Raw genomic sequence first — 57,671 nt, 5'->3', positions numbered from 1 at the left:
GCCAGCGCCCGTCGTCCAGCACCAACATTTGTCTTAGTTGTTGTTTTGCATACTGGTTAGCCTCTTCACCTGGTAGCTTAATTTCAGTTGGTACAATTAAACGCTGGTCGGCCAGTATAAGCTCGCCATACCGTCCAAGCTGATAGCTGTCATTAACAATTAAATCCTGTGAGAAGCTAAGCCACATTCCCTCAAGTGCTTCAAAGCTCAGCTGAGAGCTAAGTGGCAGTGAAACAGCTGTGGGTTTAGGGTCAATATCAGTGTCGCAGCGCACGATCTGACTAATATCAACCAGCGACGTCAGGTCATTAATTTCGGCTACAGTGCCTTGTAACAGCAGTACATCACCCTGTTGATACTGGTTGCCATCATTTAGCTGAATAAATAAGCCTTCTGAGGTCAGCGGGGTATCATCCGCCGTCAGACTTTGCAGCATCAGCCCTGGCAAGGGCGAGTCAGCATAGATTTCGCTTATCACCACTCCCCGGGTTATCACTTGCTGGCCTAACAACGGGCTTTGTTCTGTCTTGCCCTGAATAACAGAAATTGCCTGAAAGGCGCTGTCACAATGAAGCGATTGTGGTTGGCTGCAAGCCGTCAGGCTTAACAGTGCCGCTAAAAGCGGCATTAACGTTATGAAGCGCATGAATTTAGCCTTGTTGTTTATGCTCTCGGGCAACGGCACGATAACCGATGTCGCTGCGATAGAACATACCGTCCCAGCTAATGTGGCTGGCCAGCTGATAGGCGGCTTGCTGCGCGGCACTAACGTTGGCACCGAGCGCTGTGGCGCAAAGTACCCGCCCGCCATTGGTCACGACTTTCCCGTCTTTAAACTCAGTGCCGGCATGAAATACTTTGGCACTGGCGTTATCGATACCATCTAAACCTTTAATTTCGGCGCCCTTAGCATAGCTGTCCGGGTAACCGCCGGCTGCCAGCACTACTCCAACGGCAGCCTGTTCGCTGAAATCAATACTCACCTGGTCCAGCTTGCCGTTTACCGCCGCCTGACAAAGTGCTACCAAGTCTGATTTTAATCGCAGCATAATCGGCTGGGTTTCCGGATCGCCGAAGCGGCAGTTAAACTCCAGGACCTTGGCTGAACCATCCGGCGAAATCATCAGGCCGGCATATAAAAAGCCGGTAAATACATTGCCCTCTGCTGCCATACCACGCACCGTCGGGTAAATAACCTGTTGCATCACCCAGTCGTGCACGGCAGGTGTTACCACCGGCGCAGGTGAATAGGCCCCCATGCCACCGGTATTCGGCCCTTTGTCACCGTTGTCGCGGGCTTTATGATCCTGTGACGAGGCAAACGCCAGCGCGTGTTCACCATCTACCATTACGATAAAAGATGCCTCTTCACCGTGCAGAAATTCTTCAATCACCACCCGGCTGCCGGCATCACCAAATTTGTTGCCGGCCAGCATATCGTCAATGGCAGCAAAGGCTTCTGCTTCGCTTTGCGCAATAATGACCCCTTTGCCTGCTGCCAGGCCGTCCGCTTTAATCACAATAGGTGTGCCCAGTTGTTTTACAAAAGCTTTGGCCGGGGCAATCTCGGTAAAATTCTGGTAAGCGGCGGTCGGGATCTGATGGCGAGCCAGAAAGTCCTTGGCAAAAGCTTTGGAGCTCTCTAACTGCGCTGCCGCCTGCGTAGGGCCGAAGATAGCTAGGCCCTGCTGGCGAAATACATCTACTACACCTTTGGCCAGTGGTGCTTCCGGGCCAACTATCGTTAGTCCGATATCGTGCTCTGTGGCAAAGGCCAGCAATGCCGGCACATCGTCCGCAGCGATAGCTACATTTTGCAGGGTCGCTTCACGGGCCGTGCCGGCATTACCGGGCGCCACAAATACCTGGCTGACCAAAGGAGACTGCGCTGCCTTCCAGGCCAGGGCATGTTCGCGGCCGCCGCCGCCAATTACCAATACTTTCATCGGGTTTTCCGTTTATTGTGCTTCAGGTTTACGAAATTTTAAGGTCATACGATCGCTTTCACCAATCGCCTGATATTTAGCTTTATCTTGCTCGCCCAACCGCAGTGACGGTGGCAGAGTCCAGACACCGCTCGGGTGGTCGGCAGTGTCTTTCGGATTGGCGTTAATGTCGCTGCTTTCGTCCAGCACAAAGCCAGCCTGCTCTGCCAGGGTGATGGTTAGCTGCTCAGGAAAATAGCCAGTTTTACTCCAGTCGCCGTCAGCTTTTGCAGCCGGTAAGCGGTGCTCTACCACGCCCAGCACGCCACCGGGTTTTAGTGCTTTATAGAAGTCTTTGAAAATTGCCACCATGCCTTCGTCACCACCCCGGCCATACCAGTTGTGCAGGTTTCTGAACGTCAGTACGACATCGGCAGTGCCTGCCGGCGCAATAGCGCCGCTGTTATCTGGTGCAAATTCGGTTAAGTTTACCCGGCTGTATATTGGGTCAGCTGCCAGCTTTGCTTTAAATGATGCCAGGCTTCTATTGTAATAATCTGAGCTGCTACCTGCCGGGAAGTGGGCTGCGTAATAGGTGCCATGAGCCGCCAACAACGGCGCCAGGATTTCAGTGTACCAGCCACCACCAGGAGATATTTCCACCACTGTGCTATGGGGGGTGACTTCGAAAAACTGCAAGGTTTGGACAGGATTACGGTATTGGTCCCGGCTTTTGTTCTGTTCGCTGCGGCTATGATGATCTGCGGCTTGCTGCAGGGCTTCAGTGTTGCTGTCTGCTAGTACTGGCAGTGCCAAGAGTATTGCTGATAACGTTATAACTTTGCTAAGTGTTTTCATCTTCAGTCTCTCTTTGTTGAAATTGGCGCTAGTTTAGCAAAGCAGACTGTGAATTGCAGTGTTTATCGACAGTTGGCATCAGCTGCATTTAGATGGCCAGACTGCTAAATTTCAATCAACAATTTGCCAGGCCTATGCTAGAATGCCTGCCTTTTTAACTCGCGTTATCAGGTGTTCCTCTATGGACAATAATATGTTGTCTGCCTTAGACAATATTAAAGTGGTATTGGTTGGCACCACTCATACCGGCAACATTGGCTCGGTGGCCCGTGCCATGAAGACCATGGGCTTATCCCAGCTATGTCTGGTCGCACCAAAATCCGCACCGGATGGTCAGGCCTATGCACTGGCCGCTGGCGCCAGCGAAATTCTGGCTGCAGCTACCACCTTTGATACGTTGGCAGAAGCGGTGGCTGATTGTGCCCTGGTAGTTGGCAGCAGTGCCCGTTCCCGCACCCTTAGCTGGCCCATGCTGGAGCCGCGTGAATGCGCCGAATTGGCCATAGCCCAAAGCAACAAGCCGGTCGCGGTAGTGTTTGGCCGTGAATCCAGTGGCCTGAGCAATGAAGAATTGCAACTGTGCAATTATCATGTCTGTATTGCCGCTAACCCTGAATACAGCTCGCTGAATCTGGCGATGGCTGTCCAAATTGTCTGCTATGAATTGCGGATGGCTTATCTTACGGCGCAACCAGCAGCGGTTACAACAGAACAGGTGACCTACCCAAGTTCTGCTCAGATGGAAAATCTTTATCAGCATCTGGAAACCGCACTGCTGCATACCGGTTTTATTATAAAGCAGCATCCAGGCGTGGTGATGACCAAATTAAAACGGCTGTTTAACCGGGCCAGACCGGAAGAGGCTGAATACAATATTTTACGCGGCATTCTAACCTCGATGCAGCGGCTGGAAAAAGTTGATAGCAATACTCACAAGGAGTAAGGCGATGTTTGCGGGTATCAGAGAAGATATAAAAAGCGTATTTGACCGGGATCCGGCCGCACGCAGTACTTTTGAGGTACTTACAAATTATCCGGGGCTACATGCTATCTGGTGGCACCGGCTTAACCACAAACTCTGGCGGGCGAATTTTAAATGGCTGGCCCGCTTTTTAAGTACCATTGCCCGCTGGTTAACCGGAGTGGAGATCCACCCGGGTGCTAAAATCGGCCGCCGTTTTTTTATTGACCACGGTATGGGCGTGGTTATTGGCGAGACAGCCGAAATTGGTGATGACTGCACCTTATACCATGGTGTTACCTTAGGTGGCACCAGCTGGAACCCCGGTAAACGTCACCCTACCCTTGGTGATGGTGTGGTAATTGGTGCCGGCGCCAAAGTATTAGGGCCGCTGCAAGTAGGTGAGAACGCCCGGATTGGATCGAATGCCGTGGTGGTGCGTGATGTACCGGCCGGCGCTACAGTGGTCGGCATTCCTGGCCGGATTGTCGCCAAGGTGGCGGCAGAAGTCAGCGAGCAGCGGCAGCATCTGGCAAAAAAATTTGGGTTTGATGCCTATGCCGTGTCGGCTGAAAATCCCGATCCTGTAGCCAGCGCTATTGGTACCTTGCTCGATCACATTCATCTGCTCGATAATAAAGTCGCTGAGTTATGCAGCAGTGTTAACAATCTTGGTGGCAATGTCTGTGCTGAAATGCCGGAGCTGGATTTACCGGAAGAAGATTTTAAACGGGCCGAGCAGCAAGCCGCTGAACAACGACGTAAAGAAGTAGATGCCTTTGATCCAGGCATTTAAATCTTGCTGAGCGAATAATACCTGACCAGTTTGCTAGGATATATACTTGACTAAAACAGTCAGGATTGTACAATAGCCAGCATGATTTCTGGGAGCGTGTTATGAGATTAACCTCGAAAGGTCGCTATGCTGTAACTGCTATGTTGGATGTGGCACTGCACGCAGAGCAGGGTCCGGTACCGCTGGCCGATATTTCTGAGCGCCAGGGTATTTCGCTATCTTATCTTGAACAATTATTCGCCCGCTTGCGTAAACAAGGTTTAGTCAGCAGCGTGCGCGGGCCAGGTGGTGGATACCGGCTGGGGCTGGCACCAGAAGCCATTTCTATTTCAGCGGTCATTGCCGCAGTTGACGAGTCAGTGGATGCCACGCGCTGTCAGGGTAAATCAGATTGCCAGAGTGGCGCTAAGTGTTTAACTCACACCCTATGGCATGATTTAAGCCATCGGATAGAAGACTTTTTAACCAATATCAGTCTGGCTGCGCTAGTTAGCCAGCAAGATGTGCAAACCATTGCACAGCGGCAAAACAGTCGCAATGTAAAGAATCCTGCAACTGACATCAAAGTTAGTTGCCAGTTGTAAACGCATTACGGAGCCAACAATGAAGCTACCTATTTATCTGGATTATGCGGCAACCACCCCGGTTGACCCGCGTGTGGCCGAAAAAATGATGCAATACCTGACGATGGATGGTGAGTTTGGTAACCCGGCGTCCCGCTCGCACCGCTTCGGCTGGCAGGCAGAGGAGTCAGTAGAAGTTGCCCGCAGCCAGATAGCTGAGCTGGTTAATGCCGATCCAAGGGAAATTGTGTTTACCTCTGGTGCGACAGAATCAAACAATCTGGCGATTAAAGGCGCAGCCCAGTTTTATAAGAAAAAGGGCAAGCATTTAATTACCGCTAAAACCGAACATAAAGCGGTGCTCGATACTATGCGCCAGCTGGAGCGTGAAGGTTTTGAAGTTACTTACCTGGACGTGGAAAGCAATGGCCTGGTTGATTTGGCTAAACTGGAAGCGGCTATGCGGCCTGACACTACTGTGGTCAGCCTTATGTTCGTTAATAACGAAATTGGTGTTATTCAGGATATTGCTGCTATCGGTGAGCTGTGTCGCAGTAAAGGTATTGTATTTCATGTTGATGCCGCCCAGGCCACTGGTAAAGTAGATATCGACCTGCAAAGCCTGAAAGTCGACTTAATGTCGTTTTCCGGCCACAAAACATATGGCCCAAAGGGCATTGGCGCATTATATGTGCGGCGTAAACCGCGCATTCGCTTAGAAGCGCAAACCCACGGTGGTGGCCATGAGCGCGGTATGCGTTCAGGCACTCTGGCTCCACATCAAATCGCGGCGATGGGTGAAGCTTTCCGTTTAGCTAAAGAAGAAATGGCGGCCGAGCGGGAGCGGATCACCGCACTGCGTGATCGTTTGTGGGATGGCATTAAAGATATTGAACAGGTGTACTTAAATGGTGGCAGCGCGCCACGGGTACCGGGTATTACCAATATCAGCTTTAATTTTGTTGAAGGCGAGTCATTGATTATGGCACTGAAAGATATTGCCGTATCATCAGGTTCGGCCTGTACTTCAGCCAGCTTAGAGCCGTCCTACGTATTACGGGCCCTGGGCTTAACTGACGAACTGGCTCACAGTTCCATCCGGTTTAGTATCGGCCGTTTTACCACTGAAGAGCAAATTGATCACACTATTAAAATTGTTCATCAGGCGATTGATAAATTACGCGAAATGTCGCCGTTATGGGACATGTTCAAAGACGGTATTGATTTAAACACTGTAGCTTGGGTAGCGCATTAAGCGCAACCGGGCCCAACGAGGTAACAGATCATGGCTTACAGCAATAAAGTAATCGATCATTATGAAAATCCACGCAACGTGGGTTCTTTCGCAAAAGATGACCCAAGCATCGCTACCGGTATGGTAGGGGCGCCGGCATGTGGTGACGTGATGAAACTGCAAATCAAGGTTAACGAACAGGGTATTATTGAAGATGCCAAGTTTAAAACCTATGGTTGTGGCAGTGCCATCGCTTCCAGCTCGCTGGTAACCGAGTGGGTTAAAGGCAAAAGCCTGGACGAAGCTCAGCAAATTAAAAATACTGACATCGCCCATGAGCTGGCGCTGCCACCGGTGAAGATCCACTGTTCTATTCTGGCAGAAGATGCAATTAAAGCGGCCATTGCCGATTATAAGCAAAAGCGCGGAGGTTAAGGCGGTATGGCAATATCGATGACCACAGCGGCAGCTGAAAGAGTGCGTAACTTTCTGCAAAATCGCGGCAAGGGCCTGGGCTTACGGGTTGGCGTTAAAACCACCGGTTGTTCCGGCCTGGCCTATGTGCTGGAGTTTGTCGATGAGCTGAACGCCGATGACCAGGTATTTGAAGAGTATGGCTTGAAATTGATTGTCGACGGTAAAAGCCTGGTATACATCGATGGCACTCAGCTGGATTTTGTTAAAGAAGGCCTGAACGAAGGTTTTCAGTTTAAGAACCCCAACGTTAACGGCGAATGTGGTTGCGGCGAAAGCTTTACCGTTTAATTTTTCCGACTGCTGTAAGGCCGATATTAGATGAATTATTTTCAGTTGTTTGATTTGCCGGCAACCTTTGAGCTGGATTTAACTGAACTCGGTTCTCGTTATCTGGCATTACAGCGCAAATTTCATCCTGACAATTATGCGGCCGCCTCTAATCGTGACCGCTTAATGTCGGTGCAACAAACCGCCAATATTAACGATGCTTACCACAGCCTGAAACAACCACTGTTGCGGGCAGAGCATTTACTGGCGCTGCGTGGTCTGAAAATAAGCCATGAGCAACGTAGTTTCACCGATCCGGTGTTCTTGATGGCGCAAATGGAATTGCGGGAACAGCTGGAAGAGATCAGCACAAGTGATGACCCGGAAGACGCCATTATGGCCGTGGAGCAACAATTACAGCAACAACGCAAGCTGTTGTTAAGGCAACTGGCAGCAGCACTCGAAGCCAATACGGCTGAGCAAAACCAGCAGGCCGCGGAACTGGTGCGTAAACTCAAATTTTTCTTTAAACTACAGCACGAGCTGGAGTTAATTGAACAGCAATTACAAGACTAAACTAAGCTATGGCGTTATTACAGATTGCAGAGCCCGGCCAGAGTGCTGCGCCCCACCAACATAAACTGGCAGCAGGTATCGATTTAGGTACTACTAATTCACTGGTAGCCGCTGTGCGCAGCGGCCAGGCCAGTACCCTGCATAACGCTGCTGGTGTTGACATGATCCCGTCGGTGGTGCGTTACGGCCCGGATAAAACCGAGGTAGGACAGCAAGCTGTTGCTGCAGCAGCAGCTGATGCCAGCAATACCATCTTTTCTATTAAACGGTTGATGGGTAAAGGCTATGCTGAAACCCAGCCGCTTGCCGGGGTATTGCCTTATCAGTTAGTCGATCAAGGTGGCCTGGCTGCGGTGGCCACCCGCGAAGGGGTGAAAAACCCGGTCGAAGTGTCAGCTGAAATTTTGGCTACCCTGGCCGATACGGCCAGTCAGGTGCTGGGTGGCGAGTTAAATGGTGTAGTGATTACAGTGCCCGCTTATTTCGATGACGCCCAGCGTCAGGCCACTAAAGATGCCGCCAAGCTGGCGGGTTTAAATGTACTGCGCTTACTAAACGAGCCCACAGCAGCTGCCTTGGCTTATGGCCTCGACTCCGGCCAGGAAGGGGTGATTGCCGTTTACGATTTAGGCGGCGGTACCTTTGATATTTCTATTTTACGCTTAAAGCGCGGTGTGTTTGAAGTATTGGCCACCGGTGGTGATTCTGCGCTGGGCGGTGACGATTTCGATCAGGCTATTGTTGGCTGGTTACAGCAGCAAAGTGGCCAGCAACAGTTAAGCCATACAGGTCGGCGTCAGTATTTAACTGCTGCCCGTAAGCTGAAAGAGCAGTTAACCGACAATGATACGGCCGACTATGCTTTTAACGCTGATGAGCAGAAGCTTTCAGGCAGCCTGAGCCGTGCTGAGTTTGAACAGCTGTGCGGCGCCCTGGTTAAGAAAACCATTCGTAGCTGCCGCCAGGTATTACGCGATGCCGATTTAACACCGGACGAAGTGGCGAAAGTGGTGATGGTGGGGGGCTCTACCCGGGTGCCGTTAGTGCGCAGTCAGGTCGGTCAGTTTTTTGCTACCGAACCGTTAACGTCGATTGACCCGGATAAAGTGGTCGCGCTGGGTGCGGCGATTCAGGCTAATGTGCTGGTGGGTAACAAAGCCGAGCACGAAACTTTGCTGTTGGATGTGATTCCGTTGTCGCTGGGCCTTGAGACCATGGGCGGTCTGACCGAAAAAGTCATTCCGCGTAATACCGTGATTCCGGTGGCTCGCGCTCAGGAATTTACCACCTTTAAAGATGGCCAGACTGCAATGGCTATTCATGTGCTGCAAGGCGAACGCGAGTTGGTGGAAGACTGCCGTTCGCTGGCCCGTTTTGAACTGCGCGGTATTCCGCCAATGCCGGCCGGTGGGGCTCATATTAAGGTGACTTTTCAGGTCGATGCCGATGGCTTGCTCAGTGTCAGTGCCGAAGAAAAGTCAACCGGTGTTGCTGCCGGGATTCAGGTTAAACCATCCTATGGTTTAACTGACGAGCAGGTAGCCGGTATGATCAGTGGCTCAATGCAACACGCCCGCCAGGATATGCAGCGGCGTTTATTACGTGAGCAGCAGGTTGAAGCTGACCGGGTGCTGGAAGCCGTTACTGCTGCCTTGCAGCATGATGGAGCGCTGCTGAGTGAGCAGGAGTTGACAGAAATTAACACAGCACTGGCAACCCTGGCCGACGTGCGACAACAAGAAGACACGGCGGCGATTAAAGCGGCCATCGAACACACTAATACTTTAACAGATGACTTTGCTGCCCGGCGTATGGATAAATCAATCCGGCAGGCCTTGCAGGGCCATAAAGTCGACGAGGTTTAACCATGCCAAAAATAGTATTTTTACCCCATGCTGAATTGTGTCCGCAAGGCGCAGCACTTGATGCTAACATAGGTGATACCGTGCTGGATGTGGCATTGAAAAACGGCATTGCTATTGAGCACGCCTGCGAGAAATCCTGCGCCTGTACCACCTGCCATGTTATCGTGCGCGAGGGATTTTTCTCACTTAACGAAAGTGATGAATTGGAAGACGATATGCTGGATAAAGCCTGGGGGCTGGAACCGGAGTCACGGCTGGGTTGTCAGGCCAGGATTGCCGATGAAGATTTGGTGGTAGAAATACCGAAATACACGGTAAATATGGTTAGTGAAGGCCATTAATTAGCCTGCAACACAAAAAAACGGCCCTGGTGGCCGTTTTTTTGTGGGCAAACAACTGATCTTGAATAATAAATAACAAATATTAACTGGAGAATTACAGCGATTGAGCTAGGATCAGTGAGACATCGATAACGTATGGGGTAATTATGATAAAAAAATCTCTAATAGCACTGGCGATAGCCGGGCTAGCCACTCCGGCATTCGCAGATATAACTATTAATGGCTTTGCGTCAATTAAAGCCGGTATGACTATGGGCAGCGATGAGGAATTATATGGCTATACCGATAATCTGGATTTTAAGAATGAAAGTCTGATGGCTTTGCAGGTGCGGTCTGATCTGGGTGAAAAATTATCAGTTACCGCGCAAATGATGGGCCGCGGCAACGAAGACTTTGATATTGGTTTCGAATGGGCGTTTTTGTCTTATCATTTAAACGACAATACCACTATTAATGCCGGCCGATTACGTGCGCCATTTTACAAATATTCAGAATATATGGATGTGGGTTATGCTTATGACTGGTCGCGGGTGCCGCGCAGTGTTTACGGTTTGGGTTTCGATAATATTGAAGGTGTATCGCTGTATCGCACTGGCATAATTGGCGGTTTTGACTCGACAATCATGGCAATGATAGGCGGTTACAACGGTACCACAGGTTTGGGCGATGGTAAGCTTGAAGGGTTTTACGGTGCCAGCTGGGAGCTCAGTCGGGACTGGTATAACTTCCGTGTAGCTTACTACACCGCTGATGCAACACTGACTTTTGCTAACGAATCTGTAAACAATTTGTTGGCCGGTTTAAACGGCAATGGCTTGTCAGCACTGGCTAGTGAAATCAGTTTTGATAAAGATAAGGGTACTTTTATTGGCATCGGCGGCGGCATCGATCGTGAAAATTTAGTCATCGTGGCCGAGTTTAACCGCACAGAAGTTGAGAACACTTTTTTTGCTAATCGCGATAATTACTTTGTATCAGTTGCTTATCGTTTAGGCAGTGTTACGCCTTATATCTCGTATGAGTGGCAACGTCATGATGCTAAACCAGAGATTTATCAGCCGTTCCAGAACTTGGCAGCGACGCCGCTAGCGCCGTTATATTTTGGTACTGTTGCTACTGTACAAAGCCAGCAAGTGGAGGCTGATACACTTAACATCGGTTTGCGATATGATTTTCACCCGTCAGCGGCCTTTAAGCTGCAGTATACATCGCAAAAAAATAAGCTAACTGATGATACGGTCGGCTTATTAGTTGCCGGTGTTGACCTGGTATTTTAAGGAGAAACGAGATGAAATCTATTATTGCAATTTTGGTTATGGCACTCAGTTTCAGTGTGCAAGCCGAGATATCTGTTGTGGTTAATCCGGCCAATGCCAATCCAGTATCAGCAGACGATCTGAACCGGTTATTTTTAGGCCGTGCGACCAGCTTCGCCGATGGCAGTAAAGCCACACCATTGAATATGGCAGAGGGCCAGGCTGCAAGAGATCAGTTTGACAATAAAGTGTTAAACCGTTCATCTGCTCAGTTAAAAGCTTACTGGTCAAAGTTGGTGTTTACTGGTAAAGGTACACCACCAAAAGAGCTGGCCGATGATGCTGCGGTTAAAGCTGCCGTTGCCGCTGATACTATGGCGATTGGTTATATCAGTAGTAGTAGTGTGGACGGTAGCGTAAAAGTGGTCGCAACCTTCTAGCGTCAGCTGTAAGGAAATAGAAAGTGTTATAAAAAGCCGCAACGTAGTGTTGCGGCTTTTTTGTCAGCAAAAATAGGTTTTTTTTTACAACTAGCGTATAATTTGCCGCCTTAAAATTTTAATCCTTTAATTACAGGAGCCTGACATGGCCTTAGAACGTACTTTTTCAATCATTAAACCTGACGCAGTAGCGAAGAACCTGATCGGTGCTATTTACCACCGTTTCGAATCTGCCGGCCTGCGGATTGTTGCGTCTAAAATGCTACACTTAAGTCAGGAACAAGCTGAAGGTTTCTATGGCGAGCACAAAGAGCGTCCTTTCTTCAAAGCACTGGTGAGCTTTATGACATCTGGCCCGGTTATGGTTCAGGTATTAGAGGGCGAAGATGCAGTAAGGAAAAACCGTGAAATTATGGGTGCTACTAACCCGAAAGATGCCTTAGCCGGTACTTTACGTGCAGACTATGCTGACAGCATTGATGAGAACGCTGTACACGGCTCTGATGCAGCAGCATCTGCTGCTCGTGAAATCGCGTATTTCTTCACTGAAGCTGAGCTTTGCAGCCGTACCCGTTAATTCGAATAAGAGTTAGCTGAAGGAAAGGGGCGTCAGCCCCTTTTCTGCCTTAGTAAGAGTCAGAATTAATTAGTAACAGTGAGTTATTGATAAGTGTCAGCAGGAGTCATCAGGGTATGAACAAGCCGGTAAACCAGGTAAATTTGTTAGATTTTACCCGTGCTCAAATGCAAGAATTTTTTGTGTCATTGGGTGAAAAGCCGTTTCGGGCCGATCAGGTGATGAAATGGATTTACCATTTCTGCGTTGATGACTTCGACAAAATGACCAATATCAATAAAACATTGCGCGATAAGTTAAAAACCCTGGCAGTTATCGCTGCGCCAGTTGTTGTAACCCGCCAGGACAGTACGGATGGTACCATTAAGTTTGTGATGGGCCTTGCCGGTGGTCAGGAAGTGGAAACCGTCTGGATCCCGGAAAAAGACCGGCGCACCCTTTGCGTATCGTCGCAGGTAGGTTGTGCGCTGGACTGCACTTTTTGTTCTACTGCCCAGCAGGGCTTTAATCGTAACCTCAGTGTCAGTGAAATTATCGGTCAGGTATGGCGGGTTGCCCAGATTATTGGCAGTTACGGTGATACCGGCGAAAAGCCGGTGACTAATGTGGTGATGATGGGCATGGGCGAACCCCTGTTAAATCTGAATAACGTGGTGCCAGCGATGGAACTGATGCTGGAAGACTACGGCTTTGGTCTGTCTAAACGCCGGGTTACCTTAAGTACGTCTGGCGTGGTACCGGCGCTCGACCTGTTACGCGAGCGGATTGATGTGGCGTTAGCCATTTCATTACATGCACCAAATAATGCGTTGCGTGATGAACTGGTGCCGGTTAATAAAAAATATCCGATGGAGCAGTTTTTAGCGGCTTCGCGTCGTTATGTTGAGAACTCTAAGGCTAATGATAAGGTCACAGTAGAGTATGTTATGCTTGATGGCATCAACGACAGCATGGAACAGGCGCATGAGTTAGCGCAGGCATTGCAAGATACGCCTGCAAAGATTAATCTTATCCCCTTTAATCCGTATCCGGGCTCACCTTATAAAAGGTCGAGTAATTCGCGGATTGACCGTTTTAACAAGGTGTTACAACAACACGGTTTTACTGTTATGGTACGGAAAACCCGTGGTGATGATATCGACGCCGCCTGCGGCCAGTTGGTAGGCGATGTGATTGATCGAACCAAGAGACTGATAAAGAAGCAGCAGAAAGGCCAGCCTATTCTGGTTAAAACGCTGCTGTAACCCAAGGGATGACAAGTGGTAATGCAGAAATTTTCGGTAGGCTTCGCACTCTGTATGTCGTTAACCCTGACTGCGTGCGTCTCAGAAAGTAGCTATGTTGGCTCTGACCGCCAGGTTGGTACACGTAATCTTGATAACAGTGAAGCTGCCCGCACCCGAATTTCTCTGGGCTTAAATTATTTGCGCCGTGGCGACACCACTCAGGCGAAATTTAACTTAGAACGGGCTAAAGCCTTTGCGCCAGATTTGCCTGAAGTTTATAACGCCCTGGCGTTTTATTATCAGAGCGTCGGTGAGCAGGTGCAGGCCGAAGAAGCCTATAAGCAAGCACTAGATAAAGACAGCAATAATGCGGATGCCTATAACAACTATGGTGCGTTTTTATGTCAGGTTGGTAAGTATGATGAAGCAGAGGAGCTGTTATTAAAGGCTATTTCACGGCCGGGTTATATCCGGGTAGCGGAAAGCTATGAAAATCTGGCGTTGTGTCAGCTCGATCAGCAAGGCTTTAGCAAAGCAAAAACCTTTCTCGAATCTTCAGTGTCTCACAATGGCACACGCATCAGCTCATTAATCAATCTGGCGGCCCTGAATTATGCGATGGGTGATAACGTCGGCGCGAAAACCTCATTGCAGCGGATCCAGCGCTTAGGCCGGGTATCGGCACGCAGTACCTTGCTTAATTATCTGGTAGCAGAAAAGCAAGGCGATGTCAGCACCATGAAACATGCTGAGCAACTTTTACTGACCCTGTACATTGATACCCCCGAAGCCAGGTTACTGCTGCAGCAACGTTTGCTGGAAAGTGAATTTGAACAATTACGCGAGCAATATAAATTAAGTCTGATGGCCAATATTGTACTGCCAGACGCTGCCGTCACAGAGGTGGTACCAAGCGGGCCGGTTGCGAATCCCAGATTAAGAGTCGTCAGGCGGAAGACTGCACAGCCGGCAGTTACAGAAGCCGACCCTGCAAAGGAAAGGTTGTCAGAGGCCGCGCAAGTAACAACAAACGCAGCTACGGCGGCCAGTTCAGTAAGTAGTCAGGCAATTGCCGGTGCCCTGGTAACCAGCCAGTTACCAACAGAAGACAATGCAGCGCAGGCTCTGGCCACAAGACAAGAGGCAGAGCAACAAGCTGCAGCTGATAGCGCCCGCTTGCTGGCTGAGCAACAAGCTGCAGAACAACAGGCTGCTGCCGAAGCACTGGCTGCCAGACAGTTAGCAGAGCAGCAGTTGGCAGATAAGCAAGCAGCTGATGACGCCCGCCTGCTGGCAGAGCAACAGGCCGCCGAGCAAAAAGCTGCGGCCGATGCACTGGCAGCCAGGCAATTAGCAGAGCAGCAGGCAGCCCAATTGGCACAGCAACAAGCCGCCGAGCAACAGGCTGAGCAGGAACAGGTCAGTCAGCTTATTTTAGCAGCGACGCCGCCTGCGAGCCTGCCGGATGAAACCATATTAACTGAACCAGCTGCAACCCCGGCAACCGTGCCGGTCGAATCTTTTGAAAGCGCTACTGCAACTGAAAACTCAGCCGAAGGTAGCGCGCTAAGCCAGTCTGCCGCTCAATCGCAAACGCAGCCAGAGCAAGCGGCAACAGCACAACAACATAGCAAACCGCTGATTACTGCCACGCCAGCGGACGAGCAGATGCAAACTCAGGATGCTGACCAAGAGCCAGTAAAGTTTCACGAGGTGCAGGAAGGTGAGTCACTGTATGCTATTTCGGTGGCACATAATATCAGGCTGGCCCGGCTGATGGAGTGGAACCAGCTGAGCCCGGAATCTGTTATTAAAACCGGCCAGCGGATCTGGTTAGCTAAAGTTGACCAGGACCAGTTGCAGCAACAACAAACCGTGGCCCGGCTGCCTGAATTCAGTGAGCCGCTTGATGCAACCGAGCCCTATCATCAGGTTGCTGCAGGCGAAACCATGTTTGGCATTTCTTATCGCTATAATATCCGGCTGGAACGTTTTATGGCCTGGAATAACTTAACTGAGCAAAGTAAGTTGCAGGTTGGCCAGCAGGTTTTGGTTATCGACCCGGCCCGTATTGAACCATGAATACAACAGAACCAACTGAGCTATCAGAAGCAACAGAGCCAACTGCACTGACCGCGGGTCAGTTATTGCGTCAGGCCAGAGAGCAACGCAAACTTAGTGTGGCTGACGTGGCGCTGCAATTAAATTTGCGGGTTAATCTGGTAAAGCAGATTGAAGCAGATCAGCTGGACAGCTCGATGCTGGTGACTTTTGTCCGGGGCTATCTGCGGGCTTATGCCCGGCTGGTTAAACTTTCTGAGCAGCTGGTGCTTACTGCGTTCGAGCAGCAAAGCACTGGCAGTTCCGACCAGGCGAAGCCAATGCGGACTTTTTCAAATCGGGCTGAGCTGCAGGCCACTGAAAACCGCTTTATGTGGTTAACCTATGCTATAGGGTTTATTTTGGTGCTGATGCTGGTGGTATGGTGGTGGCAAACTGCCAGCCCCAGTGCTGACAGCGCAGCAGAGCAGCAAGAGCTTTCGGCAAGCGTGGCGGCTGATAACAGCAATCTGGCAGAGGGTAGTGCAACTGCCGCGACCACTGACAGCGAGCCAGACATTAGCCGTGCTTCAGCTGAACCTGAACCGGGCAGCGCATCTGCTTTTGTCGCGGCTGAACCACTGCCTGAGTTGGCCAGCCCGGTTGCAACTGAAGCATCCATGCTGTCTCAACCAGATGTGATCACCATGGAGTTCAGCGATAATTGCTGGATTGATGTGCTGGATGCCGATGGCAACCGCATTGCTTATGGTACCAAAGAAACGGGTTACCGAATGACAGTGAGCGGTAAAGCCCCTTTTGTGGTAACCCTGGGTAACCCCAGCGTGGTGCGGGTTACTCTGAATAATCAACCTTTTGACATGTCATCGCTGCCAGCTGGCAGAGTGGCTAAATTTACCCTGGCGGAACCCGATTAATCATGTTTGCTGACAATCCTATTATCCGACGCCTGAGTACCCAAATTCATGTAGGTACTGTTGCCATTGGTGGTGATGCGCCAATTGCGGTGCAGTCAATGACTAACACCCGCACTACTGATGTTGCTGCCACCCTGGCCCAGATCCAGGCTATTGCTGATGCCGGTGCTGATTTAGTCAGGGTATCAGTACCCACCATGGAAGCGGCTGAAGCCTTTAAGCTGATTAAACAGCAAGCAACAATTCCATTGGTGGCCGATATTCATTTTGATTACCGTATCGCGTTAAAAGTGGCTGAATATGGTGCTGATTGCCTGCGGATTAATCCGGGCAATATTGGCCGGGAAGACCGGATCCGGGCCGTGGTTGATTGCGCCCGTGATCATAACATTCCGATCCGGATTGGGGTGAACGGTGGCTCATTAGAGGCTGATATTCAGGAAAAGTATACCGAGCCAACTCCGGAAGCGCTGGTGGAATCGGCGATGCGCCATGTTGATATTCTGGACCGGTTGAATTTCGATCAGTTTAAAGTCAGTGTTAAAGCCTCAGATGTGTTTCTGGCGGTAGGGGCTTATCGATTGCTGGCTAAACAAATTAAGCAACCACTGCATTTAGGCATTACCGAAGCCGGAGGCGCCCGCGCTGGCGCCGTCAAATCGGCTATAGGTTTGGGTATGCTGCTGGCAGAGGGTATTGGCGATACCTTGCGTATTTCACTGGCTGCCGACCCGGTAGAAGAAGTCAAAGTGGCGTTTGATATTCTTAAATCGCTGCGAATTCGCCAGCGCGGCATTAATTTTATCGCCTGTCCCAGCTGTTCACGCCAGGAATTCGATGTCATTAAAACCATGAATGAACTGGAGCAACGGCTGGAAGATATTGTCGAGCCATTAACGGTTTCGGTGATTGGTTGTGTGGTGAATGGCCCGGGTGAGGCCCTTATTTCTGATTTAGGGGTAGCCGGTGCTAACCGCAAAAGTGGTTTTTATTTAAATGGCCAGCGGCAGAAACTGCGGCTGGACAATAACAACATCGCTGAACAGCTTGAGCAGCAGGTGCGGCAGTACCTGGTCGCACGTGAGCAGCTGATTGGCATAAAACAACTGGATTAACGCGGCTGCGGTTTGGTGATAGCAACGATACCTCTTATAATCGCCCGCTTTTTAGCATGGTAGTGAGAATTTAGCTTTGGCAAAAAATATTCAGGCAATACGCGGTATGAACGATTGCCTGCCGCAGGATACGCCACTATGGCAGCATCTTGAGCAGGTATTACGCAGTACAGTGGCCCGCTTCGGTTACAGCGAGATCCGCTTTCCTATCGTTGAAATGACCGAGCTGTTTAAACGCTCTATCGGCGAAGTAACTGATATCGTTGAGAAAGAAATGTACACCTTTGCCGATCGCAATGGTGACAGCCTGACCTTGCGCCCGGAAGGGACCGCCTGTTGTGTGCGGGCCGGCAACGAGCATGGCCTGTTATATAACCAGGAACAACGGTTGTGGTATATGGGGCCGATGTTCCGGCATGAGCGGCCACAAAAGGGGCGCTACCGCCAGTTTCACCAGTTCGGGCTGGAGGCTTTTGGTATTGCAAGCAGCGATATTGACGCTGAAGTAATAATGCTGACAGCTAATTTGTGGCAGCAACTGGGGCTGGCACCTTATGTCAGCCTGCAATTAAATTCGCTGGGATCAAATGACGCCCGGGCAATTTACCGCGATGCGCTGGTGGCCTATCTGGAGCAGCACAAGTCACAGTTAGACGACGACAGCCTGCGCCGGATGCACAGCAACCCGTTGCGGGTGCTGGACAGTAAAAATCCGGCATTGGCTGAGGTATTAGCCGGTGCGCCGCAGCTAAGCGATTATTTAGATGCGGATTCAGCGGAGCATTTCAGCCAGTTAAAACGGCGACTCGATGCCGCGGGCATTACCTACACGGTAAACCCGACCCTGGTACGCGGCCTTGATTACTATAACAAAACCGTATTTGAGTGGGTGACTACCGAGCTGGGCTCTCAGGGCACAGTGTGTGCGGGCGGCCGTTACGATGGTTTAGTCGAACAGTTGGGCGGTAAGCCCACCCCTGCAGTAGGTTTTGCCCTGGGGATGGAACGGCTGATATTGTTACTGCAAACCTTGCAGTTGGTTAGTCTGCCAGAAGCCGTTGCCGATATTTATATTATGCCAATGGGTGAAGCTGCGGAACTTGCTGCCATTGCGATTGCCGAACAGCTGCGTAGCGAGTTGGCGCCAAAACGTGTTATCTTGCATTGCGGCGGCGGCAACCTGAAAAAGCAAATGAAACGGGCCGATAAGTCGGGTGCTGAACTGGGGTTAATTCTGGGTGCAGACGAGCTGGAACGCGGTGAGATAACACTGAAATGGCTGCGTCAGGATAAGCCCCAACAAACTCTGGCGCTAACAGCATTGCCGCAGTTACTGGCTGGCGCATTTTAGTAAAAAAGATCAACAAACAATAAACAGTACTGACAGCAAAAACTGTCATCAGGCCCAAGCCAGCCGGTACTTAAACAGATTAGCAGGATATTACGGAGTAGTAACATTGGAAATTTACAGCAGCGAAGAACAACAGGTTGAAGCCATTAAACGCTTTTGGAATGACTACGGCAAAGCGATTTTAGGTGGTGTGGTGATTGGTTTGGCAGGCCTATACGGCTGGCGCTATTTTCAGGCCGAGCAGCGCAGCCAGGCAGAGCAGGTATCAGCCCAGTACAGCCAGTTGCTGGAACAGCAGCAAACCGAAGGCAGCGACTGGCTAGCCAGTGCCAGGGGTTTTATTGATGCGCAGAGTGACACCAGTTATGCAGTATTTGCTGCCTTGCTGGCAGCCCGCGAAGCGATTGACAATCAGCAACTTACCGTTGCTGCTGAGCATCTGAGCTGGGTGATGAATAACGCCAAAGATGCCCCGGTAAAAGCGATTGCCCAGTTACGGCTGGCCCGGGTACAGCGCGAGCAGGGCAATTATGCCGATGCGCTGGCAACCTTGCAGTTAGCGGTGCCAGAAGCCTTTGCAGCCCAGCAGGCCGAGTTAAAAGGTGACGTATTGCAGTTAACCGGCGAGTTAGCTCAGGCGAAAGCGGCTTATCAGCAAGCATTGGCCAGCAGCGAGCAAAACCGGCCATTATTGCAGGTAAAACTGGATGAATTGGCACATATTACAGCCAGTTAACAAGGGGTAGGCGTGAAATTATTCGGAAAAATATCAGCGGCTGTAATTGTAGCCCTGGCTCTAACTGCCTGTTCCAGTAAAGAAAAACTGGTGCTGCCGGACGTGCAAAATAGCATCAGCCCAAAAAAAGTCTGGCAAAGTAAAGTAGGTAAGGGCGTCGCACATTATGAGTCAGGCTTAAAGCCGCTTATTCGTGACGATAAAGTGTATGCCGCCAGCCGGGACGGTATTGTAGTGGCTAAAAACCTCAGCAATGGCCGTACTTTATGGAGTTTCGATTTACGCAATGAAGGTAGTTCATCGTTATTTTCCCGCTTTAGCGGCGATACCGCCCGGATTGCCGGTGGGGTAGCTTTTAACGATAACAAATTATACCTGGGCACTGAAGATGGTGAAGTGTTTGCACTGAGTGCTGAAACCGGCGAGCTGTTATGGCGGGTGCCGGTAAAAGGTGAAGTGTTAGCCAGCCCGGCAATTGGTGATGGCCTGTTGGTAGTCGCCACAACTGCTGGCAGCCTGATTGCACTGGACCCGAATACCGGTGAGCAGCGCTGGGTATTTGATGATGAACAACCGGCCCTTACCATTCGTGGGGTTAGCGAGCCAGTGATTGAAGCCGGTGGCGTTATTTACGGTAGCGGCACGGGCCGGGTTGGCGTATTGATCGCTGAACGAGGTTATCAGGCCTGGGAAGAAGCGATAGCGACGCCGCAAGGCAGCACTGATTTATCCCGGCTGGTGGATGTAGATGCCAAGCCTATTGTCGTTGCCGGTACCTTGTATGCAATTGCTTATAATGGTGAGCTGGTAGCAATGGAACTGCGCAGTGGCCGCCAGCTATGGAAGCGCGACTACGCCAGTTTCCGTAATATGGCAGTGGCGGGCAATATTTTATATCTGGTTGACGCAACCGGCGGTATTTATGCAGTAGATCGGCGCAACGGCACCGAAGTTTGGGGCCAGCAGGGCTTACAACGGCATTTTCTAACCGCGCCAACTGTTTATAAAGACTATCTGGTGGTGGGTGATGCGAAGGGCAATCTGCACTGGCTAAACCGGGACAACGGCGATTTCGTTGCCCGGCAAAGTATGGATGGTTCAGGTTTTTACCGCGAAGCTGTCGCTACTGATGACTATATATTAGTGACAAGCCGCAATGGTGAGCTAGTCTTATTACAAGTACCTTAACCGGTACCCTAGGCATATAACTGAAGGAACAGGCCTGAATGGGCCTGTTTTCTTATTTCTGAGGTTGACTGAATGTTACCTGTAGTAGCCCTGGTGGGGCGCGCCAATGTTGGCAAATCCACACTGTTTAATCGTTTAACCCGCACCCGTGACGCTCTGGTTGCAGACTTTCCGGGCTTAACCCGGGATCGTAAGTATGGTTCGGTTAATTTCGAAGGCCTGGAGTTTATTGTAGTAGATACCGGTGGTATCGATGGCAATGAGCAAGGCATCGAAGTTGAAATGGCTGAGCAATCCTTAAAAGCAATAGACGAGGCTGATGTGGTGCTGTTTATGGTTGACGCCCGGGCGGGCGCGACCGTCGGTGACAGCGCCATTGCCGACCACATTCGCCGGGTTGAAAAGCCGGTGTTTCTGGTGGCTAATAAAATCGATGGCCTGGATGCTGATAGTGCCGTGGCTGACTTTTACAGCCTGGGCATTGGCGAGGTATATCCGATAGCAGCTGCTCATGGCCGCGGCGTGTCGTCACTATTACAGCATGCTTTATTACCGTTTCTGGCCGATAGCGTAATAGCTGGGGCTGACAATGACGCCGAAGCTGACCCTGGCCCGGCGCTGGAAACCCTTACCGAGGAACAAGCTGACGCCGAAGCAGCCCGCTTGCGCAGTGAACATATTAAACTGGCGATTGTTGGCCGGCCTAATGTCGGCAAATCGACCCTGACTAACCGGATATTAGGTGAGGAAAGGGTGGTAGTGTTCGATATGCCCGGTACCACCCGCGACTCGGTATTTATTCCAATGCAGCGCAACGAGCGCAATTACACCCTGATCGACACCGCCGGCGTGCGCCGTCGCGGCAAAATTGACGACATGGTCGAGAAATTCTCGGTGATAAAAACCCTGCAGGCCATTGAAGAAGCTAATGTGGTGTTGCTGGTATTGGATGCGCAACAGGGCATTTCGGATCAAGACTTAAGCATTCTGGGTTTTGCCTTAAATGCCGGCCGTTCGTTAGTCATTGCCGTCAATAAATGGGATGGCCTGAACGACAGCATTAAAGATGAAGTAAAACGCGAGCTGGACCGCCGGCTGGGTTTTATCGACTTCGCCCGCTTGCATTTTATTTCAGCCTTGCATGGCTCAGGGGTCGGTAACTTATTTGAGTCGGTAGAAGAGGCTTTTGATTCAGCCACCAAGCGGGTTAGTACCTCGTTGCTTACCCGGATTATGAAAATGGCCCAGGAAGATCACCAGCCGCCGATGGTGCATGGCCGCCGGGTAAAACTGAAATATGCCCATGCCGGTGGCTATAATCCGCCGATTATTGTCATTCATGGTAATCAGGTTAAAGACTTACCTGACTCTTACAAACGCTACTTAATGAACTACTATCGCAAAGCGCTGCAAATGATGGGTACGCCGGTACGGATCGAGTTCCGGGAGGGAGAGAACCCCTTTACACCGACCAAAAAGAACACCGAAACCGCGCTGCAAAAATACAAGCGCGAGCGGTTAATGAAGGCCCGTCAGAAAGTGGCGAAAAAAGATTAACAGCAAGGACTAACTGATGAAATTTCGTTTTCCGGTTATTGTTATCGATGAAGATTTCCGTTCAGAAAATATCTCGGGCTCAGGTATTCGTGATTTAGCCCAGGCTATCGGCAGCCATGGCTTCGAGGTAGTCGGTTACACCAGCTATGTCGATTTAACGGCTTTTGCCCAGCAGGCCAGCCGCGCCTCGTGTTTTATTTTATCAATAGACGATGAAGAGTTTGGCAGCGGCAGCGATGCTGATGTCAATACCGCGTTGACTGAGCTTCGGGCCTTTGTTAAAGAAGTACGTAAACGCAACGCCGATATTCCGATATTTTTATACGGTGAAACCCGGACCAGCCGGCATATTCCGAATGATGTATTGCGTGAGCTGCATGGCTTTATTCATATGTTTGAAGACACGCCGGAGTTTGTCGCCCGCCATATTATCCGCGAAGCGCAAAAGTATCTGGATGCCCTGGCGCCGCCGTTTTTTAATGCCTTAATGGATTACGCGTCTGACGGCTCTTACTCATGGCACTGTCCGGGCCATTCCGGTGGCGTGGCGTTCTTAAAAAGTCCGGTCGGCCAGATGTTTCACCAGTTCTTTGGGGAAAATATGCTGCGGGCCGATGTTTGTAATTCGGTAGACGAGCTGGGCCAGTTGCTGGATCACACCGGCCCGGTAGCGCAAAGCGAGCAAAACGCCGCCCGCATTTTCAATGCTGACCATTTGTTTTTTGTCACCAACGGTACCTCTACTTCAAATAAAATGGTCTGGCATTCAGTGGTAGCGCCGGGCGATATTGTGGTGGTCGACCGCAACTGTCATAAGTCGATTTTGCATTCAATTATTATGACTGGCGCGATACCGGTGTTTTTAATGCCAACCCGCAACCATTACGGCATTATTGGCCCGATCCCGAAAAGTGAGTTCTCGCCCGAAGCCATTGCTAAAAAGATTGAAGCTAACCCGTTTGCCCGGAATGCTAAAAACAAAAAACCGCGTATTTTAACTATTACCCAAAGCACCTACGACGGTATTTTGTATAACGTGGAAGAAATTAAGCAGCAGTTGGGCTCAACCATCGATACCCTGCATTTTGACGAGGCCTGGCTGCCGCATGCCAGTTTCCACGATTTTTATCGCAATATGCACGCCATCGGTAAAGACCGGCCGCGCTCAGATGAAACTCTGGTATTCGCTACCCAGTCTACCCATAAGTTGCTGGCAGGCTTATCTCAGGCATCACAAATTCTGGTACAAAACGCCACCAACCGTAATTTAGATACGCATCGGTTTAACGAGTCGTATTTAATGCACAGCTCAACCAGCCCGCAGTATGCGATTATTGCCAGTTGCGATGTCGCTGCTGCGATGATGGAAGCACCGGGCGGTACTTCGCTGGTTGAAGAAAGCTTACTGGAAGCCATCGATTTTCGCCGCGCTATGCGCAAAGTGGATGCTGAGTTTGGTGATGACGACTGGTGGTTCAAAGTCTGGGGCCCTGAGCATCTGCCGGAAGAGGGCATTGGTGAGCGCGATAACTGGGTGTTACATGCCACCGACAGCTGGCACGGTTTCGGGCCAATAGAGTCGGGTTTTAATATGCTCGACCCGATTAAAGCCACAATTATTACCCCGGGCCTGAATATGTTGGGCCAGTTTGACGAGCAGGGCATACCGGCCACTATTGTCAGCAAATACCTGGCTGAGCACGGCATTATTATTGAAAAAACCGGCCTGTACTCGTTCTTTATTATGTTTACCATTGGCATTACCAAAGGCCGCTGGAATTCAATGGTTACCGAGCTGCAGCAATTTAAAGACGACTACGACCAAAACCTGCCAATGTGGCGGGTGATGCCGGAATTCGTGGCCAAGAACCCACGTTACGAAAAAGTTGGCCTGCGCGACTTATGCCAGCAAATTCACAATATTTACCGTCAGTTCGATGTGGCGAAAGTGACCACCGAGATGTATTTGTCGACCATTGAAACCGCGATGACCCCGGCTGATGCCTGGGCCAAAATGGCGCACCGTGAAATTGAGCGGGTGTCGATCGATGATATTGCCGGCCGGGTTACTGCCATGTTAGTTACGCCTTACCCACCGGGTATTCCGTTGATGGTGCCGGGCGAGCGCTTTAACGCCACCATCATTAACTACCTTAAATTTACCCGGGCCTTTAACGGCCAGTTCCCCGGCTTTGAGACCGATGTGCATGGTCTGGTACGGGAAACGGTCGCCGGTGAAAGTCATTACTTTATTGATGTAGTGAAGGAGTAGTGTCAACGCCCTAAGCTGTTGCGTAAAGCTGATATTAAAGCGGGGATTGAATAGCTAATACTATTCAATCCTTTTTTTTGCTGCTGCAGTTCATATTTGCTAACAGTTTGTCGCTATCTTTTTACGTCCTTTTTGCTATGTTAAGCACAGAAGATTAGCTAGGGAGTGGACTAATGAAAACATGGAAAAAAGGCTTGCTTGCAGCCGGCGTATTTGGATTAGCATTCCTGGTATTTATTGCGATACAAGCTACAGCTAAACCACCGCTGCAAAAAGATCAGGCCAGGTCCCAGGCTCCGCTGGTTGTTACCCAGCAGTTGCAGGCGCAATCGCATCGCTTTGAGTTGCAGCTTTGGGCAGAAGTCAGGCCAAAAGAGCAAACCACCTTAACACCCGAAGTAGCGGGGCGGATCATCGCCTTAGACCCGAACTTTATTGCCGGTGGCGTTATTACCAAAGGCACCGTATTGGTGCAGCTGGATGATGCAGATTATCAGGTGGCCTTACTAAGTGCTCAGGCTGCCGTAGCCAGTGCGCAATCTGCTCTGGCACAGGAACAGGCGCAAGCCCGGGTAGCTGAGCAGGAATTAAAGCACTTGTCCCGCGATCAAATCACTGCTTTAGCATTACGCCAACCTCAGTTACTCAGCGCAGAAGCAGCATTAAAATCAGCGCAGGCAGGCCTGCAGAAAGCTCATCGCGATTTAGATCGTACCCGTATTAGCGCGCCTTATGATGCACTGGTAGTAAAACGCAATATAGGTTTAGGCCAGGTGGTGAGTACCGGTACGGCGCTGGGCGAATTATACAGTGTTGAGCAGGCAGAGCTTTATGTACCGGTTGCCAGCTTTGATCTGGCCTATTTACCTGCAGAGCGTGCAGGTATTCCGGCCCAGCTGAGAACGGAGCATGTTAGCCGCGATGCGAAAGTGGTACGGGATTTGGGATTGATAAACAGCCAGACCAGAATGAGCCATTTAGTGGTGCAACTTGATGATCCTTATGCCGTGCGCAGCCAGCAGCCGGTTATCCGTTTTGGCCAGTATGTGGAAGTGCGTCTGGCAGGCCGGGTTGAAGACAAGCTGTATACCATCCCGCAAGATGCGTTATCCAATGGCAAAGTCTGGTTATTGCAACCGGACATGACCATGGCTCAGCAACACGTTGAGGTCGTTCGGCAGACCGGTAAATTTGCTTATGTCAAAGCGGGGTTAACCGATGGCCAACAGCTTATTCTTACGGTGCCCAATTTCCCGCAGCCCGGGATGGCGGTGCGTACTGAGCAAAGCGACGATAAGCTGGTTAAAGCGGAGTAAATCATGCCTTATAATCCTGACAAAGGCATTATTGCCTGGTTTGCCCGCAACAGTGTTGCCGCCAATTTGCTGATGGTATTTATCGTGGTGATGGGGCTGGTAACCTACGCCACTATGCAGCGCCAGATGTTTCCGGCAGTGGAAGTTAATTATATCCACGTTAATGCCACCTTTCGCGGTGCTGCACCGCAGGAGATTGAAGAAGGCATCCTGATTAAAATAGAAGAAGCCCTGACCGATATCGAAGGGATTAAGCGTTATCGCAGCAACGCCTGGCGTGGTGGTGGCCGGGTTAGCATTGAACTGATACCAGGTACAGATATTTCATCCCGTTTAGATCAGGTGAAACTGAAAATGGACGCCATCAGTACCTTTCCGGGCGCGATGGAACCCTTGACAATTTATCAGGTAGAGTGGCGCCAGGATGCGGTAAATCTGGTGCTGACAGGTACGTCGGATCAACTGGCGCTAAAAGCGATGGGGCGGCAGATAAAGAATGAGCTGTTGCAACTGGAGAATATCAGTTTCGTTGATTTTGATGCGATGCCAGCATGGGAAATTGGTATTGAAATCGATCCGGCGACGCTTGAACGTTACAACATCAGTTTACAGGATATCAGCAGGGCGATAGCTCAGCACTCTGACAATGTCTCTGCCGGGATGATCCGCTCAGACGCCGGCATGATCACAATCCGTTCCGAGCAACGGGCTTATCGGGCTGACGAGTTTGCCGTGTTGCCGGTGATTACCGGGCCTCAGGGCGAAATGATCCGGCTGGGTGATATTGCTAACATCTATGATGGTTTTGAAGAGCGCATAAACTACATGCGCTACGATGGCAAACCCGCAGCATTTATGGCAGTAAAAGCCTCGGCAACCCAGTCGTTGCCTGACGTTGCCGCCAGCGTTAAACAGTACGTTGAGTTTAAAAATAAGCAATTGCAGGGTGATTATCAGTTACACAGCCTGGTTGATATGACGTACTACCTGAACGGCCGTCTGAACATGATGTGGAGCAATCTGTTGCAGGGCGCGGTATTGGTATTTTTAATGCTGATGCTGTTTCTGCGTTTTAAAGTCGCCTTCTGGGTGATGCTGGGCTTACCCATTGCCTTTCTGGGAGCCATCTGGCTTATGCCGTTTGCCGGCGTCACGATCAATATTATTAGTTTGTTCGCTTTTATAATGGTACTGGGTATCGTGGTGGATGACGCTATCGTTATCGGCGAAAGTGCTTATCATGAAACCGAGCTGCAAGGGCATAGTGTCGATAACATTATCCGCGGTGCCCAGCGGGTCGCCACCCCGGCAACCTTTGGCGTATTAACCACTATGGCGGTATTCGCGCCCTTTATGCTGGGCAACAGTATAGAAGCCAATGAATTTAAAGTGATATCTATAGTAGTGGTGTGTTGTTTGTTTTTCAGTCTGGTGGAATCAAAATTAATCCTGCCGGCCCATTTAGCCCATACTAAATTAAAACCTTTGCCGGAAAATGGCTGGCGTATGCGTTTTAATAAACGTTTTCAGGGTTTTATCGAACGACGTTATCAACCGTTGCTGCAAGCGTGTATGGCGCACCGTTACGTTACCCTTGGGGTGTTTTTTGGCATCCTGCTCAGTGGCTTTGGCTTAATTTCTGCCAACCATGTCCGAATGGTCATGACCCCGCCAGTGCCGCATGACTATCCGGAAATCCGCTTTGAAATGCATCAAAATGCCTCAGAGCAACAAAGCCTGGCCATTTTGCAGCAGCTTGAACAACTTGTTTATCAGCAGGAAGCCCTGGTGACTGAGCAAACCGGCAAGCCGATGATAAAACATGTGATGGCCTGGCTGAACAACCAGACCAGCGGTACCCTGTTGGTTACTCTGGTTGATGAAGAAGACCGGCCTATAGGTGCCTTTGAATTGGGCCGGCGCTGGCGGGAAAGTTTACCCGAACTGGCCGGGGTGCGGACTATTCAGGTCAAAGATGATTTATTCAGTGGCGGCGGACAACGGGAACTGGGTTATCGCTTGTTCGGCACTGATATTGACCAGCTGAATGCGGCCGGCCATGCGTTAATCAGCGAGTTAAGCAAAATACCGGGCGTTTATGATTTAGGCTCCAGTATCGATTCCGGTAGTAAAGAACTTAACCTCGAACTGAAACCACTGGCGCATCAGTTGGGCTTAACCCCCACCTGGCTGGCGCAGCAGGTTGGTTACAGCTTTTATGGCATAGAAGCGCAGCGGATGATCCGCGACGGCGATGAAGTACGGGTGATGGTGCGGTATCCGAGAGAGCATCGGCAGCAGGTGGCATCTTTGCAGCATACCCGCCTGAAACTGCCCACCGGCGAGTATGTGATGCTGGGTGATGTTGCTGAAATTGCCGAGTTACCGGGTATTTCCCGGATTAACCGCGAGGCGGGATTCAGAAACGTGCGGATTGAAGCCAGTGTTGATCAAGAGCAGGTTACTACCTCTGAGGTGGTGAAGCTGGTAAGAACAGATATTATGCCTGATTTGCTGGAGCGTTTTCCCGGGGTTAAATCAGAACTGGGTGGCCAGATAGAAGAACAGCAAAAACAACGTAACGAAATGCTGTTGTACATGGTGGCCGGCTTGCTGCTGGTTTATATCCTGCTGGCTATCCCGCTGAAAAGCTATAGTCAGCCGGTGATCATTATGTCGGTGATCCCTTTCGGCATGACCGGGGCATTATGGGCTCATTTCTTCCTTGGCTTTGACCTGTCACTCTTTTCATTCTTTGGCATGATTGCCGCAGCCGGGGTAGTGATTAACGACAGTTTGGTTTTTACCGACTATGTTAATCAGGCCCGGGACCGAGGCTTATCGTTAAAAGAGAGCATTATCTCTGCTGGCAGTATGCGTTTTCGGGCCATTTTGCTGACATCGCTAACCACTTTCTTCGGTTTAGTGCCCATTATGTTTGAAACCAGCCTGCAAGCGCAGTTTGTGATCCCAATGGCGATATCACTCAGTTTTGCGGTACTGTTTGCCACCTTGATTACCTTGATCCTGGTACCTTGCTTCTATCTGATCCTGGAAGATATTAAGAGCCCGTTCCGGCGTCGCAGAGAAAAAGCCTTATTAAAGCAACAGGCAGAGGCCGGCAAAGCCGGGTAATGCTCTACCTCAGGCTTTGTAGGTATTTGCCTGCAAAGCCTGCACCGCAAAAAAGTCTTTTTCAGCAGATGCGCTTTTAATCAATTGCATTACATTAATCAACTATAATGTTTTGCAGTGATAATTATCAGGAAATTGCTATGCCCTTTCTTATCATATTGCTATTTCTGTTAATGCCTGTTTCAGCACAAACGCTGAAAACAACTATCTCCATTGATAATGATGTTTATCGTAATGTGCAAAGATTTTTGGCTGGGCGTCACGTATTAGATATCACCAACTTTAACAGCCCCTATGCCAGCCGCGATATTGTTGATTTCGTTTTAATTCAACAAGCTATTTCATTAGGTGGGATTAAGTTAGATATCCATTTTGAATCTGGTAATTATGACGCAAGAAATCTTCGTTCCATTAAAGATGGCCTATTATTACTTAGTTTGGACTCGTTTTGGTTAAGTGAACTTAATAATATTCAATCGCAAGTTTTTATCAGTCAGCCACTTATTCGTCGAGGTGAATATATAGCAGGGTTGTATACCGCAATCGATAATGTCCGAGCTCATTCAGCGAAAACCTTAGAACAAATTCAAAAGCTTAGTTTTGTAAGCACCCCTATTTGGGCAACAGACTGGCTTAGCTTACAGCAACTGGCACCCAAGCAGCTTTTGAATGAAAAAGTATGGTCCTCACAGGCAAAGCTTGTTAGTCGTGGTTGGGTTGATGTCATGTTGGCACCCTTCTTACCCGGTAACAACTTTCGTTTTACAGGTGATGGCTACGATATTGTGGCAATAGAAGGTATTAAGATAATATTAAATGACAGTCGGCATGTGGCAGTTTCCAAACAACACCCGGCAGGACAGATAACCTTTGAGGCACTCGAAAAAGGTCTGACGATACTCAGAGCCCAAGGTCGGATTGAGCAAGCCTATACTGAAGCGGGCTTTTTTAACGAATCGGTTAAAGATTGGACTACAATCAATCCAGTTGTTAACTAATGATTTGATAGAAATCGTTATCGTCATTAGCCTGAAAATATGCAAGCTCGCCAATGGAATATTGGGCATCCACAATTTCTTTATTTCCCTCTCCATCCTGGTGTTAGTTGCTTTAGCAGCTCGCGTTCAATGGCGAACACATGCTCATCCTGTTCATTCATATCCCGCAGGGCCTGCGTCAGTTTTAGCAAGTATTCACTATTTGGGCCACTTGGCCCCTCGCTCTGGGCGATATGGGCCGCGATAGCCTCGTCACTGTCCGGGCCCAGATACGCCTCATTATCGGCGCTGGCTAAATACACCAGGCCTTCAGTTTCTCCTTGCTCATCCAGCCAATGCAGCTGGGTAAATACCCGCAGGTAACCGTTTTTCTCACGATGGTCTAAATGCTCAAAGGTGTCGGGCGTTACCTGATAAGCCATGCCGGCGCAGCGTGCGCGCGGCGCTTCAACTAAGGTTAGTACCCGTCCTGGCGCCTCAGGCGTGCCGCGATGGTCATGCGAGCCCTGCCAGAAGCGGCGCTGCCAGCCATAAATGCAGGCGGGTTTACACTGCAGATAAGGAAAGTCGGCTTTGTAAATTAACGAGCCATAACCAAACAGCCAGACAGATTCCAGGTGGTCCAGCGGCTGGCGCTGTTTATTCAGGGTAATGGTGTTGTGTGACATAGTTCTCCACTTAGCCAAATTACGCTACACAAATGTTCTGGGTATTGTTCAGCATGGTAGCAATATTCTGGATGTTAATGCAGGCTAAATATATTTTGGCACTGGACTGGCATTAGCCCCGCAAAAAAATAATCGAACTGCTCAACCTATCGGTTGGTTTAAAAAGCATTTGTAGTTTTTTTGGTCATTTCCATGCGAAGTTCTATTTCAGATGATTTTGTGGCAGTTGTGGTTGGCCTAACACGGCAACGATCAGGATAAAGTCGCGTTCTTTTGTGAAATACGCTGTGTGTTTGCCAACAGGAAAGTAAAACCCGTTTAGGTAGATGTTGTCACAGCTTCGGCCTAATCCGGGGTTGTCGGCTAACATTTGCAAGCCAGAGAGCAGACTTAGCTTGTATTTTTGCCACTGCGCTTCAGAAAAATTTTCCATAGTATAGCTTTTTATTCCCAGTAAATGAGCCTGGGCTAAGTTACTTAGCTTATATCGTCTATTCTGCATAACTGTTGTTACAGCGAGTTAAGAAAGGTTTCGCCGTCAACTGTATTTCCTTGCGCTAAGTCTTCTTTCGCAGTGGTAAAGCAGTGTTTAAGGTACTCAGCTTTCATCACCTCAAGCGCTTCGTAGTCGTGGATAGACATAACGACCACCGCATCTTTGCTGTTTTTGCTGATCTTAATTGGTGCACGCTGAGCGTTCAGTAGTAACTCACCGAAGTTTCGTTTGGCGTCATTTGCGGTTAATGTCTGCATGACTAAGCTCCATATTCGACAATAGATGCAAAGTATAGCCAATAACGCTAAACGAGCAAAGTAATTAAATCGTGCGATTTATGCCAAAGCTAAACTAAAATATATTTTATTGGCCGTTAGGTATCTGCCAGCTTTTTCACCTCGGCATCAAAACCACCTTCTGCCAGTTTAATCGCTACCTTAGCCCCGGCTTTTAGCTGTTTGCTGCTGGTTACCACCTGCTGCTTATCGTCAAAGGTAATGCTATAGCCGCGCGCCAGGGTGGCCAGCGGGCTTACGGTGTTTAGCTGGTTGCTTAGGCGGCCGAGGGTTTGTTGTTGCTGCTTAAGTTGCATGCTCATGCCGCGCTGCAGCCTTTGTTGTAGTTGCTGTAGCTGCTCGTGCTGCTGCTTAATGGCTTTGGCAGGCGATAAATGCTGCAGGCTTTGCTGTAAATACTGCTGCTGGCGTTTGGCATTAGCAAGCTGCTGGCCAATAACCCGGTTTAAGCGCAGTTGCAGCTCGTCTAAGCGTTGTTGCTGTTGTTGTAAGCGCCGTTTTGGATGAAGGGTTAACAGCCGTTGTTCCAGTTGCTTCAGGTCAGGCTTTAAATGGTTAAGTTTACTGCGCTGGGCTTGTACCAAAGCGCTTTGTAAGCGGCGCAGCCGCTCCAGTAAATGGCTTTGATCGGGTGATACCAGCTCTGCCGCGGCAGACGGGGTCGGCGCCCGCACATCGGCGACAAAATCGGTTAGCGCAAAATCAATTTCATGGCCGACGGCGCTAACTATCGGAATAGGGCAGGCGGCAACGGCCCGCGCCAGTTGCTCGTCGTTAAAACACCATAAATCTTCCAGCGAACCGCCGCCGCGGCCAATAATAATTACATCCACTTCATTGCGCCGAATCGCCGTACTGAGCATTTGCCTGAGCTGGCCGGCCGCCTGTTCGCCCTGCACTAAGCAGGGGTAAATAATCACTTCAATACCCGGCGCCCGGCGCTGCAGTACGCTGACAATATCGCGAATAGCCGCGCCGGTAGGCGAGGTAATAACGCCTACCCGGTTAATATGAGCGGGCAGCGGCTGTTTGCGCGCTTCATCAAACAGGCCCTCGGCCTGTAAGCGGTTTTTTAACTGCTCGTATTGCTGTTTTAACAGGCCGTCGCCGGCCGGTTCAATCATTTCTGCTAACAGCTGATATTCACCGCGCGGCTCGTATACGCTGATCCGCGCCCGGATTAACACCTGCTGGCCGTTTTGCGGTTTTACCGTGGCATTGCGATTAGCCTGCTTAAACATCGCCACTTTTACCTGGGCGGCCTGATCTTTTAACGAGAAATACCAGTGGCCCGATGCGGCCTGCACAAAATTAGACACTTCGCCCACCAGCCACAAGCGCTGAAACTGCAGCTCCAGAATAAGCCTGACTTCGCTGTTTAAACGGGAAACGGTATAAATATCGGGGTTTTGCATTAGTGGCTCAGGGTTAGCTGTTCTGGGACTAGTTTACGCCAAGGCCTGCTGTTAACACAAAAAGAAAAAACCGATTGTTCTATCACCAACAATCCTTTAAAATAGCGCCGCAACATTCCCTATCTTTTCATCCTTCACAGCGAGATTGTTGCAATGCTCAGGATCAAGAAAGAAGCCCTTACCTTTGACGATGTGTTATTGGTGCCGGCGCACTCTACCGTTCTACCCCACACTGCGGATTTACGCACTCAACTGACCAAAAGCATCACGCTGAATATTCCTATGGTATCGGCCTCTATGGACACGGTAACCGAAGCCCGTTTAGCCATAGCGCTGGCGCAGGAAGGTGGTCTGGGTTTTATTCATAAGAATATGACCATTGAAGAGCAGGCCGCTAATGTTCGCAAGGTGAAAAAATACGAAAGCGGCGTGGTGTCTGACCCGGTTACTGCCTCGGCTGATATGACGGTACGTGAAGTACAGGCCTTAGCGCAGCAGCATGGTTTCTCCGGCTTTCCGGTATTGGATAAAGATCAAAACCTGGTGGGTATTGTTACCGGCCGTGATATGAGCTTTGAAGCCGATTTACAGGCCAGCGTGCAGGCGGTAATGACCCCGCGTGAGCGTCTGGTGACGGTTAATGAAAACGCCCCGCGCGAACAAGCCTTTAAACTGATGCACCAGCACCGGATTGAAAAAGTACTGGTAGTGGATGACAACTTTAAATTAAAAGGCCTGATCACCGTTCGTGACTACTACAAAGCCGCCAGTAAGCCTAATGCCTGTAAAGACGAATTAGGTCGCCTGCGGGTTGGCGCTGCAGTGGGTGTAGGCCCGGGTACTGACGAGCGGATTGCCGCTTTAGTTGAAGCCGGGGTTGATATTCTGTTGATTGACACCTCGCATGGTCACTCACAAGGCGTGATTGATCGGGTTAAGCAAACCCGCGCCCAGTACCCTGACTTACAAATAGTTGCCGGTAATGTTGCCACCGCTGAAGGCGCTAAAGCCTTAGCTGAAGCCGGTGCCAATGCTGTAAAAGTGGGCATAGGCCCGGGCTCAATTTGTACCACCCGGATTGTTACCGGTTGTGGTGTGCCGCAAATTACCGCTATTTCTGATGCGGTAGAAGGCGTTAAAGGAACGGACGTGTGCATTATTGCCGACGGTGGTATCCGCTTCTCCGGTGATGTTGCCAAAGCCTTAGTGGCCGGCGCGCACTGCGTGATGGTTGGCTCGATGTTTGCCGGTACCGAAGAAGCGCCGGGCGAAGTGGAGCTGTATCAGGGCCGCTATTATAAATCGTACCGTGGTATGGGCTCGTTAGGCGCCATGGCGCAGCGTAATGGCTCGTCTGACCGTTATTTCCAGGGCAGTAACAATGCCGAGAAACTGGTGCCGGAAGGCATTGAAGGCCGGGTGGCCTATAAAGGCCCGATTGAAAACATTATTCACCAGCAAATGGGCGGCCTGCGCTCAGCGATGGGTTTAACGGGTAGCCCGGATATGCTGACCCTGCGCACCAGGCCCGAGTTTGTTAAGGTTACCGCCGCCGGTATGGGTGAGTCGCACGTGCATGATGTGCAAATCACCAAGGAAGCGCCTAACTACCGGTTAGGCTAACAACATTAGGTTTACGCGGCGGGCCAGGCCCGCCGCCTTATTTTGCAAAGGTTGTTATGAGCAAGAACATTCACCACCATCGTATTTTGATTCTGGATTTTGGTTCGCAGTACACCCAGTTAATTGCCCGCCGGGTCCGTGAAATTGGCGTTTATTGTGAACTGTGGGCCTGGGATGTCAGCGACGAGCAAATTCGCGAATTTAACCCGACCGGTATTATTTTATCAGGCGGCCCGGAAAGCGTAACGGAAGCTGGTTCGCCACGCGCACCGGAATATGTCTTTAACGCCGGTGTGCCGGTGCTGGGCATTTGTTATGGTATGCAAACCATGGCCGAGCAACTGGGCGGCAAGGTGCAGGGCTCAGATTTGCGTGAGTTTGGTTATGCTCAGGTAGAAGTGATTGCGGCTAACGACTTTTTTGCCAAAATTGAAGATCATATAGGTGGCAACGGTAATGCCTTGCTGGACGTATGGATGAGCCACGGCGATAAAGTGATCAGCGTGCCGGAAGGCTTTGTCACTTGTGCCCAGACCGCGACCTGCCCGCATGCCGGTATGGTAGATGAAGCCCGTCAGTTCTATGGCGTGCAGTTCCACCCGGAAGTAACCCATACCCGCCAGGGCCTGCGGATGCTGGAGCATTTTGTTGTTAACATTTGTGGTTGCGACAAACTGTGGACCCCGGCCACCATTATTGAAGATGCGGTGGCCCGCTTAAAACAGCAAATCGGTACTGACCGGGTTATTCTTGGTTTATCCGGTGGGGTAGATAGCTCGGTTACGGCCATGCTGTTGCACCGCGCCATTGGTACCAACTTGACCTGTGTGTTTGTTGATAACGGTTTGCTGCGTTTAAACGAAGGCAAGCAGGTGATGGATATGTTTGGTGACCATTTTGGCCTGAACATTATTAAAATTGACGCCGAGCAGCGCTTTTTAGATGCCTTAGCAGGCGAAAACGAACCTGAAGCCAAGCGCAAAATTATTGGCCGGGTATTTGTTGAAGTGTTCGATGAAGAGTCGCAAAAGCTGGAGAACGCCAAATGGCTGGCCCAGGGCACTATTTATCCGGATGTTATTGAATCAGCCGGTTCGGCCACCGGTAAAGCTCATGTGATTAAATCGCACCACAACGTGGGTGGCTTACCCGCCCATATGAAACTGGGTTTAGTAGAGCCGCTACGCGAGTTGTTTAAAGACGAAGTGCGTAAAGTTGGCCTGGAGCTGGGCCTGCCATACGACATGCTGTATCGCCATCCATTCCCGGGGCCAGGTTTAGGCGTAAGGGTACTGGGCGAAATCAAGAAAGAATACTGTGACTTACTGCGCCGGGCCGATGCTATCTTTATTGAAGAGCTGCATAAAGCGGATTTATACAATAAAGTCAGCCAGGCTTTTGCAGTGTTTTTGCCGGTGAAATCAGTTGGCGTAATGGGTGATGCTCGTAAATACGACTGGGTTATTTCACTGCGTGCAGTGGAAACCATCGACTTTATGACCGCGCATTGGGCTCATTTACCTTATGACATGCTGGGTAAGGTGTCGAACCGGATCATCAATGAAATAAATGGTATCTCCAGAGTAGTTTACGATATCAGCGGCAAGCCACCAGCCACCATCGAATGGGAATAACTTATCCGTCATCCTCGCCACGCTGACGGCATTGTCTTCACCGCTCACTCCGGTCACATACTATTTGTATGCTCCCGGAGCTGATCGGCTGGAGGGCATGATCAGGGCGCTGTTTCGCTTTAATCATGTTTTCTGCACCTCCCCCCTGATTCTGCTGGCTTTAATGATCTTGATCATGACTAAATGGATGATACCATTCACTTTATTCCTAATTACCTGCAACAGCCGTTCGGTAATGCACTTAGTGCCGTCTTTGGCCATACCGCCTGACAAGTTGTCATGCCTTTGTACCAATAAGCTTGTAGCCAGTCAGTTAGCTGGTTATGCTGTGGCTATTCCGAATTATTGAAGTACTGATCAGGCTCGTGCTGTTATGAGGTTAAGAGAAACGCTGGTTGCCTACATGTTGCCGTTGCTGGTGTTGCCAGTGTTACTGTTCGGCTATCTGGCGTATCAGTACAGTCAGCGTTATATGCAACAACAAACCTATTATCAGGTGCGCAGTGCCCTGGCCGGGCAACAGCAACAACTGCACGAATTTATCAGTACCCAACAAACCCAGCTGCAAATGCTGGCGCTGAATCCCAATTTACAAGACTATCTGCAAACCAATGACAGTGCCCTGCTGGCGCCATTGCTGAGCCACTGGCAACGTTTCAAGGCAGAGCAGCCCGGTATTGAAGCAATAAAGCTGGTGCAACTTAACGGCGAATATGCGTTGCACCTGCCTGAGATCAAGGATGAGATTGCCGTACCCAACCGCTTCCGTAATGAATATTTTTCCCCGTTGCAGGCAATGATTGATGAGCAAGGCTACTTTCTGGCGCCTTTGCCTGACAGTCGGGAGCGAAAGCTGTATTTTGCCAAAAAGCTGTATGTCAGCTCCTTTACTGAGTCACGCCGTTTATGGGGATATCTGGTTATCATGGTAACCCCGGGCTTATTAGATATTATTGTCAATGCCCCTTATACCAGTAACAGTGTCAGCCTGATGATCAGCAAAACCGCTACTATTTCTTATGCTGCAGATCCGGCATTGATCAGCAGCGCTTTTGCGCCAACTAACTTTCGGCAAATCCAGCAAAGCATAGGCGCTGATAGTCTTAAAACGGTACTACTACTGGGCCAGTACCGCGAGTTGCTGGGCGCGCCACTACCCGGAAATTACCAGTTGTTATACGGGCTTGACCCAGACCAGCTCAATGGCGAGCAACGTTGGCTATCACGGGTATTGCTGTTGCTGATGGTGCTGATCTGCTTGTTATTACCGTTACTGGTGTACTGGTTGCTGATAAAACATATATTCAGTCCGGTAAAACAACTTACTGCAGCCAAAACAGCAGTAGGGCGTGGAGATTTATCGGTGCTGCTGGAAGTAAAAAAGCAGGATGAGCTGGGCGATATGTTTGCAGCTTTTAACGTAATGGTGCGCCAGCTGCGGGTATACCGGGAACGGGAGCGGGCGTACAAGCAGCAACTGGAAGATAAAGTATTACGCCGTACCCAGGATCTGGCCCGGGCCAATGATGATTTGGCCGGCGCCAACCAGGAACTGATTTTAGCCAGGGAAACCGCAGAACAGGCCAACCGGCTGAAAAGCGTATTTCTGGCCAATATGAGCCATGAAATCCGCACACCGTTAACGGCTATTATTGGTTTCAGTGAACAGGCACTGCAGGAAAGTGACTTACATAAACGTCAGGATTACTTAAATCGGGTGTTGAAAAGTGGTGATCATCTGCTGGGGCTGATCAATGATATTTTAGATTTATCAAAAATTGAGGCCGATAAACTGGAATTAAACCGTGAGCAGTTTGATTGCCTGGCCGCCATTGATGATATTTATCAGCTGGCATGTGAGCAGGCTCAGAGTAAGGGCCTGAGCTGCCAATTAAAATGGCAGTTTCCGCTGCCAAAAATGCTGTACAACGATAGCCTGCGTTTTCGCCAGGTGTTGCTTAATCTGAGTAGCAACGCGGTTAAGTTTACCGAGAATGGCAAGGTGGTGTTTCAGGTCAGTTATGATCAGATTGCCAGACAGTTGTCAGTGAAAGTCAAAGATACCGGCATCGGTATGAGCAATGATGAACTGGCCCGGATTTTCCGGCCCTTTGTCCAGGCTGATGCCACGGTAACCCGCCATTTTGGCGGCACTGGCCTGGGTCTGGTCATATCCAAAAAGTTAATTGAACAAATGGATGGTGATATTCAGGTTGAAAGCGTCAAGGGTATTGGCAGTTGCTTCGAGGTTATCTTAAATTGCCAGCAGCAAGACATAGAGTTGGTTGATAGCTATCAACCCCAGCAAAAGCAGGCAGATAGCGTGAGTCCGTTGCCGGCCGACAGCTCAGTAAAAGTATTGGTGGCAGAGGATAACCCAGATAACCAGTTACTGCTTAAGCTATTACTGGAAAAAAGTAATGCTACCGTGGTCGTGGTGGATAATGGTCATAAAGCAGTCGAAAGGGTGCTGCATGATGACTTTGATCTGGTATTTATGGATATGCAGATGCCATTGATGGGGGGCGAGGAAGCCACCCGACTGATCCGTCAGGCCGGCATAGAAGTGCCGATTATTGCTGTCACGGCTAATGTGATGAGTGAAGACGTTGAGCGCTATAAAAAAGCAGGCTGTCAGGCGCTGTTGGGTAAGCCAGTGGTGCAAAGTGAATTTTTGGCTATCCTTAACCGTTTTGCCAAGGTACGCAAAGACAGCGAGCAGGATTGGTTGCAACGCTTAGAGCAAGATCCACAAATGCAGGCATTAAAACGCCAGTTTGCCCGGCAGTTGCCGGTATTACTGGCTGAATTACAGCAGCATTTGAGGGGTGAGGACTGGGCAGCATTACGTTTTGCGGCCCATAGCCTTAAAGGCAGTGCCGGTAGTATGGGATATCCACAAGTGACCAGACTGGCTGGTGAAATAGAACAAGCGGTGAACGGGCAGCCGGCTGCAATTGCAGCATTACTGGTTGAGATGAAGCAGTATATTAACCATACTCAACCAGATAGCCAGAATGAGTATTAACCGCTGGCGGGAGACTATATGAGTGCACAACGTGCTTTATTGATTATTCTGGACGAAAAAATACGCGCTGATCGGCTGGTATTGCCGACACTGCCCGATATCGCGCTAAGAGTAAGGGAGCGGGCTGATGATCCGCAAATCAGTTTGCAGCAAATGGCCGAGGTGATCAGTCAGGATCCGGCACTGTCAGCCAGAATGATTAAAGTGGCTAACAGCGCCTTTATGGGGCGTTCGATTCAGGTGAACAGCTTAAATCAGGCGGTAACCCGGATTGGCCTTAGCCAGATAAAAAATATTTCAATCGCGATGGCAATGGAGCAAATGTTTGTATCACAGCATAAGCAGGTACAGCAGCAGCTCGATCGGTTGTGGCGCGACAGTGTGCAAACCGCCAGTGTGGCAGTAGCTTGTCTGCAGTTTTACAAAGCCCGGCATAGCGGCTGTAAGCTAAGCAGTGACGTGATGGCATTGGCGGCGCTGGTGCATAATATTGGTGCTTTACCGGTGCTGATTGAAGCCGAGCGTCATCCACAAGTATTTGGCCACCCGGCCTTTATGCAGGTGTTGATTGATAAAATTGCCGCCATAGTGGGCCTGAAAATTATTAAAAGCTGGGGCTTTGGCGACGAATTTATGCCGGTGGTAGAACATTGGCGCAAACCGCGTTGTGAGCCAGAGCCGGGTTATACCGACTTTATCCGGCTGGCAGCAATTAACCGCAATTACTACCTGCCAGAGCTGACTCAGGCTTTGTTAGCTGATTATGTGGCCCGTGAGCTGGTACCTGTGCCGGAATTTATGCAGCAACGGGAAATTGCCGACAGTTACCAGGATGTACGGGCGCTGTTTAACTAACTATATTTATGAATTAATGCTGGCGTGTTGCAGTTGCTTAGCAATTGCCAGCAATGCCTGGTTCAGGCTGCTGCTCATCAGCAATAAATCGGCATCGAGGCGCAAGCTTAAATCTTCCCAACCCATTTCTTCGTTCTGGCCGGTTAGTAACTCGTGGTATTTAATGCCTTTAATGCTGCTGTCATCACTGACATGCAGGCTTAAGCCTTCAGCCTGCTGCAAGCCAATTTTGGTGACCAGTTTGTCCTGCAGGTGGCTTTGTACTTCATCAGCGCTGAGCAGATGGTTGGTAAATTTAACTTTGGCACCTTCTTCATCCGGAGCTTTTAACTCCGCATCATTGCCCAGCATAAAACCTTCAGGCAGTTCTTTATTCTGTAACCACAGCTGCAATTGCGAGTTTAACTTGTGGTTATCCAGCCAGGGTAAGGCCGGCAGTGAACCCAGTGCCTTGCGCAGCAGTGCCAGAATGTCTTCGGCTTTACCGGCACCGCCAGTGTTAATTACCAGCCAGTTATGTTCTGCATCGTAATAACCATGGGTCAGGGTAGAGCGGCTGAACGCGCGGGGCAGTAAGGTCTGGATCAGTTCTTCTTTTAAGCTTTGTTTTTCTTTTCGACTAAGCGACCGGCCCTGTTCAGCGGCCATCGCATCAATCTTCGGTTGCAGCTCTTCATTAATAACCGCAGCGGGCAGGACTTTTTCCTGACGTTTTACCGCAAATAACCAGCCCTGAGCCATCGGATGGCAATACTGCTTAATGCTGGCGTGCAGCGGGAAGCTAAAGCCGGTTCTGACGGCTTCCTGGCCGGTACAGGGGGCAAATTTAAATTCAGCCAGTGCGGCTTCCAGTTGCTGCGGATCAGTGCTTAGCGGGGCACTTAATTTGTAAACCCGGATATTTTTAAACCACATAACAAACCTGTCCTTCTTTTAACAAGCTGGCGAGTATAACGCGGATCAGCCGTCGAGTTTCAGGTTTTTTGGAAAGCGGATGTGGTAGTGCAAACCCTTGCCAGGCTCGCTGCTGACGGTGATGCTGCCGCCGAGGGTTTGTCTGACCAGATTATAGGTAATATGAGTACCCAGGCCGCTGCCACCCTGCTCGCGCTTGGTGGTAAAGAACGGATGAAACAGCTTTTCCAGTTGCTCTGGCGACAGGCCTTTGCCGTTGTCACTAAAGCGAATGTCGACGTTATTATCCTCATCCAGCACCGTGATCCGGATCAGGCCTTCTTTGATGTCTTCAAAGCCGTGGATTAATGAATTCATCAATAAGTTAGTGAAAATCTGTGAAATAGCACCGGCTGGGCAGCGCAGGGTAATATTGTCCGGGCAATTCACTTCGATCTGATGCTGGGTTTTCTTAAAGTTAGGCTGCAAGGATCGAATCACTTCGTTGATATATTCCGCCAGGTTAATGGTGCGGATAGCCTCACTAGCCTGATCGACGGCAATTTGTTTAAAGCTGGCAATTAATTCAGAGGCCCGGCTTAAATTTGACTGCAGTAAATCGGTACCCTGCAAAGCTTCAGTAATAAAAGCTTCCAGGGTTTTTGAGGTCAGTGATTTATCGTTAAAGGCCTGCTGTAAGCTGGTGAGCTTTTCAGTCAGAAAGCTGGTGGCAGTAACGCCAATACCAACCGGTGTATTAACCTCATGGGTTATACCGGCCACCAGGCCGCCCAGTGCTGCCATTTTTTCAGATTGTACCAGACGGTCCTGCGCCTGATTTAAATGGTCCACCAGCTGCTCCAGCTCGGTTTGTTTACTACGCAGCGCTTCTTCAGTATGGCGCCGGCGTTCGATTTCTTCCCGCAGGCTCTGTTGTTTTAGTTCCAGTTCCTGTTTCTGTTGCTGCAAGTCCATCATTGCCTGACTAAGGCCAGATGTCTTGCGGGCAACTTCCTGCTCCAGAACCAGGTTTTGCTGATCCAGTTTTTCATTAGACGTCAGTAATTGCTTCTGAGTATTACCCAGTTGCGCTTTATAATCCTGAACCCGGTTAATCAGCCGGTTATAGGCATCAGCCATTAAGGTTAGCTCCGACGACTGGCTTTTATCAATCTCAACCCGGGCGCCATCTAACTGGTCCAGCTCTAAATCTTCGATTTGCTGGCTTAAATCAGCCAGTGGTTCGGTAAGTTGTTTCCTGAATGCCATTAAAAACAGAATAATCAGGAAAGTTGTTTTCAGCATGGCATTGCCAATCAGAAAATAAATACCGACTTTAATCCGTTCGATAACCACCGAGCGGCTGGAAAATAAGGTGACGTCACCGACCTGGGTAGCCCGCCCGGAAAATTCAAAAATAAGCGGAAAAGTGTAACCGAAAATACCTGATTGCTGTTCAGTTAAGCGCACGCCTTCGCGAACTAACTGGCTGCTGAAACGTTCTTTAACATCGATGTAACGACCAAGTTGGGTGATAACTGCACCACTGTCGTCGCGCACGACTATGCCTTCCACTGCCGGGATAGACAGTAAACCATCGGCGATAATTAATGCCTGCGGAGTATTCAGCTCCCAGATTGCCCGGGTTAAGCTGCCAGAAAAGGTTTGTTGCAGAGTTTCTAAGTCACTGTTAATCAAATTTTTGGTGTTGTAATACTCCGCCACAATCTGAGCGAGTGTGACGATGAGTGTCAGTATAAAATAAACTGACAACACCTTGGTAAGCAGATTGCGGGACAGGCTTTTTTGCTGCATGCAATAACCTTTTATTCACCGGATTATATGATACTTAGTCTGGCCTACCTTAACGAATAAAGCAGCTTTTTAAAATAGCTGATGCTAAATATCTGTGATAAGTCTGCTACAGGCCTTGCAAGCTATTAACTTGGCAGTTATTTAAGCGTGCTAATTATTGCCCGCTTATTGCTTTATGGCGGTCATCTGTATATATTTTTTAGCCAACAGATGCATAAATACAACTTAAAACAGGCAGTACTGATGGCTTTAACCGCTTTAATTTGTGACGATTCGCTTTTAGCCCGCAATCAAATGAAAAAATCCCTGCCAGCCGATTTTGATGCCGAGGTTGTAACTGCTACCAATGGCCTGGAGGCGTTAGCCGTTTTGCGCGGTCAGGAGATCGGTGTGGTATTTCTGGATCTGACCATGCCGGAGCTGGATGGCGTTGGTGTGCTGGAGGCTATTAAAGCGGAAAAAATGGATGTTTTTGTAATCGTAGTTTCGGCAGATATTCAGCCGGAAATGCAAAAACGGGTAATGGATCTCGGTGCATTGGCCTTTATTCAGAAGCCGGTTAATACCGACAAACTCAGTGCAGTGATGCACAAATATGGCTTGATATGACAGACTTGAGCTTTACTGAAGAGCAGCGTGACTGCCTGCAGGAACTGATTAATGTAGCGATGGGACTGGCCAGCGATAAACTGGCTCGTTTCCTGAATACCTTTGTTCATTTGCAGGTTCCGGCTATTGGCTTAGTGAACGCCGCTGAAATACCAGAGCAGTTTCGTGGTCAGTATCAGGGGCTGAACAGCTCGATGATTAGCCTGGGCTTTTTTGGTGACGGTGGGTTGCGTGGTGAAACTATTCTGCTTTATAAGCTGGAGAATGCCGGTAAAATAGCTGCCTTGCTGGGCTATGACGACGATGCTACCAGTGAAGCGGAAATGCTGACCGATATCAGCTCTATTCTAACTACCACCTTTTTAAATGGTCTGGCAGAACAGCTGGACAACAGTTTCTCCTATGCGGCACCGAGGATAATTTCGTCGCGCGATAATGACTTTATCAGCAAGCTGGAGCAAACTGCTTTTCACTGGCAGCTGGCATTAAAAGTGGATATTCGTTACGAGTTAACTGATTACAGTTTTGACTGTAATATGATTCTACTGATCCCGGGTGAAGCGGTACTTAAACTGAAAACCATTCTGGACCAGGTGCTGGCGGAATTCTGATGAATATTGACTGGCTGTCCGGTCCGTTACTACAACAACTGAACAGTGGTGTGATCCTGCTGAATAATCAGTTGCAAATCGTTTATATAAATCCTTATATCTGCCGCCGGGCTGATATTCAGCTGGAGTTGGTGCAGGGTAAAGATCTGTTCAGTGTTTTTGCAGATGCACCTAAAGCCTGGCTTAGTCGCAAATTAAACAGTGTGCTTACCTTGCAAAGTCCGGCGTTTAGCTCTTGGGAACAACGCCAGTATCTGTTCAAATTACCGCATTTACGACCGGTCAGCAGCGCCAATCAGTATATGGCGCAAAACTGCAATATGTTGCCGCTGACAGAACCCCGTACTGGTGAGCAGTTTGTTTGTTTGCTGATTGAAGATGCTACCGACGCTTATGTTTATCAAAGCCAGCTGCAGCAAAGCAATTTGCAGTTGCTGCAGGTAAACCGGCTGGACGGTTTAACCGGTGTGCTGAATCGGAATTACTGGCAGCAGCAGCTTGAGGTAGAGGTGCAGCGTGCCGGCCGTTACCAGCATCCGTTATCATTGTTGTTTTTCGATTTAGATAAATTTAAACGCTTAAACGATGACTATGGCCATCAGGCTGGCGATATAGTGTTGATTGAAGTAGCTAAGTTAATAGGCAGTTTGCTGCGGGAAACTGATTTATTTGGCCGCTATGGTGGCGAAGAATTTGCTATTATTTTGCCCGACACCCCGTTGGAAGGCGCTATCGAAGTCGCTAAACGGATATGCCGGCGGGTAGCTGCTACGCCCATTGCCTATAAGCAACAGCAATTGATGACCAGCGTCAGTGTTGGGGTAAGCCAGTTCAGTACAGCTGTTACCGCTGATGAACTTATCCAGCACGCCGATTTAGCCTTGTATCAGGCCAAACGCAATGGCCGCAATCAGGTGGTGACTTACTATCCTGAGTTGATAGATTCCCTTAAAAAGGTAAAAGCGTAGTCGCGGTTATTTTTTGTTTGACAGACGTCTATAAGTCTGTGCATAGTGGTTACCATGAAAATAAAAACAGCAGACCTCACCACCATTATTATTACCACCAACCCTTCGGGGTAGGAGGTCGGCGGTGTGTTGTCTGTAAAAAGGCCCGTGACCTCAAATGTCACGGGCCTTTTTTTTAAACGTTAACAGGTGATTACCTGGCCTTGGTCGGCAATAACAATAAAACGACTAATTCGATGCGCAAGGAGTAATAAAATGAGAGTGCTAAAATTTGGCGGCTCGTCGCTGGCTTCACTGCCACGCTTTGCCGAAGTTGCGCAAATCGTGCAGCGTCAGGCAGCAGCCGGGCCGGTTTGTCTGGTGCTATCGGCACCACAGGGCGTGACCAATATGCTGGTAGAACTGACCGACCTGGCTTATCTGGGATCTGATTATCAGAGCGTGTTAACCGCACTGGCTGAGCGTTATCAGCAGTTACTTAACGAGGCAACAGGCTTATCTGCAGAGCAGGTAAGCCAGGTGCAGGCATTATGGCAGCAACAGCTGGCAGGGCTGGCGTTGCATTTACAGGGCATTAGTTTGCTGCGGCACTGTCCTGACCATATTAAAGCGCAAATTCTTGGTCTGGGTGAGCAGTTCAGTGTGGCGTTAATGACCGCATTGCTTGTGGCAAACAAGTTGAATGCGCTGGCACTGGATGCGGTAAGCCTGATCAAAAGTCAGGGTGACTACTTAAATGCCAGTGCTGATATTGCAGGCTCAGAGCTGACTCTGCAACAGGCTATCGCCAACCAAAGCGCTGCGGTTTATGTGATTGCCGGTTTTGTCTCCAGCAATAGCCAGGGCGAACCAACCTTACTTGGTCGCAATGGCTCAGATTATTCAGCGGCAATAGTGGCGGCCAGTATCCGGGCTGAAGCTTGTGAGATCTGGACCGATGTTGATGGGGTGTACAGTGCTGATCCGCGTCAGGTAAAACAAACCCGGTTGATTGATCGCTTATCATATGATGAGGCGATGGAATTATCGTATTTTGGGGCTAAGGTACTGCACCCGAAAACCATTGGCCCACTAGCGCGCTATCAGATCCCCTGTTACATCAAAAACACCTTAAACCCGGCTGCGCCAGGCACCTGCATAGATGTCAGCGGTGATGGTGAAGCTCTGGTAAAAGGCATCTCCAGCCTGGAGCATTTAGCGCTGTTTACCGTATCTGGCCCTGGCTTAAAAGGCGTGGTGGGCATGGCCAGCCGGGTGTTTGCCTCGATGGCCCGCTCGCAAATTTCAGTCAGTTTAATTACCCAGTCGTCATCAGAATTCAGTATCAGTTTTTGTGTGTCGCAATTGCATTTAAACCGGGCGCAAAAAGCGCTGGAGCAGGAGTTTGAGCTGGAACTGCAGACTGGCTTACTGCGACCAGTCAGTATTCTGGCCGATATGGCGATTGTCAGCCTGGTGGGTGATGGCATGCGCCAGCATCGTGGTGTGGCAGCGAAATTCTTTGCCTCATTAGCGCAGGCACGGGTTAACGTGGTCGCTATTGCCCAGGATAGCAGCGAGCGTTCTATCTCAGCGGTGGTTGAGCAAGCGGTGTGTAAAGATGCAGTTCGGGTATGCCATGAAAACTTCTTCAGCCATATTCCGAGTATCGATGTGTTTCTGGTGGGCTGTGGCGTAGTGGGCGCCGAGTTACTGGCGCAAATTGAGCGCCAGCAAAGTTTTTTACAGCAGCGCCAGGTGAAACTAACGGTGTACGGCATTGCCAATTCCAGCCAGGTATTATTGGCCAAAGAGGGGGTTGACCTGAGTAACTGGCAGGCAGATCTTAACCAAAGCCAAGGCAGCTTTTCACTGGCTGCACTGAATGACTTTGTCCGGCAGCAACATCTGACCAATCCGGTGTTAGTCGATTGCACCAGCGCCGAAGTTGTTGCCAGCCAGTATTCTGATTTTCTGGCCGCGGGATTTCATGTGGTAACGCCAAATAAAAAAGCTAATACCGCAAGCCTGAGTTACTACCGGAAATTACGCCAGGTGGCGCAGCAGCAACGGCGGCGTTTTCTGTATGAAACTACGGTAGGCGCCGGCTTGCCGGTTATTGATACCTTGCAGGGGTTGTTAAATGCCGGTGACGAGTTGTTGGCGTTTGAGGGTATTTTATCTGGTTCATTGTCTTACATTTTTGGTGAATTAGAAGCGGGTGCCAGCCTGTCTGACGTCACCACAAAAGCTAAAGCAATGGGTTTTACAGAGCCAGATCCGCGCGATGATTTATCCGGAACCGATGTGGCCCGCAAGCTGCTCATTATGGCCCGTGAAGCGGGTATGGCGCTTGAGCTTAGCGATGTCAGTATTGAACCGGTATTACCGGCAGACTTTGATAGCAGCGGCAGTACCGATGATTTTATGGCACGCTTGCCTGTGCTGGATGCTGCCTTTAGTGAGCGGGTAAAAGCTGCGGCAGCCGAAGGTAAGGTACTACGCTATATTGGAGAAATTCGCGATGGTAAGTGTCAGGTTGCTATTAAGGCACTGAACCAGGATCACCCGCTGGCCAAGGTAAAAGATGGTGAAAATGCCCTGGCTATCCATAGCCGCTATTACCAGCCCATTCCATTTGTGCTGCGTGGCTATGGTGCCGGCGCTGCGGTGACTTCAGCTGGGGTATTCAGCGATATTATGCGTACCTTAAGCTGGCAGCAGCAGGTGTAATGACGATGACCAATCCAACAATACAGCGTTATTTTGCGCCGGCTTCAACCGGTAATTTCTCAGTTGGTTTCGATTTGCTGGGTGCAGCCTTTGAGCCGCTGCCAGGTGAGCCAGCAGACGACGGGCTATTTGGCGATGTGCTGGAAATTCATGCTGAGCAGAGCGAGCTTAGCCTGCAAATCAGCGGCCGATATCGCCATCAGTTACCGGTAGATAGCAGCGAAAATTTAGTATTAAGCTGTTTTTATGCCTTTGAACAGGCAGTCGGTAAACGCTTGCCACGGCTGGCGCTGCATTTGCAGAAAAACCTGCCGGTGGGCAGCGGTCTGGGTTCCAGTGCCTGTTCTATTGTCGTTGCCTGTTATGCTTTCAATCAGTATTTTGGTCAGCCATTATCGCAACCGCAATTACTGCAGTTAATGGCAAAAGCTGAGGGAGGGGTTAGTGGCAGTATCCATTATGACAATGTGGCGCCAAGTTATCTCGGTGGTTTACAACTGATGTTGCCGGGCAGTAGCAACGTCAGCCGGGCGTTACCCTGGTTCAGCCACTGGCGGGTGGTGTTAAGCTACCCCGGCACAGTGTTATCTACCAAGGCCGCCCGGGCCTTATTGCCAAAACAACTTAGCCTGGCTGATAGTATTGAGTTTGCCGGCATGTTAAGCCGCTTTGTCAGTGCGTTATATTGTCAGGATGAAGACGAAGCCATTGCTGCACTGCAGGATCTGGTGGCCGAGCCGGCGCGCACGCCGCTGATCCCTGAACTGCCGGTGCTGCGCAGTGCTTTGACGGAAAAAGGAGTGTTGCATCTGGGTATATCCGGTGCGGGACCAACCTTATTCGCATTGTGTCCGGATGATGATACTGCCATTGAGGCTGCAGCATACCTGCAGCAGCATTATGCTAAAAATGCCGATGCCTGCACCCGGATTTGCCAATTATCAGCTGCCGGTGCCAGAGCGCTGCCACAGCCATCTGCCGATTCAGGCCAAAGGAACTAAAAATGCAATTAACAAATTTAAAAGTAGCGACCGAGCAGGTCAGCTTTTTACAGGCGGTACGCCAGGGCCTGGGTCAGCAACAGGGCTTATTCTTTCCGACCAGCTGGCCAAAACTGGATATTGACACTTTGCTGGCGCTGCCATTAGTTGAGCGCAGCAGCAAAATTTTAGCAGCGTTAATGGGTGATGAGTTGCCGGAAGCTGAGTTGCTGGCCATGCTGGACCGCGCCTTTACCTTTGGGGCACCTTTAGTAAAAGTAACGGATAACGTCAGTGCCCTGGAATTGTTTCACGGGCCAACCCTGGCGTTTAAAGACTTCGGCGGCCGCTTTATGGCGCAGGCGCTGGCTAAAGCTCAACCCGAACCGACTACTATTGTTACCGCTACCTCGGGCGATACCGGCGCTGCGGTAGCCCATGCATTTTATCGCCAGAGTGGGGTGCAGGTGGTTATTCTGTTCCCTAAAGGAAAAATCAGCAGCCTGCAGGAAAAGCTGTTTACTACCCTGGGCGACAACATTACCACCCTGGCAGTTGACGGTGACTTTGATCAATGTCAGGCACTGGTGAAGCAGGTGTTTGATAATAAAGCGTTGGTTGAGGAATTTAATATTACCTCTGCCAACTCCATTAATATCAGCAGGCTGTTTGCACAAATTTGTTATTACTTTGAAGCCTTAGCGCAGGTGCCGCCCGCGCAACGGGAGCAGGTGGTGATCTCAGTACCCAGTGGTAACTTCGGTAACCTGACTGCCGGCCTGATTGCCAAAGCCATGGGTTTGCCGATAAAGCGGATGATTGCCGCCACCAACAGCAATGATACTGTGCCACGCTACTGGCAAAGCCAGCAGTGGCAACCCAAGGCCACGGTGGCTACGCTGTCCAATGCCATGGATGTCAGTGCTCCCAATAACTGGCCACGGGTAGAAGCATTGCTGGCGCAGGGTATGATCAACCGGGATGATATCGAAGCAGTAGCGGTCGATGAAGATGATACCCAGCTTGGAGTGCGTCAGTTGTGGCAGTTAGGTTATTTAAGCGAGCCGCATGCTGCTGTTGCCTACAAAGCATTAAAACGCAGCCTGGCAGCTGATGAGATTGGTATTTTCTTTGCTACTGCGCATCCGGCAAAGTTTAAAGAGCAGGTAGAGAATATTCTGGGTAGCCCTATTGCTTTACCGCCAGCTCTGGCTGCCTGTGCTGCCGAGTCTGGACTTAGTATCGATATTGCGGCAGACTTTGCAGCCCTTGAGCAGGTGATCAGGACCTTAAAAAGCCCATGACCGATTGGCAACAACTATTAGGTGAGCAAAAGCAACAGCCTTATTTCAGCAAGCTGCTGGATGAAGTGGCGGCGGCGCGCAGTGCCGGTACGGTAATATACCCGCCGCAAGCTGATGTATTTAATGCCTTTAAACTGACCACGCTGGCCGAGTTAAAAGTAGTGGTATTAGGACAAGACCCTTACCATGGTCCGAATCAGGCCCATGGGCTGGCTTTTTCGGTGCGGGATGGGGTAAAAGTACCGCCGTCGCTGGCTAATATCTATAAAGAGCTTGCCCTGGAATATGCTGATTTTCGCCCGCCTGGCCATGGCAATTTACAAAGCTGGGCTGGGCAGGGGGTGTTATTGCTGAATACGGTGCTAACGGTGATTGCCAACCAGCCTAACTCACACCGCAAGTTGGGCTGGGAACAATTTACCGATCAGGTAATAAGCGCCATTAGCCAGCATTGCCAGGGCATTGTATTTTTGCTGTGGGGCAGTCATGCCCAGAAAAAGGCCCGCTTGATTGACGGCGAGCGCCATCATATTCTGACGGCACCACACCCGTCGCCATTATCGGCGCATCGGGGGTTTTTAGGCTGCGGCCATTTTCTGCAAACCAATAGCTTGTTACAAGACAGCAACCGCGCCGCCATCAACTGGCATTCGGTTTGTCGCTAGCTGATACTAAAACAACAACGCCCAATCATTGATTGGGCGTTAGCGTTATAACTCAATATCGGCCAGCTCAGGCTCTATGGTCCAGTCTATATCGCATAGTTCTTTTTTCAGACGGTGACGCTCTTTTAGTTCTTCAATTTCGCGCCATTTACGCTTCACAGCTTTAGGTTTTGCTGCCGGGCGTTCCAACATGTTCAGTAATTCTTCGAAGCTTTCCATAATACGGCCTCTGCTGATGTTGTTGTTATTTTCAACGAAAGTTCTACCACACTTCGTTGCAAAATAAAATAGTTAAGTGACAACAGCGTTACAGCCATGGTAAAAATTTAAAAAAAAGCGTTCTTAGCTTATGATGCTATTGGTTAAGAACTGACAAAGGATACGGCATGAAGCAAGTCGCTATTGTTACCGGTGGGAGCCAGGGTATTGGTTATGCCATAGTTGAGAAGTTATTAAATGAACAATATCAGGTGTTTAACCTGGATATTGTGCCCGGCGAGCTTGGCGAATTCCGGGAATGCGATGTCAGCCAGGTCGCAACAGTCAAAAGCGTTATTCAGACTATTCTGAGCACAACCGGCCGCATTGATTTGCTGGTGTCTAATGCCGGCCGTCATCTGAGTGCCGATATTGAAGCGACTGATGAAACCACGCTGGATGCCTTGTTTGCCCTTAATGTTAAAGGCGCTTATGCGGCGCTGCAAGCGGTGCTGCCGCAGATGCGGGTGCAACATAGCGGTGCTATTGTGTTGCTGGCGTCAGATCAGGCGTTGATCGCCAAGAAAAATTCTTTTGCCTACAACCTGACCAAGCACGCGCTGGCCTCCATGGCTAAAACCACGGCGCTGGATTATGCCCGCTTTAATATCCGGGTTAATGCAGTGTGCCCGGGCACCATTGAAACGCCGCTGTTTCATCAGGCGATTGACCGCTACTGTGCCAACAGTGGTGCGGATAAAGCCGCCGTGGTGGCCGATGAAGCGGCAGAGCAACCCCTGGGGCGTTTAGGGCAGCCGGAGGAAGTAGCGGCACTGGTTTCCTTTTTAGCCAGCGATAATGCCCGTTTTATCACCGGTAGCCTGCAGCTGATTGATGGTGGCTATACATGTCAGTAAGCGCTGCGATATGACGCACCCGGACGTGTTGCATATTGTTGACCCGCACTTACACCTGTGGCAACTCTGTGCCGGCCAGTACTATTGGCTGCAAAGCGCCAATGCGCCTGCCTGGCCGGATAAGGCCCTGCTGCAACAAGATTACTCAGTGGCAGAGCTTGAGCTGGCAGCACCCTTTAAACTGACTGGGCTGGTGCATATTGAAGCCGGTTTTGATAACAGTGCACCCCGGCGTGAGCTGGCCTGGCTGGCCGGGCAACGCCTTAGCTTGCCCCATAAAGCAGTCGCCTTTTTAGATTGCAGCCTGGCGCCTGAACAGGTACTGGCGAATTTGCAGGCGTTGTTGCCCTATCAGCCAGCCGGGGTGCGCCATATTTTTGAAGGTGATGATGAGCGCTGGCTGCATGCGCCGCAGCTGGAGCAAATCGCTGGTATGTTGGCACAGCATAAGCTGGTGCTGGAGGTGCAATGTAGCCTGGTAAATGCAAAAAATGTGGCAAGAATTCAGCAGCTGGCACAGCAGTTTCCGGATTTAACGCTGGTGCTGAATCATGCTGGTTTAGTATTGCCTGAGTATTTCCAACCGTGGCAGCAGGCGATTAAGCTGCTGGCACCCCTGGCGAATGTGGCAATGAAGTTGTCTGGCTGGGAGCTGTTAAATGCCGGCCGTTACAGTACCGCAGACCCCGCCTGGCAGCAGCAGGTATTCGCTGCCGTGCTCAGCGAGTGGCCGGTCGAGCGGCTGATGCTGGCCAGTAATTTTCCATTATGTTTATGGCAGGGCAGTTATCAGCAATTGTGGCAGCGCTATTACCAGTTATTGACCAATCTGGGGCTTAGCAGCGCTGGCTGGCAGCAATTAAGTGCTGGCACAGCCAGAGCCTGCTATGGGATTAACGCTAAGTAAGCAACCCGATTAGTAAACCTTAGCTGCAGTTTTTCTATCTCCGGCCGTAAGGCTATGTGTCTAAGTCATATAAAAGCAATTTGTACATTAAATAGCCATTACCAAATAAAAATCAGCAATTTATCAGTATTTTGTCAATTCAAGAATGACAGAAAACGAAATAATGCGTTGCTGGAAATCAGCATGTCTCCCCTTTTAATAAAACTGAGCAGTAATGCCAAGGATCTGTATGGCTTTAAATAAAATAAAAATTTCGGCGCTTACCTTAGTTATCAGCAACTGCGTGATTGGCACTAGCGCCTTGGCAGATGGTGATACCTTTGTTGTTGAACCGGCAGGAAATTTAGAATATATCAAGGTGCAGGGCATAAGGTGGCCTGTAAGTAAAAGCAATTTATACAATCTTTCTGATGCTGGCTGGTTGGGCACACAGCAAAGTATGGCCAGAGCAATTGATGATTTACGCCGGGTGGCAGACAACATAAAAAAGGACTATGGCGAAGATGGTGACAGTGACGACTGTGGTGCCGGTAATCCTATCCAAATTTCCAACGGCACCAAAACAGAAACTGAGTTTGATTTCAGTGGCAAAGAGCAATATCCGTTGCAGTTTGTCCGTTATTACAGCAGTCAAAATTATACCGCCGGAATATTGGGTGAGGGCTGGCGCAGTAACCTGGATGCTAAGTTACAGGTAACCAGTTCGGGCGCCACAATTAATTACGGTAGCAGTAAGCTAAGTTTAAAAACTGCTGAAACTTTTCCGGTTCCTCATGTAGGCAACCGTCCCGCTTGGGTAAGTGACAACCGGCAAAATTATATCTATTTTGACGAGAACGCTCAGCGTTATATTTTGCGTAAAGAAGATAACAGCACAGAAATTTATAATGCCGCTGGCCAGTTGCTGCATCGCTCCTTTGCTGACAGGGCTGACAGCGTTGCCAGCAATGGCGTAATAACCTCTTACGGGGTATGGCATCAGTTTAATTATACGAATGGTAAATTAACCTCGGTTAAGCACAGTAATGGCCGGCAAATTACTCTTATATGGACAGGTGACAGAGTTACCACAGTAAGGGACTATGCCAATAACGCCTACAGTTTTACGTACAACAGCAATGGCATGCTGAGTAAAGCGCAGTTCCCGGACGGCAACTACCATGACTACCATTATGAGGGCCAGTACTGGCGCAACCTGACCGGTAAATCGATTTCCGGCACTCGCTACTCGTGGTTCACCTATCAGCCTAGTGGTCATTACACCGAAAGTCGCCATGCCAATAACAATTACCGTTACCAGTTTAGCTTTAGCGGCAGCCAGAATACGGTAACCAATCCGCTAGGCCATAAGACGCTTTATAACTATCAAAATATTGCGGGTGAGCGCAAATTAACCGGGGCAAGCCGCTTAGCCAGTGCGCACTGCGCTGCAGCGGCATCTAACATTACCTATGACAGTTCAGGCCGCAAGCTTACCGAAACCGACTGGAATAACAATGTTACCCGTTATACTTATAACAGTAGTCAGCAGCTGGCCAGCACGACCTATGCCGACACCAAACCTGAAAGCATCACGTACAGCTATACCTGGCATCCCACGTTAAATCGGGTAACAACAATCACCTCGCCCACTTCAGAGCAAAATTTTGGCTGGGATAGCCGCTTAAACGTCACTTTTACAGAAACTGTTACCGACAACCAGACGTACCGCACGTCTTACAGCTATCAGTATCATCCGAATCACTTAGTCAAACGGGTCATTATTACCTCTTCCGATAATCAGACTGTTACTCAGTACTTTAATCCCCTTGGCTTGCTAACCAGTAGTGTTAACGCGTTGGGACATACCACTACTTTTACCGATTTTGATACGTTTGGTAATGCCAGACGGATTATTTATCCGGACGGCACTGAGCAGCGCTATACCTTCGACAGCCGGGGCCGGGTGAGCAGCCAAAGCGTTTATTCAGCAAGCGGTGAAGGTAGTACTGTCAGCTATAGCTATGACCGCTTTGGCAACGTGGGTCAGGTTACCGAAAGCAGTGGCGCCAGCTCGGTATTTAATTACGATGCTGCAAACCGCCTAACGTATATCGGCCAGACTAAAAGCGGCAAATTGTATCGCACCCTGTTGCAGTACAACGCGTTAAATCTGCCGGTTCTGGAGGAACGGTATGACCCTGAACGGTTAACTCAGGTATGTATTGAAGACCCTGAAGCTGGCCGCACCTGGTGCACAGATGAAGAGCAACCTATTTACACTGAGCAAACTTTATATACCGAGCAAGGCCAGGTACGGCAGGTAAATGGTGACGGCATAACAAAAGTTCGCTACACCTATGATAAAAACGGCAACCGTTTATCGGTAATCGATGGCAGTGGTAATACCACGACCTTTGTATATGATGCCCTAAACCGGATGACCCGTCAGACCGATGCTAACGGCAAAATAACTTACTTTACCCATAGCGCCAAAGGCTTAGAGCGGGTAACCGATGCGCGGGGCAAGCAAACCCAGTATCAGCTGAATGATGCCTCGCAAACCACCCGCCTTATCAGCCCGGACAGCGGCACCCGTTATCTTGATTATGATGACGCTCAGCGCCTTAACTCAAGTACTGACAGCCGTAATATTAATACCAGTTTTAGCTATGACGCTCTTGGTAGAGTACAAACCAAAGCTAACACCACCGTGCAAAACTGGTATTACGATACCGGCAGCAATGCCGCAGGTAAAATGACCAGCTTTACCGATGATTCTGGCAGCACCGGGTACCAATACAATGCCTGGGGAGCCCTGCAAAGCCAGACATCGGTAATTGCCGGCACGTCCTATCAAACCCAATGGGCCTATGACAACCAAGGCAGACCCAGCAGCCTGACTTACCCTGGCGGCAACCGGGTAAACTACCACTACGACAGCTTTGGTGATGTAAGCAGCATTACTGCTGTTGTTGGCGGAGTTAGCCGTACCTTACTAAGTGGCGTAGTTAAAGCCCCTAATGGCCCGGTACGGCGCTGGGATTATGGCAATGGCTTAACTCGTACCTTAACGTACGACCACAACTACCGGTTAAACTTTATTGGTACTGTCGGGGTGCAGGCGCTTACCTATATTTATGACAATAACAGCAATATTATCCGGATTAATAATTTTATTAATTCATCACATACCCAAAATTTCACTTACGACAAGCTAAACCGCTTAACCGGCATTACCAGCACCGGCCTGGGTAACCACAATTTTAGCTATGACAATCTGGGCAACCGCACAGTCCGCAGTGGCGCCATTGCTGAAACCTATGCGATTAACAGCGCCTCTAACCGGTTAGACAAAGTTACCCGTGGTACACAAACGCGGGTATTCAGTTACGATGCCAACGGCAATATCAGCAATGAAAAGCGCTTCAATGGCAGTAACTTTAGCTATGTGTATAACAGCGACAACCGGATGATAAAAGCCGGCACCACCGACTATAAATACAACGCGCTGGGCCAGCGGGTGTATAAAAAAGTCGGCAGTAATATCACCCGCTTTATATACAGCCCACAAGGCCAGCTGTTAGCCGAAGGCACCGCTAAGCAATATATTTACTTTCAGGGCCAGGTAGTGGGTTATATTTTAAATAACCAGCTGTATTATGTGCACAATGACCACTTAGGCCGGCCCGAGGTGATAACCAACCAAAGCAAAGCGGTGGTATGGCGGGCTAAGTTGGAGGCGTTTGAACGGTCGGTATTAACCACTAGCATTGGCGAATTCAATATAGGCTTCCCCGGCCAGTACTGGGACGCCGAAAAACTAAGCTGGTATAACTACTTTCGGGATTATGACGCGACTACAGGCCGGTATTTGCAGAGCGACCCGATAGGATTAGCGGGTGGTTTCAATACTTATGGGTATGTTGGGGGGAATCCGGTAGGTTACATTGATCCAACGGGTCTATTTTCTATCGCTGCACTTTGCGACGTCAATATAAACCTTGGTATTGGTGTAGGGCTTGGCTTAGGTGCAGAAGCATCGTGGTCATTTTCTTTGGGTGGTGGTGTTAGCGCCTATATTGGTGTTGGTCTAGGTGCTGGTTTCGGGGTTTCAGGTACAGTGGGCCAGAGTTTATCAGGCAACATTAGTGATGGCTTAGGTATTGCTACTAATACGAGTTTTGCTGTAGGTAAAATCGTAGGTGTATCAGGAAACGTTAATGCTGGCACTGCTGGAGCTTCAGTTTCAACTGGCGCAGGTGTTGTTGGTGGTGCGGTCGTCACATCTACAGCAGGTATTACAGCAGCTAAAAAGTTTTCAGCCCCATTTTGCAAGAAAACTAGTGACTGCAAAGGTTAAGGATGTAATTTATGTTTATAATTGAAGTGCTTAGCTATTTATTTTTCGCTTCCTTTTTTACTTTTTTGATTTTAATGCTCTATGTATATTCTGGCAGGGCGAGCATTTTAAAGGACTTGAGAGCTTCAGAATCCAGCGAGGTTAGTGAATTATTTTCAAAAGGGATTACTGATATAACCTATGAGAAAGCCATTAAAGAAGCAAAATTCTTCCTGCAATATGAATGGCTCGAAATTAAATCGGCAAGCTTGGTTGATAGACTCAAAAAACAAAGAAACATTGAAATAGGCTGTTATGTAAGTTTTTTCATTTCAATTTTATGCTTTGCACTGATTACGGTACTCTCGTTCACTATTTTGTAAGCTTCAAAAATTATTGGAACTAAGTGGTCGCGCCTTACTTCGTACTACGCGACCACCTCGGCCGGCCGGAAGTGATTACCATTACAACCAGTATTGGCGAATTCAATATATGATCCGTACCAACACTTTTGGACACCTTGCTAAGTGAGTACAATCGCTTAACGAGGTGAATAATGTCAACAAAGAAAGTCCGTAAAGTCCATACCGCTGAATTTAAAGCTGAAGCCCTGAAACTAGCTGATAAGATTGGCGTTGCAGCCACAGCAAGAGAGCTGAAGCTGCATGAGTCTCAGTTATATAATTGGCGCTCAGCAGCCGAGAAAAAGTCTACGACCAGTGACCGTGAATCCGAGCTTGCTGCTGA

General features: G+C 49.6%; 50 protein-coding genes (1 of these 50 running past the window's edge). 40 read left to right on the top strand and 10 right to left on the bottom strand.

Annotated elements, in window-relative coordinates; all coding sequences use genetic code 11:
* The 3 genes in view from H141_RS0107770 to H141_RS0107760 are tightly spaced (at most 12 nt apart) and all read right to left on the bottom strand, a layout consistent with a single transcriptional unit that may run on beyond the window.
* Positions 1 to 646, bottom strand: the beginning of a protein-coding gene (locus H141_RS0107770) for an ExeM/NucH family extracellular endonuclease (RefSeq protein WP_019675689.1). Its footprint begins 1,136 nt before the window's first position; only the first 646 of its 1,782 coding nucleotides appear in the window; the start codon lies at positions 644 to 646; its stop codon lies beyond the left edge, outside the window.
* Between the two features lie 4 nt (positions 647 to 650).
* Entirely contained in the window at positions 651 to 1,946 is a 1,296-nt protein-coding gene (purD, locus tag H141_RS0107765) for a phosphoribosylamine--glycine ligase (protein WP_019675688.1), read from the bottom strand.
* Positions 1,947 to 1,958: 12 nt separating this feature from the next.
* On the bottom strand, positions 1,959 to 2,783 hold the full coding sequence (locus H141_RS0107760; protein ID WP_026349314.1) for a class I SAM-dependent methyltransferase: 825 nt from the start codon (positions 2,781 to 2,783) through the stop codon (positions 1,959 to 1,961).
* A gap of 181 nt (positions 2,784 to 2,964) precedes the next feature.
* On the opposite strand from H141_RS0107760, the gene trmJ reads away from it, so the two are divergent.
* The 24 genes from trmJ to H141_RS0107630 all read left to right on the top strand — a co-directional run bounded on the left by trmJ (position 2,965) and on the right by H141_RS0107630 (position 30,008).
* Positions 2,965 to 3,726, top strand: coding sequence for a tRNA (cytosine(32)/uridine(32)-2'-O)-methyltransferase TrmJ (trmJ, locus tag H141_RS0107755; RefSeq protein WP_019675686.1), 762 nt, complete (start codon positions 2,965 to 2,967; stop codon positions 3,724 to 3,726).
* A gap of 4 nt (positions 3,727 to 3,730) precedes the next feature.
* Positions 3,731 to 4,540, top strand: coding sequence for a serine O-acetyltransferase (gene cysE, locus H141_RS0107750; RefSeq protein ID WP_019675685.1), 810 nt, complete (start codon positions 3,731 to 3,733; stop codon positions 4,538 to 4,540).
* A 101-nt stretch (positions 4,541 to 4,641) separates the two neighbouring features.
* The gene (iscR, locus tag H141_RS0107745; RefSeq protein ID WP_019675684.1) at positions 4,642 to 5,124 is read left to right on the top strand and encodes a Fe-S cluster assembly transcriptional regulator IscR; all 483 of its coding nucleotides are present in this window, start codon (positions 4,642 to 4,644) and stop codon (positions 5,122 to 5,124) included.
* A 19-nt stretch (positions 5,125 to 5,143) separates the two neighbouring features.
* Positions 5,144 to 6,358 (top strand): IscS subfamily cysteine desulfurase, encoded by a 1,215-nt coding sequence (locus tag H141_RS0107740; protein ID WP_019675683.1) that lies wholly within the window; start codon positions 5,144 to 5,146, stop codon positions 6,356 to 6,358.
* Positions 6,359 to 6,388: 30 nt separating this feature from the next.
* Positions 6,389 to 6,772 carry a Fe-S cluster assembly scaffold IscU gene (gene iscU / locus H141_RS0107735; protein WP_019675682.1) on the top strand — a complete coding sequence of 128 codons (384 nt, stop codon included), beginning with the start codon at positions 6,389 to 6,391 and terminating at the stop codon, positions 6,770 to 6,772.
* Positions 6,773 to 6,778: 6 nt separating this feature from the next.
* Entirely contained in the window at positions 6,779 to 7,102 is a 324-nt protein-coding gene (gene iscA / locus H141_RS0107730; RefSeq protein WP_026349313.1) for an iron-sulfur cluster assembly protein IscA, read from the top strand.
* Positions 7,103 to 7,132: 30 nt separating this feature from the next.
* Complete coding sequence (hscB, locus tag H141_RS0107725; RefSeq protein ID WP_019675680.1) at positions 7,133 to 7,657, top strand: co-chaperone HscB; 525 nt, start codon at positions 7,133 to 7,135, stop codon at positions 7,655 to 7,657.
* An 8-nt stretch (positions 7,658 to 7,665) separates the two neighbouring features.
* On the top strand, positions 7,666 to 9,522 hold the full coding sequence (gene hscA / locus H141_RS0107720; RefSeq protein ID WP_019675679.1) for a Fe-S protein assembly chaperone HscA: 1,857 nt from the start codon (positions 7,666 to 7,668) through the stop codon (positions 9,520 to 9,522).
* A gap of 2 nt (positions 9,523 to 9,524) precedes the next feature.
* Positions 9,525 to 9,863: an ISC system 2Fe-2S type ferredoxin gene (gene fdx / locus H141_RS0107715; protein WP_019675678.1), complete on the top strand. Its 339-nt coding sequence runs from the start codon at positions 9,525 to 9,527 to the stop codon at positions 9,861 to 9,863.
* A 146-nt stretch (positions 9,864 to 10,009) separates the two neighbouring features.
* A complete protein-coding gene (locus tag H141_RS0107710; protein ID WP_019675677.1) occupies positions 10,010 to 11,140 on the top strand; it encodes a porin in 1,131 nt (376 codons plus the stop codon).
* 11 nt (positions 11,141 to 11,151) lie between these two features.
* The gene (locus tag H141_RS0107705) at positions 11,152 to 11,559 is read left to right on the top strand and encodes a hypothetical protein (RefSeq protein ID WP_019675676.1); all 408 of its coding nucleotides are present in this window, start codon (positions 11,152 to 11,154) and stop codon (positions 11,557 to 11,559) included.
* 145 nt (positions 11,560 to 11,704) lie between these two features.
* A complete protein-coding gene (gene ndk, locus H141_RS0107700; RefSeq protein WP_019675675.1) occupies positions 11,705 to 12,136 on the top strand; it encodes a nucleoside-diphosphate kinase in 432 nt (143 codons plus the stop codon).
* A 116-nt stretch (positions 12,137 to 12,252) separates the two neighbouring features.
* Positions 12,253 to 13,380, top strand: a complete 1,128-nt coding sequence (rlmN, locus tag H141_RS0107695; RefSeq protein WP_019675674.1) for a dual-specificity RNA methyltransferase RlmN — start codon at positions 12,253 to 12,255, stop codon at positions 13,378 to 13,380.
* A 21-nt stretch (positions 13,381 to 13,401) separates the two neighbouring features.
* A complete protein-coding gene (gene pilW / locus H141_RS0107690; RefSeq protein WP_026349311.1) occupies positions 13,402 to 15,444 on the top strand; it encodes a type IV pilus biogenesis/stability protein PilW in 2,043 nt (680 codons plus the stop codon).
* On the top strand, positions 15,441 to 16,340 hold the full coding sequence (locus H141_RS0107685; protein WP_019675672.1) for a RodZ domain-containing protein: 900 nt from the start codon (positions 15,441 to 15,443) through the stop codon (positions 16,338 to 16,340). The genes pilW and H141_RS0107685 overlap by 4 nt, the downstream gene beginning before the upstream one ends.
* A 2-nt stretch (positions 16,341 to 16,342) precedes the next feature.
* Entirely contained in the window at positions 16,343 to 17,455 is a 1,113-nt protein-coding gene (gene ispG, locus H141_RS0107680; RefSeq protein WP_019675671.1) for a flavodoxin-dependent (E)-4-hydroxy-3-methylbut-2-enyl-diphosphate synthase, read from the top strand.
* A 76-nt stretch (positions 17,456 to 17,531) separates the two neighbouring features.
* On the top strand, positions 17,532 to 18,806 hold the full coding sequence (gene hisS / locus H141_RS0107675) for a histidine--tRNA ligase (RefSeq protein ID WP_026349309.1): 1,275 nt from the start codon (positions 17,532 to 17,534) through the stop codon (positions 18,804 to 18,806).
* A 106-nt stretch (positions 18,807 to 18,912) separates the two neighbouring features.
* The gene (locus tag H141_RS0107665) at positions 18,913 to 19,542 is read left to right on the top strand and encodes a YfgM family protein (protein ID WP_019675668.1); all 630 of its coding nucleotides are present in this window, start codon (positions 18,913 to 18,915) and stop codon (positions 19,540 to 19,542) included.
* A 12-nt stretch (positions 19,543 to 19,554) separates the two neighbouring features.
* A complete protein-coding gene (gene bamB, locus H141_RS0107660; RefSeq protein ID WP_019675667.1) occupies positions 19,555 to 20,730 on the top strand; it encodes an outer membrane protein assembly factor BamB in 1,176 nt (391 codons plus the stop codon).
* Between the two features lie 72 nt (positions 20,731 to 20,802).
* On the top strand, positions 20,803 to 22,287 hold the full coding sequence (gene der / locus H141_RS0107655; protein ID WP_019675666.1) for a ribosome biogenesis GTPase Der: 1,485 nt from the start codon (positions 20,803 to 20,805) through the stop codon (positions 22,285 to 22,287).
* A 16-nt stretch (positions 22,288 to 22,303) separates the two neighbouring features.
* A complete protein-coding gene (locus H141_RS0107650) occupies positions 22,304 to 24,559 on the top strand; it encodes an arginine/lysine/ornithine decarboxylase (protein WP_019675665.1) in 2,256 nt (751 codons plus the stop codon).
* Between the two features lie 173 nt (positions 24,560 to 24,732).
* Positions 24,733 to 25,875 (top strand): efflux RND transporter periplasmic adaptor subunit, encoded by a 1,143-nt coding sequence (locus H141_RS0107645; RefSeq protein ID WP_019675664.1) that lies wholly within the window; start codon positions 24,733 to 24,735, stop codon positions 25,873 to 25,875.
* Between the two features lie 3 nt (positions 25,876 to 25,878).
* Positions 25,879 to 29,010 carry an efflux RND transporter permease subunit gene (locus H141_RS0107640; RefSeq protein ID WP_019675663.1) on the top strand — a complete coding sequence of 1,044 codons (3,132 nt, stop codon included), beginning with the start codon at positions 25,879 to 25,881 and terminating at the stop codon, positions 29,008 to 29,010.
* Positions 29,011 to 29,150: 140 nt separating this feature from the next.
* Positions 29,151 to 30,008: a hypothetical protein gene (locus tag H141_RS0107630; protein WP_019675662.1), complete on the top strand. Its 858-nt coding sequence runs from the start codon at positions 29,151 to 29,153 to the stop codon at positions 30,006 to 30,008.
* Between the two features lie 80 nt (positions 30,009 to 30,088).
* Here the strand turns inward: H141_RS0107630 and H141_RS0107625 are convergent, their stop codons facing one another.
* The 4 genes from H141_RS0107625 to xseA form a co-directional block, all read right to left on the bottom strand.
* Positions 30,089 to 30,676 (bottom strand): gamma-glutamylcyclotransferase, encoded by a 588-nt coding sequence (locus H141_RS0107625; RefSeq protein ID WP_019675661.1) that lies wholly within the window; start codon positions 30,674 to 30,676, stop codon positions 30,089 to 30,091.
* A gap of 202 nt (positions 30,677 to 30,878) precedes the next feature.
* Positions 30,879 to 31,178 carry a type II toxin-antitoxin system RelE/ParE family toxin gene (locus H141_RS0107615; RefSeq protein ID WP_026349307.1) on the bottom strand — a complete coding sequence of 100 codons (300 nt, stop codon included), beginning with the start codon at positions 31,176 to 31,178 and terminating at the stop codon, positions 30,879 to 30,881.
* An 8-nt stretch (positions 31,179 to 31,186) separates the two neighbouring features.
* Entirely contained in the window at positions 31,187 to 31,429 is a 243-nt protein-coding gene (locus H141_RS0107610; protein WP_019675659.1) for a type II toxin-antitoxin system Phd/YefM family antitoxin, read from the bottom strand.
* A 116-nt stretch (positions 31,430 to 31,545) separates the two neighbouring features.
* Positions 31,546 to 32,883 carry an exodeoxyribonuclease VII large subunit gene (gene xseA / locus H141_RS0107605; protein ID WP_019675658.1) on the bottom strand — a complete coding sequence of 446 codons (1,338 nt, stop codon included), beginning with the start codon at positions 32,881 to 32,883 and terminating at the stop codon, positions 31,546 to 31,548.
* 153 nt (positions 32,884 to 33,036) lie between these two features.
* Here xseA and guaB point away from each other — a divergent pair, with 153 nt between their 5' ends.
* From guaB to H141_RS0107580, 4 genes are all read left to right on the top strand, one after another.
* A complete protein-coding gene (gene guaB, locus H141_RS0107600; protein ID WP_019675657.1) occupies positions 33,037 to 34,506 on the top strand; it encodes an IMP dehydrogenase in 1,470 nt (489 codons plus the stop codon).
* Positions 34,507 to 34,562: 56 nt separating this feature from the next.
* Entirely contained in the window at positions 34,563 to 36,140 is a 1,578-nt protein-coding gene (gene guaA, locus H141_RS0107595) for a glutamine-hydrolyzing GMP synthase (RefSeq protein WP_019675656.1), read from the top strand.
* Between the two features lie 373 nt (positions 36,141 to 36,513).
* Complete coding sequence (locus tag H141_RS0107585) at positions 36,514 to 39,168, top strand: hybrid sensor histidine kinase/response regulator (RefSeq protein WP_019675654.1); 2,655 nt, start codon at positions 36,514 to 36,516, stop codon at positions 39,166 to 39,168.
* Between the two features lie 18 nt (positions 39,169 to 39,186).
* Positions 39,187 to 40,023, top strand: coding sequence for an HDOD domain-containing protein (locus H141_RS0107580; RefSeq protein ID WP_019675653.1), 837 nt, complete (start codon positions 39,187 to 39,189; stop codon positions 40,021 to 40,023).
* Between the two features lie 6 nt (positions 40,024 to 40,029).
* Here the strand turns inward: H141_RS0107580 and H141_RS0107575 are convergent, their stop codons facing one another.
* Positions 40,030 to 40,938, bottom strand: a complete 909-nt coding sequence (locus tag H141_RS0107575; RefSeq protein ID WP_019675652.1) for a recombination-associated protein RdgC — start codon at positions 40,936 to 40,938, stop codon at positions 40,030 to 40,032.
* A gap of 45 nt (positions 40,939 to 40,983) precedes the next feature.
* Entirely contained in the window at positions 40,984 to 42,732 is a 1,749-nt protein-coding gene (locus H141_RS0107570; protein ID WP_019675651.1) for a sensor histidine kinase, read from the bottom strand.
* A gap of 243 nt (positions 42,733 to 42,975) precedes the next feature.
* Between H141_RS0107570 and H141_RS0107565 the strand changes: the two genes are divergently transcribed.
* The 7 genes from H141_RS0107565 to ung all read left to right on the top strand — a co-directional run bounded on the left by H141_RS0107565 (position 42,976) and on the right by ung (position 50,581).
* A complete protein-coding gene (locus H141_RS0107565) occupies positions 42,976 to 43,341 on the top strand; it encodes a response regulator (protein WP_026349306.1) in 366 nt (121 codons plus the stop codon).
* Positions 43,338 to 43,952: a hypothetical protein gene (locus tag H141_RS0107560; protein WP_019675649.1), complete on the top strand. Its 615-nt coding sequence runs from the start codon at positions 43,338 to 43,340 to the stop codon at positions 43,950 to 43,952. The genes H141_RS0107565 and H141_RS0107560 overlap by 4 nt, the downstream gene beginning before the upstream one ends.
* Entirely contained in the window at positions 43,952 to 44,920 is a 969-nt protein-coding gene (locus H141_RS0107555; protein WP_019675648.1) for a sensor domain-containing diguanylate cyclase, read from the top strand. The genes H141_RS0107560 and H141_RS0107555 overlap by 1 nt, the downstream gene beginning before the upstream one ends.
* A gap of 189 nt (positions 44,921 to 45,109) precedes the next feature.
* Positions 45,110 to 47,632 carry a bifunctional aspartate kinase/homoserine dehydrogenase I gene (thrA, locus tag H141_RS0107550; RefSeq protein ID WP_276202885.1) on the top strand — a complete coding sequence of 841 codons (2,523 nt, stop codon included), beginning with the start codon at positions 45,110 to 45,112 and terminating at the stop codon, positions 47,630 to 47,632.
* Positions 47,633 to 47,637: 5 nt separating this feature from the next.
* On the top strand, positions 47,638 to 48,633 hold the full coding sequence (gene thrB, locus H141_RS0107545; protein ID WP_026349305.1) for a homoserine kinase: 996 nt from the start codon (positions 47,638 to 47,640) through the stop codon (positions 48,631 to 48,633).
* A gap of 2 nt (positions 48,634 to 48,635) precedes the next feature.
* On the top strand, positions 48,636 to 49,916 hold the full coding sequence (gene thrC, locus H141_RS0107540; RefSeq protein ID WP_019675645.1) for a threonine synthase: 1,281 nt from the start codon (positions 48,636 to 48,638) through the stop codon (positions 49,914 to 49,916).
* Complete coding sequence (ung, locus tag H141_RS0107535; RefSeq protein WP_019675644.1) at positions 49,913 to 50,581, top strand: uracil-DNA glycosylase; 669 nt, start codon at positions 49,913 to 49,915, stop codon at positions 50,579 to 50,581. Before thrC ends, ung begins: the two co-directional genes overlap by 4 nt.
* 45 nt (positions 50,582 to 50,626) lie before the next feature.
* On the opposite strand, the gene H141_RS21120 is transcribed toward ung, so the two are convergent.
* The gene (locus H141_RS21120; protein ID WP_019675643.1) at positions 50,627 to 50,800 is read right to left on the bottom strand and encodes a DUF3545 family protein; all 174 of its coding nucleotides are present in this window, start codon (positions 50,798 to 50,800) and stop codon (positions 50,627 to 50,629) included.
* Between the two features lie 167 nt (positions 50,801 to 50,967).
* On the opposite strand from H141_RS21120, the gene H141_RS0107525 reads away from it, so the two are divergent.
* From H141_RS0107525 to H141_RS0107505, 5 genes are all read left to right on the top strand, one after another.
* Positions 50,968 to 51,696, top strand: coding sequence for an SDR family NAD(P)-dependent oxidoreductase (locus H141_RS0107525; protein ID WP_019675642.1), 729 nt, complete (start codon positions 50,968 to 50,970; stop codon positions 51,694 to 51,696).
* Positions 51,674 to 52,603 carry an amidohydrolase family protein gene (locus H141_RS0107520; protein ID WP_019675641.1) on the top strand — a complete coding sequence of 310 codons (930 nt, stop codon included), beginning with the start codon at positions 51,674 to 51,676 and terminating at the stop codon, positions 52,601 to 52,603. The genes H141_RS0107525 and H141_RS0107520 overlap by 23 nt, the downstream gene beginning before the upstream one ends.
* 229 nt (positions 52,604 to 52,832) lie before the next feature.
* On the top strand, positions 52,833 to 56,945 hold the full coding sequence (locus H141_RS0107515) for an RHS repeat-associated core domain-containing protein (RefSeq protein ID WP_019675640.1): 4,113 nt from the start codon (positions 52,833 to 52,835) through the stop codon (positions 56,943 to 56,945).
* Between the two features lie 11 nt (positions 56,946 to 56,956).
* Positions 56,957 to 57,307 (top strand): hypothetical protein, encoded by a 351-nt coding sequence (locus tag H141_RS0107510; RefSeq protein WP_019675639.1) that lies wholly within the window; start codon positions 56,957 to 56,959, stop codon positions 57,305 to 57,307.
* A gap of 173 nt (positions 57,308 to 57,480) precedes the next feature.
* Positions 57,481 to 57,671, top strand: a 191-nt coding sequence (locus tag H141_RS0107505) for a transposase (protein ID WP_019675638.1), incomplete at its 3' end; no start/stop codon positions are given.

The sequence above is a fragment of the Arsukibacterium perlucidum DSM 18276 genome (assembly GCF_000382165.1).
Lineage (GTDB): Bacteria > Pseudomonadota > Gammaproteobacteria > Enterobacterales > Alteromonadaceae > Alishewanella > Alishewanella perlucidum.
This window is presented reverse-complemented; position numbering and strand designations above follow the sequence as displayed.

Bases quoted from the DNA above. Each gene is read 5' to 3' on its own strand.
- purD (WP_019675688.1), bottom strand. From the start codon at position 1,946: ATGAAAGTATTGGTAATTGGCGGCGGCGGCCGCGAACATGCCCTGGCC.
- H141_RS0107760 (WP_026349314.1), bottom strand. From the start codon at position 2,783: ATGAAAACACTTAGCAAAGTTATAACGTTATCAGCAATACTCTTGGCA.
- trmJ (WP_019675686.1), top strand. From the start codon at position 2,965: ATGGACAATAATATGTTGTCTGCCTTAGACAATATTAAAGTGGTATTG.
- cysE (WP_019675685.1), top strand. From the start codon at position 3,731: ATGTTTGCGGGTATCAGAGAAGATATAAAAAGCGTATTTGACCGGGAT.
- iscR (WP_019675684.1), top strand. From the start codon at position 4,642: ATGAGATTAACCTCGAAAGGTCGCTATGCTGTAACTGCTATGTTGGAT.
- H141_RS0107740 (WP_019675683.1), top strand. From the start codon at position 5,144: ATGAAGCTACCTATTTATCTGGATTATGCGGCAACCACCCCGGTTGAC.
- iscU (WP_019675682.1), top strand. From the start codon at position 6,389: ATGGCTTACAGCAATAAAGTAATCGATCATTATGAAAATCCACGCAAC.
- iscA (WP_026349313.1), top strand. From the start codon at position 6,779: ATGGCAATATCGATGACCACAGCGGCAGCTGAAAGAGTGCGTAACTTT.
- hscB (WP_019675680.1), top strand. From the start codon at position 7,133: ATGAATTATTTTCAGTTGTTTGATTTGCCGGCAACCTTTGAGCTGGAT.
- hscA (WP_019675679.1), top strand. From the start codon at position 7,666: ATGGCGTTATTACAGATTGCAGAGCCCGGCCAGAGTGCTGCGCCCCAC.
- fdx (WP_019675678.1), top strand. From the start codon at position 9,525: ATGCCAAAAATAGTATTTTTACCCCATGCTGAATTGTGTCCGCAAGGC.
- H141_RS0107710 (WP_019675677.1), top strand. From the start codon at position 10,010: ATGATAAAAAAATCTCTAATAGCACTGGCGATAGCCGGGCTAGCCACT.
- H141_RS0107705 (WP_019675676.1), top strand. From the start codon at position 11,152: ATGAAATCTATTATTGCAATTTTGGTTATGGCACTCAGTTTCAGTGTG.
- ndk (WP_019675675.1), top strand. From the start codon at position 11,705: ATGGCCTTAGAACGTACTTTTTCAATCATTAAACCTGACGCAGTAGCG.
- rlmN (WP_019675674.1), top strand. From the start codon at position 12,253: ATGAACAAGCCGGTAAACCAGGTAAATTTGTTAGATTTTACCCGTGCT.
- pilW (WP_026349311.1), top strand. From the start codon at position 13,402: ATGCAGAAATTTTCGGTAGGCTTCGCACTCTGTATGTCGTTAACCCTG.
- H141_RS0107685 (WP_019675672.1), top strand. From the start codon at position 15,441: ATGAATACAACAGAACCAACTGAGCTATCAGAAGCAACAGAGCCAACT.
- ispG (WP_019675671.1), top strand. From the start codon at position 16,343: ATGTTTGCTGACAATCCTATTATCCGACGCCTGAGTACCCAAATTCAT.
- der (WP_019675666.1), top strand. From the start codon at position 20,803: ATGTTACCTGTAGTAGCCCTGGTGGGGCGCGCCAATGTTGGCAAATCC.
- H141_RS0107650 (WP_019675665.1), top strand. From the start codon at position 22,304: ATGAAATTTCGTTTTCCGGTTATTGTTATCGATGAAGATTTCCGTTCA.
- H141_RS0107645 (WP_019675664.1), top strand. From the start codon at position 24,733: ATGAAAACATGGAAAAAAGGCTTGCTTGCAGCCGGCGTATTTGGATTA.
- H141_RS0107640 (WP_019675663.1), top strand. From the start codon at position 25,879: ATGCCTTATAATCCTGACAAAGGCATTATTGCCTGGTTTGCCCGCAAC.
- H141_RS0107630 (WP_019675662.1), top strand. From the start codon at position 29,151: ATGCCCTTTCTTATCATATTGCTATTTCTGTTAATGCCTGTTTCAGCA.
- H141_RS0107625 (WP_019675661.1), bottom strand. From the start codon at position 30,676: ATGTCACACAACACCATTACCCTGAATAAACAGCGCCAGCCGCTGGAC.
- H141_RS0107615 (WP_026349307.1), bottom strand. From the start codon at position 31,178: ATGCAGAATAGACGATATAAGCTAAGTAACTTAGCCCAGGCTCATTTA.
- H141_RS0107610 (WP_019675659.1), bottom strand. From the start codon at position 31,429: ATGCAGACATTAACCGCAAATGACGCCAAACGAAACTTCGGTGAGTTA.
- xseA (WP_019675658.1), bottom strand. From the start codon at position 32,883: ATGCAAAACCCCGATATTTATACCGTTTCCCGTTTAAACAGCGAAGTC.
- guaB (WP_019675657.1), top strand. From the start codon at position 33,037: ATGCTCAGGATCAAGAAAGAAGCCCTTACCTTTGACGATGTGTTATTG.
- guaA (WP_019675656.1), top strand. From the start codon at position 34,563: ATGAGCAAGAACATTCACCACCATCGTATTTTGATTCTGGATTTTGGT.
- H141_RS0107585 (WP_019675654.1), top strand. From the start codon at position 36,514: ATGAGGTTAAGAGAAACGCTGGTTGCCTACATGTTGCCGTTGCTGGTG.
- H141_RS0107580 (WP_019675653.1), top strand. From the start codon at position 39,187: ATGAGTGCACAACGTGCTTTATTGATTATTCTGGACGAAAAAATACGC.
- H141_RS0107575 (WP_019675652.1), bottom strand. From the start codon at position 40,938: ATGTGGTTTAAAAATATCCGGGTTTACAAATTAAGTGCCCCGCTAAGC.
- H141_RS0107570 (WP_019675651.1), bottom strand. From the start codon at position 42,732: ATGCAGCAAAAAAGCCTGTCCCGCAATCTGCTTACCAAGGTGTTGTCA.
- H141_RS0107565 (WP_026349306.1), top strand. From the start codon at position 42,976: ATGGCTTTAACCGCTTTAATTTGTGACGATTCGCTTTTAGCCCGCAAT.
- H141_RS0107560 (WP_019675649.1), top strand. From the start codon at position 43,338: ATGACAGACTTGAGCTTTACTGAAGAGCAGCGTGACTGCCTGCAGGAA.
- H141_RS0107555 (WP_019675648.1), top strand. From the start codon at position 43,952: ATGAATATTGACTGGCTGTCCGGTCCGTTACTACAACAACTGAACAGT.
- thrB (WP_026349305.1), top strand. From the start codon at position 47,638: ATGACCAATCCAACAATACAGCGTTATTTTGCGCCGGCTTCAACCGGT.
- thrC (WP_019675645.1), top strand. From the start codon at position 48,636: ATGCAATTAACAAATTTAAAAGTAGCGACCGAGCAGGTCAGCTTTTTA.
- ung (WP_019675644.1), top strand. From the start codon at position 49,913: ATGACCGATTGGCAACAACTATTAGGTGAGCAAAAGCAACAGCCTTAT.
- H141_RS21120 (WP_019675643.1), bottom strand. From the start codon at position 50,800: ATGGAAAGCTTCGAAGAATTACTGAACATGTTGGAACGCCCGGCAGCA.
- H141_RS0107525 (WP_019675642.1), top strand. From the start codon at position 50,968: ATGAAGCAAGTCGCTATTGTTACCGGTGGGAGCCAGGGTATTGGTTAT.
- H141_RS0107520 (WP_019675641.1), top strand. From the start codon at position 51,674: ATGGTGGCTATACATGTCAGTAAGCGCTGCGATATGACGCACCCGGAC.
- H141_RS0107515 (WP_019675640.1), top strand. From the start codon at position 52,833: ATGGCTTTAAATAAAATAAAAATTTCGGCGCTTACCTTAGTTATCAGC.
- H141_RS0107510 (WP_019675639.1), top strand. From the start codon at position 56,957: ATGTTTATAATTGAAGTGCTTAGCTATTTATTTTTCGCTTCCTTTTTT.